Origin of the sequence: Streptomyces sp. Q6 (genome assembly GCF_036967205.1) — a bacterium.
Taxonomy (GTDB): Bacteria; Actinomycetota; Actinomycetes; order Streptomycetales; family Streptomycetaceae; genus Streptomyces; species Streptomyces citrinus.
The window spans coordinates 1297575-1354976 of sequence record NZ_CP146022.1 but is presented as its reverse complement, the minus strand read 5'-3'; the positions used below and the strand labels follow the sequence as shown (position 1 = coordinate 1354976).

The 57402-nt window shown below is 71.9% G+C and carries 46 protein-coding genes, 6 pseudogenes and 1 riboswitch (1 of these 53 cut by a window edge); of the genes and pseudogenes, 36 read left to right on the top strand and 16 right to left on the bottom strand.

Translation table 11 applies throughout. The features are described from left to right. The 9 genes from V2W30_RS06410 to V2W30_RS06370 form a co-directional block, all read left to right on the top strand. On the top strand, positions 1-1099 hold the 3' portion of the coding sequence (locus V2W30_RS06410; RefSeq protein ID WP_338703505.1) for a glycoside hydrolase family 6 protein. The gene continues 23 nt to the left of window position 1, outside the view; the window shows 1099 of its 1122 coding nt (coding positions 24-1122); its start codon lies off the left edge, out of view; its stop codon occupies positions 1097-1099. Between the two features lie 114 nt (positions 1100-1213). Then, complete coding sequence (locus V2W30_RS06405; RefSeq protein WP_338694358.1) at positions 1214-2617, top strand: amidohydrolase family protein; 1404 nt, start codon at positions 1214-1216, stop codon at positions 2615-2617. A gap of 85 nt (positions 2618-2702) precedes the next feature. Next, positions 2703-4154 (top strand): nucleobase:cation symporter-2 family protein, encoded by a 1452-nt coding sequence (locus tag V2W30_RS06400; RefSeq protein ID WP_338694356.1) that lies wholly within the window; start codon positions 2703-2705, stop codon positions 4152-4154. A 13-nt stretch (positions 4155-4167) separates the two neighbouring features. Then, complete coding sequence (locus V2W30_RS06395; RefSeq protein WP_338694354.1) at positions 4168-4881, top strand: GntR family transcriptional regulator; 714 nt, start codon at positions 4168-4170, stop codon at positions 4879-4881. Between the two features lie 79 nt (positions 4882-4960). Then, positions 4961-7198 (top strand): molybdopterin cofactor-binding domain-containing protein, encoded by a 2238-nt coding sequence (locus tag V2W30_RS06390; protein WP_338694352.1) that lies wholly within the window; start codon positions 4961-4963, stop codon positions 7196-7198. Positions 7199-7273: 75 nt separating this feature from the next. Continuing rightward, the gene (locus V2W30_RS06385) at positions 7274-8203 is read left to right on the top strand and encodes an amidohydrolase family protein (protein WP_338694351.1); all 930 of its coding nucleotides are present in this window, start codon (positions 7274-7276) and stop codon (positions 8201-8203) included. 80 nt (positions 8204-8283) lie between these two features. Further along, a complete protein-coding gene (locus tag V2W30_RS06380; protein WP_338694350.1) occupies positions 8284-9027 on the top strand; it encodes a hypothetical protein in 744 nt (247 codons plus the stop codon). Further along, positions 9014-10423, top strand: coding sequence for a UbiD family decarboxylase (locus V2W30_RS06375; protein ID WP_338694349.1), 1410 nt, complete (start codon positions 9014-9016; stop codon positions 10421-10423). The genes V2W30_RS06380 and V2W30_RS06375 overlap by 14 nt, the downstream gene beginning before the upstream one ends. Further along, complete coding sequence (locus V2W30_RS06370) at positions 10414-10977, top strand: UbiX family flavin prenyltransferase (RefSeq protein WP_338694347.1); 564 nt, start codon at positions 10414-10416, stop codon at positions 10975-10977. Before V2W30_RS06375 ends, V2W30_RS06370 begins: the two co-directional genes overlap by 10 nt. A gap of 10 nt (positions 10978-10987) precedes the next feature. Here the strand turns inward: V2W30_RS06370 and V2W30_RS06365 are convergent, their stop codons facing one another. Both V2W30_RS06365 and V2W30_RS06360 read right to left on the bottom strand, forming a co-directional pair. Beyond that, entirely contained in the window at positions 10988-12376 is a 1389-nt protein-coding gene (locus V2W30_RS06365) for a uracil-xanthine permease family protein (protein ID WP_338694345.1), read from the bottom strand. A 138-nt stretch (positions 12377-12514) separates the two neighbouring features. After that, a complete protein-coding gene (locus V2W30_RS06360) occupies positions 12515-13726 on the bottom strand; it encodes an MFS transporter (protein WP_338694343.1) in 1212 nt (403 codons plus the stop codon). 95 nt (positions 13727-13821) lie between these two features. Between V2W30_RS06360 and V2W30_RS06355 the strand changes: the two are divergent. Continuing rightward, positions 13822-14992, top strand: a pseudogene (locus V2W30_RS06355) (ROK family transcriptional regulator). A 190-nt stretch (positions 14993-15182) separates the two neighbouring features. On the opposite strand, the pseudogene V2W30_RS06350 reads toward V2W30_RS06355, so the two are convergent. The 3 genes and pseudogenes from V2W30_RS06350 to V2W30_RS06340 form a co-directional block, all read right to left on the bottom strand. Beyond that, a pseudogene (locus tag V2W30_RS06350) lies at positions 15183-15503 on the bottom strand (nucleoside-diphosphate sugar epimerase); the annotation flags it as partial. Then, positions 15488-15673 carry a hypothetical protein gene (locus V2W30_RS06345; protein ID WP_425244666.1) on the bottom strand — a complete coding sequence of 62 codons (186 nt, stop codon included), beginning with the start codon at positions 15671-15673 and terminating at the stop codon, positions 15488-15490. The gene V2W30_RS06345 and the pseudogene V2W30_RS06350, both read right to left, overlap by 16 nt. A 109-nt stretch (positions 15674-15782) precedes the next feature. After that, positions 15783-18155, bottom strand: a complete 2373-nt coding sequence (locus V2W30_RS06340; RefSeq protein ID WP_338694339.1) for a chitinase C-terminal domain-containing protein — start codon at positions 18153-18155, stop codon at positions 15783-15785. Between the two features lie 224 nt (positions 18156-18379). Next, a riboswitch (FMN riboswitch) is annotated at positions 18380-18510 on the top strand. A gap of 162 nt (positions 18511-18672) precedes the next feature. Here V2W30_RS06340 and V2W30_RS06335 point away from each other — a divergent pair. The 9 genes from V2W30_RS06335 (at position 18673) to V2W30_RS06295 (ending at position 26137) form a co-directional block, all read left to right on the top strand. Next, positions 18673-19299, top strand: coding sequence for a riboflavin synthase (locus V2W30_RS06335; protein WP_338694338.1), 627 nt, complete (start codon positions 18673-18675; stop codon positions 19297-19299). Continuing rightward, positions 19296-19943, top strand: coding sequence for a nicotinamide mononucleotide transporter family protein (locus V2W30_RS06330; RefSeq protein WP_338694336.1), 648 nt, complete (start codon positions 19296-19298; stop codon positions 19941-19943). Before V2W30_RS06335 ends, V2W30_RS06330 begins: the two co-directional genes overlap by 4 nt. Beyond that, positions 19940-21220, top strand: coding sequence for a bifunctional 3,4-dihydroxy-2-butanone-4-phosphate synthase/GTP cyclohydrolase II (locus V2W30_RS06325; RefSeq protein ID WP_338694334.1), 1281 nt, complete (start codon positions 19940-19942; stop codon positions 21218-21220). The genes V2W30_RS06330 and V2W30_RS06325 overlap by 4 nt, the downstream gene beginning before the upstream one ends. A 41-nt stretch (positions 21221-21261) precedes the next feature. Then, positions 21262-21747, top strand: a complete 486-nt coding sequence (gene ribH, locus V2W30_RS06320; RefSeq protein ID WP_338694332.1) for a 6,7-dimethyl-8-ribityllumazine synthase — start codon at positions 21262-21264, stop codon at positions 21745-21747. Between the two features lie 35 nt (positions 21748-21782). Next, the gene (locus V2W30_RS06315) at positions 21783-22055 is read left to right on the top strand and encodes a phosphoribosyl-ATP diphosphatase (RefSeq protein ID WP_111665608.1); all 273 of its coding nucleotides are present in this window, start codon (positions 21783-21785) and stop codon (positions 22053-22055) included. A gap of 52 nt (positions 22056-22107) precedes the next feature. Further along, positions 22108-22956, top strand: coding sequence for an ATP phosphoribosyltransferase (gene hisG, locus V2W30_RS06310; RefSeq protein WP_338694326.1), 849 nt, complete (start codon positions 22108-22110; stop codon positions 22954-22956). Between the two features lie 11 nt (positions 22957-22967). Beyond that, positions 22968-23411, top strand: coding sequence for a PH domain-containing protein (locus V2W30_RS06305; RefSeq protein ID WP_338694324.1), 444 nt, complete (start codon positions 22968-22970; stop codon positions 23409-23411). A 309-nt stretch (positions 23412-23720) separates the two neighbouring features. Further along, the gene (locus V2W30_RS06300) at positions 23721-25061 is read left to right on the top strand and encodes a hemolysin family protein (RefSeq protein WP_338694322.1); all 1341 of its coding nucleotides are present in this window, start codon (positions 23721-23723) and stop codon (positions 25059-25061) included. Next, on the top strand, positions 25058-26137 hold the full coding sequence (locus V2W30_RS06295) for a hemolysin family protein (RefSeq protein ID WP_338694320.1): 1080 nt from the start codon (positions 25058-25060) through the stop codon (positions 26135-26137). Before V2W30_RS06300 ends, V2W30_RS06295 begins: the two co-directional genes overlap by 4 nt. A gap of 58 nt (positions 26138-26195) precedes the next feature. Here V2W30_RS06295 and V2W30_RS06290 read toward each other — a convergent pair whose 3' ends face one another. Next, on the bottom strand, positions 26196-28070 hold the full coding sequence (locus tag V2W30_RS06290; RefSeq protein ID WP_338694319.1) for an AAA family ATPase: 1875 nt from the start codon (positions 28068-28070) through the stop codon (positions 26196-26198). A 406-nt stretch (positions 28071-28476) separates the two neighbouring features. Further along, positions 28477-29118 carry a hypothetical protein gene (locus V2W30_RS06285; protein ID WP_338694318.1) on the bottom strand — a complete coding sequence of 214 codons (642 nt, stop codon included), beginning with the start codon at positions 29116-29118 and terminating at the stop codon, positions 28477-28479. A 192-nt stretch (positions 29119-29310) separates the two neighbouring features. Here V2W30_RS06285 and V2W30_RS06280 point away from each other — a divergent pair, with 192 nt between their 5' ends. Then, positions 29311-30684, top strand: coding sequence for a peptidase C39 family protein (locus tag V2W30_RS06280; RefSeq protein ID WP_338694317.1), 1374 nt, complete (start codon positions 29311-29313; stop codon positions 30682-30684). Positions 30685-31159: 475 nt separating this feature from the next. Beyond that, complete coding sequence (locus V2W30_RS06275) at positions 31160-31480, top strand: hypothetical protein (RefSeq protein ID WP_338694315.1); 321 nt, start codon at positions 31160-31162, stop codon at positions 31478-31480. 396 nt (positions 31481-31876) lie between these two features. Here V2W30_RS06275 and V2W30_RS06270 read toward each other — a convergent pair whose 3' ends face one another. Beyond that, positions 31877-33358, bottom strand: coding sequence for a M1 family metallopeptidase (locus V2W30_RS06270; protein WP_338694313.1), 1482 nt, complete (start codon positions 33356-33358; stop codon positions 31877-31879). Between the two features lie 235 nt (positions 33359-33593). Between V2W30_RS06270 and V2W30_RS06265 the strand changes: the two genes are divergently transcribed. Beyond that, positions 33594-33746, top strand: a complete 153-nt coding sequence (locus tag V2W30_RS06265) for an SCO1431 family membrane protein (RefSeq protein ID WP_338694311.1) — start codon at positions 33594-33596, stop codon at positions 33744-33746. A 71-nt stretch (positions 33747-33817) separates the two neighbouring features. Beyond that, complete coding sequence (locus V2W30_RS06260) at positions 33818-34447, top strand: TetR/AcrR family transcriptional regulator (protein WP_338694309.1); 630 nt, start codon at positions 33818-33820, stop codon at positions 34445-34447. 60 nt (positions 34448-34507) lie between these two features. Here the strand turns inward: V2W30_RS06260 and V2W30_RS06255 are convergent, their stop codons facing one another. Further along, positions 34508-35749, bottom strand: coding sequence for a glycoside hydrolase family 18 protein (locus V2W30_RS06255; protein ID WP_338694308.1), 1242 nt, complete (start codon positions 35747-35749; stop codon positions 34508-34510). Positions 35750-36090: 341 nt separating this feature from the next. On the opposite strand from V2W30_RS06255, the gene V2W30_RS06250 reads away from it, so the two are divergent. The 3 genes from V2W30_RS06250 to V2W30_RS06240 all read left to right on the top strand — a co-directional run bounded on the left by V2W30_RS06250 (position 36091) and on the right by V2W30_RS06240 (position 40015). Further along, on the top strand, positions 36091-37254 hold the full coding sequence (locus tag V2W30_RS06250; RefSeq protein ID WP_338694306.1) for an acyl-CoA dehydrogenase family protein: 1164 nt from the start codon (positions 36091-36093) through the stop codon (positions 37252-37254). 538 nt (positions 37255-37792) lie between these two features. Next, entirely contained in the window at positions 37793-38866 is a 1074-nt protein-coding gene (locus tag V2W30_RS06245; RefSeq protein ID WP_338703504.1) for a hypothetical protein, read from the top strand. Between the two features lie 36 nt (positions 38867-38902). Next, entirely contained in the window at positions 38903-40015 is a 1113-nt protein-coding gene (locus V2W30_RS06240) for a phosphotransferase family protein (RefSeq protein ID WP_338694305.1), read from the top strand. A 9-nt stretch (positions 40016-40024) separates the two neighbouring features. On the opposite strand, the gene V2W30_RS06235 is transcribed toward V2W30_RS06240, so the two are convergent. After that, positions 40025-40468, bottom strand: a complete 444-nt coding sequence (locus V2W30_RS06235) for a hypothetical protein (protein ID WP_338694304.1) — start codon at positions 40466-40468, stop codon at positions 40025-40027. Between the two features lie 226 nt (positions 40469-40694). Here V2W30_RS06235 and V2W30_RS06230 point away from each other — a divergent pair, with 226 nt between their 5' ends. The 4 genes and pseudogenes from V2W30_RS06230 to fxsA all read left to right on the top strand — a co-directional run bounded on the left by V2W30_RS06230 (position 40695) and on the right by fxsA (position 44754). Further along, the gene (locus tag V2W30_RS06230) at positions 40695-41135 is read left to right on the top strand and encodes an Lrp/AsnC family transcriptional regulator (protein WP_018534770.1); all 441 of its coding nucleotides are present in this window, start codon (positions 40695-40697) and stop codon (positions 41133-41135) included. A gap of 86 nt (positions 41136-41221) precedes the next feature. Beyond that, positions 41222-42834, top strand: a pseudogene (locus V2W30_RS06225) (amidohydrolase). A gap of 500 nt (positions 42835-43334) precedes the next feature. Then, on the top strand, positions 43335-44108 hold the full coding sequence (locus tag V2W30_RS06220; protein WP_338694302.1) for a polyprenol monophosphomannose synthase: 774 nt from the start codon (positions 43335-43337) through the stop codon (positions 44106-44108). Between the two features lie 58 nt (positions 44109-44166). Further along, positions 44167-44754 (top strand): FxsA family membrane protein, encoded by a 588-nt coding sequence (fxsA, locus tag V2W30_RS06215; RefSeq protein ID WP_338694300.1) that lies wholly within the window; start codon positions 44167-44169, stop codon positions 44752-44754. Positions 44755-44847: 93 nt separating this feature from the next. On the opposite strand, the gene V2W30_RS06210 is transcribed toward fxsA, so the two are convergent. From V2W30_RS06210 to V2W30_RS06195, 4 genes are all read right to left on the bottom strand, one after another. Beyond that, a complete protein-coding gene (locus tag V2W30_RS06210) occupies positions 44848-45222 on the bottom strand; it encodes an RNA polymerase-binding protein RbpA (RefSeq protein WP_164314920.1) in 375 nt (124 codons plus the stop codon). A gap of 254 nt (positions 45223-45476) precedes the next feature. Beyond that, positions 45477-46832, bottom strand: a complete 1356-nt coding sequence (locus V2W30_RS06205; protein WP_338694293.1) for an MFS transporter — start codon at positions 46830-46832, stop codon at positions 45477-45479. A 43-nt stretch (positions 46833-46875) separates the two neighbouring features. Continuing rightward, positions 46876-47643 carry a glycerophosphodiester phosphodiesterase gene (locus tag V2W30_RS06200; protein WP_338694292.1) on the bottom strand — a complete coding sequence of 256 codons (768 nt, stop codon included), beginning with the start codon at positions 47641-47643 and terminating at the stop codon, positions 46876-46878. After that, entirely contained in the window at positions 47640-48320 is a 681-nt protein-coding gene (locus tag V2W30_RS06195) for a hypothetical protein (protein WP_338694290.1), read from the bottom strand. Before V2W30_RS06195 ends, V2W30_RS06200 begins: the two co-directional genes overlap by 4 nt. A gap of 99 nt (positions 48321-48419) precedes the next feature. On the opposite strand from V2W30_RS06195, the gene V2W30_RS06190 reads away from it, so the two are divergent. Then, positions 48420-49919: a PLP-dependent aminotransferase family protein gene (locus tag V2W30_RS06190; RefSeq protein ID WP_338694288.1), complete on the top strand. Its 1500-nt coding sequence runs from the start codon at positions 48420-48422 to the stop codon at positions 49917-49919. A 6-nt stretch (positions 49920-49925) separates the two neighbouring features. Here V2W30_RS06190 and V2W30_RS06185 read toward each other — a convergent pair whose 3' ends face one another. Together V2W30_RS06185 and V2W30_RS06180 are read right to left on the bottom strand one after the other, a co-directional pair. Next, complete coding sequence (locus V2W30_RS06185; RefSeq protein WP_338694287.1) at positions 49926-51500, bottom strand: hypothetical protein; 1575 nt, start codon at positions 51498-51500, stop codon at positions 49926-49928. 37 nt (positions 51501-51537) lie between these two features. Next, complete coding sequence (locus V2W30_RS06180; RefSeq protein WP_018534760.1) at positions 51538-51732, bottom strand: hypothetical protein; 195 nt, start codon at positions 51730-51732, stop codon at positions 51538-51540. A 281-nt stretch (positions 51733-52013) separates the two neighbouring features. On the opposite strand from V2W30_RS06180, the gene V2W30_RS06175 reads away from it, so the two are divergent. The 5 genes and pseudogenes from V2W30_RS06175 to V2W30_RS06155 all read left to right on the top strand — a co-directional run bounded on the left by V2W30_RS06175 (position 52014) and on the right by V2W30_RS06155 (position 57400). After that, on the top strand, positions 52014-52406 hold the full coding sequence (locus V2W30_RS06175; protein WP_338694282.1) for an ankyrin repeat domain-containing protein: 393 nt from the start codon (positions 52014-52016) through the stop codon (positions 52404-52406). A 280-nt stretch (positions 52407-52686) separates the two neighbouring features. Beyond that, positions 52687-54098: pseudogene (locus V2W30_RS06170) on the top strand (HEAT repeat domain-containing protein). A 174-nt stretch (positions 54099-54272) separates the two neighbouring features. After that, positions 54273-55399: pseudogene (locus V2W30_RS06165) on the top strand (glycosyltransferase family 4 protein). Beyond that, a pseudogene (locus V2W30_RS06160) lies at positions 55396-56546 on the top strand (glycosyltransferase). Before V2W30_RS06165 ends, V2W30_RS06160 begins: the two co-directional pseudogenes overlap by 4 nt. Next, on the top strand, positions 56543-57400 hold the full coding sequence (locus V2W30_RS06155) for an SGNH/GDSL hydrolase family protein (protein WP_338694280.1): 858 nt from the start codon (positions 56543-56545) through the stop codon (positions 57398-57400). Before V2W30_RS06160 ends, V2W30_RS06155 begins: the two are co-directional and overlap by 4 nt. Positions 57401-57402: the final 2 nt, after the last annotated feature.

Genomic DNA, 57402 nt, shown 5'->3' with positions numbered 1-57402 from the left:
GGTGGCCGTCGGGGCGGTCACGGGTCTGGTCTCCGCTCTGGACAGCGGCCCGGACGGCGGCGACGAGGCGCGGCCCGTGGTCAGCGAGTCGCCCAGCATGGCCCCGCTGCCGGCTCCCTCGTTCCCCAGTGCCTCCCCGTCCCCGTCCCCGTCGAAGCGCGCGACGAAGCCCGCGGTGAAGAAGTCCGCGCCCGCACGGCCGAGGCCCACGACGAAGGCGCCCGCGGCACCGGCCTCGACCGGCCTCTACCGGCACGGCGACTCGCAGGTCCAGGACTGGGTGCGGGCCAACCGCTCCGACCCGCGGCGCCCGCTGATCGAGTCCCGCATCGCGGACCGGCCCGCCGCCGTCTGGTTCGCCGACTTCACACCCGACACGATCACGTCCCGGGTGCGCGCGGTGACCTCGGGGGCGGCGGGCGCCGGGCAGGTCCCGGCGGTCGTGGCGTACGCGATCCCCGGGCGCGACTGCGGCGGCTACTCGGACGGCGGGGCGCCCGACATCCCCGCCTACGACGCCTGGATCGACAAGTTCGCCGCCGGCCTCGGCTCCCGGGAGGTCATCGTGATCCTGGAGCCCGACGCGCTGTCCCAGACGGAGTGCCTCAGCGGAGGCCAACGGGACGACCGGTACGCGGCGTTGGCGCGCGCGGGCCGAGTCATGAAGGCCGCGAACCCGCGGGCCCGGGTCTACTACGACGCGGGCCACTCCGACTGGAACCCGGCCGGCACCCAGGCGGCGCGGCTGCGGGCGGCCGGCGCCGCGTCGGCCGCGTCCTCCGACGGGATCTTCAGCAACGTCTCGAACTTCAACCGGACCGCGGACGAGATCGCGTACGCCCGCCGGGTGCTCGCCGCGATGGGCGGCCCGAGCGGCCTCGGCGCCGTCATCGACACCAGCCGCAACGGCAACGGCGCCCCGGCGGACGGCGAGTGGTGCGACCCCGACGGCCGCAAGCTGGGGCAGGCGCCGACCCTGCGGACCGGTGAGCCCGGGATCGACGCCTATCTGTGGGTGAAGCTGCCCGGCGAGTCCGACGGCTGCAAGGGGCGGCCGGGGACCTTCACGCCGGACTACGCCTACGAGCTGGCCGACTGACGGCGATCGCGGGTCCCCGCGGCCAAGTGCCGTGACAGCGCGAGGGGTTGACAGTTCAACTGGCCAGAATATGTTGCATGCAATATGAAGTCCGGCCGACCCCTTGGAGGCTCCATGGACTCCCCGCGCATCTGCGATCTCCTCTTGACCGGCGGTCACGTGGTCACCGTCGACGACTCCAGGAACGTGTACGAGCCCGGTGCCGTCGCCGTGACCGGCGGGCGGATCGTCGCGGTGGGACCCGCGGCGGACATCGAGGCCGCCTGGCGGGCTGCCCGGACCGTGGACTGCCGGGGCCGCGCCGTCCTGCCCGGCTTCGTCGACGGCCACAGCCACCTCTTCCAGGCGCTCGCCCGCGGCCTGGGCGAGGGACAGTCGATCTGGCCCTGGCTCTGCGAGTTCATGTGGCCGTACTCCATCGCCGTCGACGCCGAGGACGCGCGCGTCGCGGCCACGCTCGGCGCGGTCGAGGCGCTGCGGGCCGGCATCACGACCGTCGTCGACAACCACTACGCGCCGACCGACGCGGAGACCGTGCTCTCGGTGGCCGACGCCATCGAGGCGACCGGGCTCCGCGGGGTCGTCGCGCGCGGCATGATCGGCCACAGGACCGCGGTCGCCGCCGCGCGCGGCCTGCCCGACGCCCTGTTCCGCTACTCGGTCGCCGACGAGCTCGACCTGACCCGCGACTGCATGCGGGCCCGACCGCCCGGCTCGCCCGTCGAGATCTGGCCCGCGCCGCTCAACCTCAGCTACGTCGACCAGGAACTGGTGCGCGGCGCCGCCGAGTTGGCCCGTACGCACGGCACCAAGTGGCACACCCACTGCAGCGAGGGCGCCAAGGACCCGGCGAGCTATCTCGACGCGTACGGGATCAGGCCCGTCAACTGGCTGGCGGCGGAGGGGCTGCTGGACGAGCGGGCCACCCTCGCCCACGCCGTCTGGCTCGACGACGACGAGGTCAAGGCGGTCGGGGAGCGCGGCGCCGGTGTCTCCCACAATCCGTCCTCCAACGCCTACCTGGCGTCCGGCGTGATGTCGCTGCGCCGGCTCCGCGACGCCGGGGCCGCGGTGGCGCTCGGCACCGACGGGCCGAGCGCCGGGCACCGCCAGGACATGTTCGAGGTGATGAAACAGACCCTGTTCGCCCAGCGCCTCGACACCCTCGACCCGGCGGTGGCGCGCTGCGAGGAGGCCCTGGAACTCGCCACCCGCGAGGGCGGCCGGTACGTCGGCTCCGGCGCCGGAGTGCTCGCGCCCGGCGCCCCCGCCGACCTCGCCGTCGTCGCGCTCGACCGGCCCCACCTGCGGCCGCTGCACCGGGCGGTGGCCGCGCTCGTCTACTCCGCGCGGGGCGGTGACGTCGAGATGACCGTGGTCGGCGGCCGCGTCGTCGTGGAGGAGGGACGCTGCACCCTCGTCGACGAGGAGGCGGTCCTGGCCGAAGCCCAGGAACGGGCCGAACGCCTCGTCCACCGGGCCGGATTCGGCCCGCTCACCATCCCCTGGCGGCGCTGAGACCCGTCGCCCCCGGCCGTCCGTCCGCGGCCCCGGCAAGTGTGCACGAGACAACACCCGCGCGGCGGGTGGAGGGAGAACGCACATGTCCGACAAGGAAGTGAAGGACGGGACCGAGCCGGCCGGCGCGGCCGCACCGCAGGACCCCGTCGAGGCCGTGCCCTCGCTGTGGCGGCTCGTCGTCTACGGATTCCAGCACGTGCTCGCCTTCTACGCGGGCGCGGTCGTCATGCCGCTGCTCGTCGCCGAGGGCATCGGAATGAAGGGCGACGACATCGCCCTGCTCGTCAACGCCTCGCTGCTGACCTGCGGCCTCGCCACGCTGCTCCAGTCGGTCGGGCTGCCCGGTATCGGCATCCGGCTGCCCGTGGTGCAGGGCACGTCGACCACGGCCGTGCCCTCGCTGGTGTCGGTGGGGCTCGCGGCCGGCGGCGCCGAAGCCGGGCTGCCGACGGTGTTCGGCGCGGTCATCGCGGCCGGGCTCGCGCTGTTCGTGGTCGCGCCCGTCTTCAGCAAGCTGGTGCGCTTCTTCCCGCCGCTGGTCACCGGCACCATCGTGACCGTCGTCGGCATCACCCTGCTCGCGGTCGCCGCACGTCAGGTGGGCGGCGGGGATCCGAGCCAGGGCTCGTTCGGCTCGCCCGCGCACCTGGGGCTCGCCGCCGTCACGCTCGTCGTCATCCTGCTGCTGCACAAGCTGTCCCGGGGCTTCGCCGCCACCGTCGCGGTGCTGGTCGGGCTGGTGGTGGGGACGGTCGTGGCGGCCGTCGCCGGGTTCACCGACTTCTCGCGGATCGGGTCCGCGTCCTGGCTGGGGACGGCCGCGCCGCTGCACTACGGCGCCCCGCGGTTCGACGTCATCGCCGTGCTGTCCATCGTCCTCGTGATGGTGATCATCGCGGTCGAGTCCATCGGGCAGTTCTTCGCGGTCGGCGAGATCGTGGGGCGCGAGGTGCAAGGGCGGCACGTGACGCGCGCGCTGCGTGCCGACGGGCTCGCCACGGCGCTCGCCGGCGTCTTCAACTCCTTCCCCAGCACGGTGTACTCGCAGAACATCGGGCTGATCCGGCTGACCCGCGTCAAATCCCGGTGGATCGTCGCCGCGTCCGGCGTGATCATGATGGTGCTCGGGCTGATGCCGAAGGTCGGGGCGGTCGTGGCGGCGATGCCGTCCTCCGTGCTCGGCGGCGCGACCATCGTCCTCTTCTCCACCATCGCGGTCGTCGGCGTCCAGATCCTCGTCCAGGCCGACCTCACCGACCAGCGCAACACCATCCTCGTCGCCGCGAGCATGGGCGTCGGCTTCCTGCCCACCGCCTTCCCGCAGTTCGCCGAGCAGATGCCGGGCCGCCAGCTGCACGCCCTGTTCGAGAGCGGGATCATCCTCGGCACGATCACGGCGGTGCTGCTCAACCTGTTCTTCCACCACCTGCGGATCCCGCGGCTGCGGCGCCGGGAGGATCGCGCGAAGTCCGTCACGTCCATTGACCCGCCCGAACATTACATGCAACATGTAAGTCCAACGGGCAAGCAGTGAGGGGGAGTTGACGATGAACGCAGAGCGAGCGGTCAACCCGGTCGCGGCCGGCAGCCTCCTGGCGGACCGGGCGTACGAGGAACTTAAGAGCGCCGTCCTCGCCAACCGGCTGCGGCCCGGCGACGCCTTGTCCGTGCCCGCCCTCGCGGCCCAGATGAACATCAGCCGCAGCCCCGTACGGGAGGCGGTGCAGCGCCTCATCCACGACGGCCTCGCCACGCACGTCCCGCACAAGGGCGCCGTGGTCGCCACCGTCGACGTGGAGGACGTACGCCAGCTGTACGTCGTCCGCGAGGTGATGGAGGGACTGGCCGCGCGCCTGGCCACCGAGCGCCTCGACGCCTCCCGGGTCGCCGAACTGCACGACCTCCTGGAGCGCCACGAGCGCGAGGTCGGCACCGGCGTGGACGAGCGCACCCACATCGAGATGGACATGGCCTACCACCGCACCATCCGTGAAGTGGCGGGCAACGCCCACCTGACGGCCGCCCTCGACACCATCCAGGGCAAGGCCCACCTCGCGCTGCACCAGCTGTGGCGCGGCCAGGAGGCACCGCGGCTCGCCGTCGCCGAGCACCGGCGGATCTTCGAGGCGATGACGTCCGGCGACCCGGACGCCGCCGACCTCGCGGCCCGCGACCACATCCGCAAGCTGCGCATCCGCCTCTCCCAGGCGGTCGCCCCCGGCCCCTCGTCCGGCCCGGGGCACGTCCGACCCGTCGACTGACCGCACAGCGCGACCGCACCACGCACCCGCTCCACTCCCGTTCGGCACCAGGTTTGTCGCAGAAGGGACGTGAACGACCGTGAGCACCGCCACCGGAGCCGCCACGCGTGACGGCGTCGGCGCCAGCACCCCGCGCCCCGACGGCCGCCTGAAGGTCAGGGGGGACTTCGCGTACTCCTCCGACCTGCGGGCCGAGGGCATGGTGTGGGGCGCGACCCTGCGCTCGCCGCACCCCAGCGCCCGCATCGTCGGGATCGACACGACGGCGGCGCTGCGGCTGCCCGGGGTCGTGGCGGTGCTCACCCACGAGGACGTGCCGGGACAGGCGACGTACGGCATGAAGGTCGCCGACCAGCCCGTCCTCGCCGCCGACCGCGTCCGTTACCAGGGCGAACCGGTGGCCCTCGTCGCCGCCGACCACCCCGAGACGGCCCGCCGCGCCCTCGCCCTGATCGACGTCACGTACGAGGAGCTGCCGGCGCTCACCGACCCCGAGGACGCCGTGCGGGGAGTGGGCCCCCTGGTCCACGAGACCCGCGTCGACGGCAGGCCGGGCAACGTGGTCCGCCATGTCCGCATCCGCCACGGCGACCTGGACGCCGCCCGCCGCGAGGCCGACGTCGTCGTCAGCGGCACGTACGAGGTCGGCATGCAGGACCAGGCGTTCCTCGGGCCCGAGTCCGGACTCGCGATCCCCGCCGAGGACGGCGGCGTCGACGTCTACGTCTCCACGCAGTGGCTCCACGACGACCAGCACCAGATGTGCGCGGCGCTCGGCCTGCCCCCGGACAAGGTGCGGCTCACGCTCTCCGGCGTGGGCGGCGCGTTCGGCGGCCGCGAGGACGTCTCCGTGCAGATCCACGCGGCGATGCTCGCCCTGCACACCGGCCGCCCCGTCAAGATGAGCTACCACCGCGAGGAGTCCTTCTACGGGCACGTGCACCGCCATCCCGCCCGCATGTGGTTCGAGCACGGCGCCACCCGCGAGGGACGGATCGTCTTCGTGAAGGCGCGGCTCCTGTTCGACGGCGGCGCCTACACCTCCACCTCCCAGGTCGTCATCGCCAACGGCTCGTACTTCGCGGCCGGCGCCTACGACGTGCCGCACGCCGAGATCGACGGCTTCTCCGTCTTCACCAACAACCCGCCCTGCGGGGCGATGCGCGGCTTCGGCGCTGTGCAGTCCTGCTACGGCGTCGAGTCCAACCTCGACAAGCTCGCCCGTGAACTCGGCATGGACCCGGTCGAGTTGCGGGTGCGCAACGCCATGACGACCGGGACGGTCCTGCCGACGGGGCAGGCCGTCGACGGGCCCGCCCCCGCCGCCGAACTCCTCGAACGACTCCGCGCCCGGCCGCTGCCTCCCGCCGGGGACGGCCCCTTCGGCACCCCCGGCGGCCTCAACAACACCAGCCACGGCGAGGGCGTCCGGCGCGGCGTCGGCTACGCGATCGGCGTCAAGGCCATCGGCTTCTCCGGCGGCGTCGACGACCGCTCCGTGGCCCGCGTCCGGCTCACCCTGAACGGCGGCGAGCCCGTCGCCGAGGTGCACACCGCCGCCGCCGAGTGCGGCCAGGGCATCGTCACCGTGCAGGCCCAGATCGTCCGCACCGAACTCGGCGTCGAGCGCGTCGTCGTCCTGCCCGCCGACACCCAGGTCGGCGACGCGGGCTCGTCCTCCGCGTCCCGCATCACCTGGATGAGCGGGGGAGCGGTCCAGGGCGCCTGCAAGGCGCTGCGCGAGCGCATCACCGTACTGGGGGAGGGGTCACTGACCGAACTCCTCGCCGTGCACGGCCCGCTGGAGGAGGAGTACGAGTACGCGCACCGCCGCACCCACCCCGTCGACGCCGAACGCGGCCAGGGAGACGCCCACATCGCGTTCGCGTTCGCCGCGCACCGTGCCGTCGTCGACGTGGACACCGAACTCGGCCTCGTCAAAGTCGTCGAGCTGGCCACCGCGCAGGACGTCGGCAAGGCGATGAACCCCCTCGCCGTCGAGGGCCAGATCGAGGGCGGCAGCGCCCAGGGGCTCGGCCTCGCCGTGATGGAGGAGCTGCGCGTCGAGAACGGGCGGGTGCGCAACCCGTCCTTCACCGACTACCTCATCCCCACCATCGCCGACATGCCGCACGTCCCCATCGACCTGCTGGAACTTCCGCACCCCGACTCCCCGTACGGCCTCAACGGCGTCGGCGAGCCGCCCACCCTGTCCTCCACGCCGGCCATCGCCAACGCGCTGCGCGCCGCGACCGGCCTGGAGCTGCCCAAGGTGCCGGTGCGCCCCGAGGACATCACCCACAGCGAGAGGAGGTGAGGCGGGCCCTGCCCTGGGTCCCCAAACGGTCCACCACGGAACACGGTTGGCACCAGCTGGGAAGGAAACAGCACCTTGATCATCGACACCCATATGCACCCGACGAACATCGTCGACCAGGCGTGGCGGCACGACGGCTCCCCGTTCACCGGTGAGCGCACGCTGGAGATGATGAACGGCCCCTACATGATCAACGGAAAGCCCCGCCGCATCGACTACGGCTGCATCATGCCGCCGCCCGGCAACTCCGTCTGGCAGGACGGGATGCGCACCGGACGCGAGGGCATCCGCGACTACATGTCGTACATCACCGAACTGGTCCAGGCGTACCCCGACCGGTTCATCGGGAACTTCATGTACAACCCGCGCTTCGGGCCCGAGAACGGGGCGAAGGAGCTGGAGTTCCACGTCAAGGAGTACGGCTACAAGATGGTCAAGCTGCATGCCAACATGCACGCGTACCGTCCCGACCGTGCCCTGGACTGGCTGCGGCCCGTGCTGCGGGTCTGCGACGAACTGGGTGTCGTCGTCCTCATCCACACCGGCGACGGTCCGTACTCGATCCCGACCCAGTTCTATCCGATCATCCGCGAGTTCAAGGACGTCAACTTCATCCTCGCGCACTTCGGGGTGCAGACCGGCGGCGTCTACTGCTTCGAGGCGCTCTACATGATCCTCGACTCGCCGAACGTGTACGGGGAGTCCGGCTGGCTGCTCCAGTCGCGCATCGTCGAGTTCGCGCAGCAGATGGAGAAGCACCAGCTCGTCTTCGGCACCGACTCGCCGCCCAACGAACCGGGCATGTGGGCGCGCGAGCTGGAGGTGCTGTGCGGCCCGCCGCCGCAGGGCATGCACCTGTCCGAGGAACACCTGGAGGGCTACCTCGGCAACAACATGGCCAAGCTCCTCGGCCTCAAGCCGACACCGCCGCCGCGCGACCAGGAGGAGGCGCAGCTGCGGCTGACGGACACGTACGCGTCCCTGGACACGGTCGCGCGTACCTGACGCCCGGTCGCGGGTGGCCGGTCCGGGGGACCGGCCACCCGCACCCCCGCCCGTGCCCGTCACCCTCTCGTGGAGCCCTCATGCAGCGCATCGGACACCTCCTGCCCGCCACCTCGCTCGGCGCCGACCGCTGGGTCGCCCAGATCTGCGCGCCGGTCCAGGTCGAGATCGCCCACCCCACCGCCCGCGCCACCCTCCCCGAGATCCAGTACGGGCCCGGCCTCGCGCCCTCCCACTCCGTCGAACTGGAGCGCGCCGCCGACCAGTTGGCGCAGGCCGGCGCCGACGCCATCGTGTGGCACGGCACCTCCGCGGGGCTCGACGGCGCCGCCCACGCCCGCGCCGTGTCCCGCGTCATCGAGCGGACGGCCGGCGTGCGCGCCTCCACCGTGACCCTCGGCCAGCTCGACCTCCTCGCCCGGTCCGGCACCCACTCCGTCGCCCTGGTCACGGCGGGCACCGAGCGCAGCGCGGGACGCCTCGCCGACACGTTCCTCGCGGCGGGCCTGCGCCTGGCCTCGGTCACCGCGCTCGGCCTGGGCACCCCGCGCGAGGCGGCCGAGCTGCCCGTGGCCCGGGTCCGCCGCATCCTCCTCGACGCCGACTCGGCGGACGCCCAGTGCCTCGTCGTCGCCGGTACGGAACTGCCGGTGGCGCCCGTCGCGGCCATGGTGGAGCGGGAGCTCGGCAAACCCGTGCACGACGGGGCGCGGGTCGCCGTCCGCACCGGGCTCGACCTGCTCGGCACCGCGGTCGAATCGCCGTCCTGGGGTGGGCTGTTCACGGGCGGGGTGCACGCGGGGGTGTGCTGTGACAGTCACTGAGACGGCCGTGCGCGAGGGTCAGGACCTGCACGCTTTCCTCGCCGCGTACACCGCGGCGCACCCCGACGACGTCCTGACCGTCGACGAGGAGATCGCGGGGGAGGACGTCGCCGCGCTCGTCGCCGAACTCGCCGCGCGCGGCCGTGACGAGCTCCTGGTCTGCCCCTGGGTGAAGGGTCTGGACGGCACCACCCTCGTCACCAACGTCTTCGCCTCGCGGCGCCGCGTCGCCCGGCTCCTCGGCACGGACCCGGCCGGACTGCACCGCGCCTACCAACGGGCGGCGGCCCGCCGCGTGGAGCCGCGCCTCGTCCCCACCGGCCCCGTCCTCGACACGGTCGCCGAGGGCGAGGCCGTCGACCTCACCGCCCTGCCGCTCCTGAAGCACTTCGACTCCGACCGCGGCCCGTACCTGACCAGCGGCGTCATCACCGCGGAGGCCCCGGCCGGCGTGCCGGGACGGGCCGGCAACCTCAGCTACCACCGCGCCCTCGTCCACCGCCGCACCGAACTCGCCACGAGCCTGCACTCCCGGGGCCACCTGTGGCAGCTGCTGCGTCTCGCCGAGGAACGCGGCGAGGTCCTGCCGGTCGCGATGGTCGTCGGCGCGCACCCGCTCTTCCAGCTCGCCGCGTCCGCCCGTGTCGCCCCCGACGTCGACGAACGCACCCTGGCGGGCGGCCTGTCGGGCGCCCCCCTCGACGTCGTACGGACCCCGCGGCACGGCATCCGTGTCCCCGCGAGCGCCGAACTCGTCGTCGAAGGCGTCATCGACCCGGCGCGGACCGCGCCCGAAGGCCCCTTCGGCGAGTTCTCCGGCTACTCCTCCGACCGCTCCACGAACAACGTCCTCACGGTGCACAGCGTGCTGCGCCGCCGCGACGCGGTCCTGTTCGACGTGGTCGGAGGCAACAGCGCCGACCATCTCAACCTCGCGCGCATCCCGCGCGAGTCGGAGATGGCCGAACAGCTCATGGCCCGCTTCCCGGAGGTCACGGCCCTGCACTACCCGACCTCGGGCACGCACTTCCACGCGTACGTCGCCCTGCGGCAGGCCCGGCCGGGTCAGGCCCGCCAGATCCTCCTCGCGCTGCTGGGCTGGGACCCGTATCTGAAGACGGTCGTCGCGGTCGACGACGACGTGGACGTGACCCGCGACGAGGACGTGCTGTGGGCGCTGGCGACCCATCTCCAGCCGCACGCCGACGTGTTCACGGTCGACGGCCTGCCCGGCAGCCCCCTCGACCCGTCCTCCACCCCCGACGGCACGACGTCCCGGATGGGTCTCGACGCGACCCGCGGGCCGCACTTCGACGCCGTACGCATCCGCACCGACCCGGCCCGCACCGCGCGGGCCCGCGCCCTCCTCGACCGACGTGGCGCGCCGTGCGGCTGATCGTCGGCATCACGGGGGCGACCGGCGCGGTCTACGGGATCCGGCTCCTGGAGGTACTGCGCGAGACGGCTCCCGGCGTCGAACGGCATCTCGTCCTGAGCCGCTGGGCCCGCACCACGATCGAGCTGGAGACGGGCCGCCGCGTCGAGGACGTCGTCAAGCTCGCCGACGTGACGTACCGGCCGGGGGACCAGGCGGCCGCGGTCTCCTCGGGTTCGTTCCGCACCGACGGCATGGTGATCGCGCCGTGCAGCATGAAGACCCTCGCGGGAATCCGGGCCGGCTACGCCGACGGGCTCGTCGGCCGGGCCGCCGACGTCACCCTCAAGGAACGCCGCCCGCTCGTCCTCGTCCCGCGCGAGAGCCCGCTGCAAGAAATCCACCTGGAGAACATGCTGGCCCTGTCCCGCATGGGCGTCCGCATCGTGCCGCCCATGCCGGCCTTCTACCAGCGCCCCCGCACGGTCGAGGACCTGGTCGACCACACGGTCGCACGGATCCTCGACCAGCTGTCCCTGCCGGGACCCGCGGTGGAGCGGTGGGCCGGCGGCTAGAAGGGCGGGCTCAGCCCTTGTCCGCGGACTCCTTGTCGTACGTGGACGTACCGGAGTCGAGCAGCGGCTCCTGCGACTTGAGGTGCGCGGGGGCCATCGCGCGCAGCGCGTGGTAGCCGGTGATGACGACGATCGTGCCGAGGGCGATGCCGCTCAGCGAGAAGTTGTCGGTGAACTTCAGCGAGACGTTGCCGACGCCGATGATGATGCCCGCGGCGGCGGGGACCAGGTTCAGCGGGTTGCGCAGGTCGACCTTGGCGTTGATCCAGATCTGCGCGCCGAGCAGGCCGATCATGCCGTACAGGATGACGGTGATGCCGCCGAGGACGCCGCCCGGGATCGCGGCCACGATCGCGCCGAACTTCGGGCACAGACCGAACAGGAGGGCGAAACCGGCCGCGGCCCAGTAGGCCGCCGTCGAGTAGACGCGGGTCGCGGCCATGACGCCGATGTTCTCGGAGTACGTGGTGTTCGGCGGGCCGCCGACCGCGGTGGAGAGCATCGACGCGGCGCCGTCCGCGGAGATCGCGGTGCCCAGCTTGTCGTCCAGGTTGTCGCCGGTCATCTCCCCGACCGCCTTGACGTGTCCGGCGTTCTCCGCGATCAGCGCGATGACGACAGGCAGCGCCACGAGGATCGCCGACCACTCGAAGGACGGCGCGTGGAAGGAGGGCAGGCCGATCCAGTCCGCCTTGCCGACCGCGGAGAGGTCCAGACGCCAGTGGTCGACCGCCTCCGTGCCGCCGTTCGCCGAGTGGATCTTGCCGAAGACCTGGTCGAAGACCCAGGAGATGCCGTAGCCGAAGAGCAGGCCGAGGAAGATCGCGATCCGGGACCAGAAACCGCGCAGGCACACCACGGCCAAACCGGTGAACAGCATGACGAGCAGCGCCGTCCACTGGTCGGTCGGCCAGTAGGTGGAGGCCGTGACCGGCGCCAGGTTGAAGCCGATCAGCATGACGACCGCGCCGGTCACGATCGGCGGCATCGCGGCGTGGATGATCCGCGCGCCGAACTTCTGCACCGCGAGACCGACGAGGAACAGCACGACGCCGACGACGAAGACCGCGCCGGTGACCGTGGCGCTCGTCCCGCCCGAGGCCCGGATCACGGCGGCGACGCCCACGAAGGAGAGCGAACAGCCCAGGTAGCTGGGGACCCGGCCGCGCGTGGCGATCAGGAAGATGACCGTCGCGACACCGGACATCATGATCGCGAGGTTCGGGTCGAGCCCCATCAGGACCGGGGCGACGAACGAGGCGCCGAACATGGCGACCACGTGCTGGGCGCCGAGCCCGATGGTGCGCGGCCACGAAAGCCGCTCGTCGGGGCGGACGACTGCGCCGGGGGCCGGGGTGCGCCCGTCGCCGTGCAGTTTCCAGCGCACGCCGAGGTCCATGAGAGTTCTGCTTTCTGTGGTGCCTTCGTGGCTCAAAAAGATCGCTTCATGTTAATGCGGCGTAAGGGTCTGACCGCCGCCCGGCGCCGGCGACCTCGACGGCATACGGGTGCCGAGGCCGCCGGAGCGCGAGCGGGTTCAGGACTTCGCGGCGGGATCCGCCGCGCTCACGGCAGTGACCTGCGTCGTCGTGCGGCCACCGCCGCGCAGGACGCCCGCGAACACGGCGAGCCCGCAGGCGAGCACGGTGACCAGGACGAACGAGACCGTCAGGTTCGTCGCCTGCGCCACACCGCCGATCAGGCCGGGCGCGATCAGACCCGAGGTGTACGTGATGGTCGCGACGCCCGCGATGGCCTGGCTCGGGTTCGGGCCGCTGTGACCCGCCGCCGCGAAGCACAGCGGGACGACGACCGCGATACCGAGGCCGAGGAGCGCGAATCCCGCCATGGCCACGACCGGGTTCGGTGAGCTGACGACCAGCAGCCCGCCGGCGACGGCGAGGCCGCCGCCCGTGCGGACCGTGCGGACCGCGCCGAACCGGTTGACCACGGCGTCGCCCACCAGCCGGGCCACCGCCATGGTGAGCATGAACCCGGTCGTGCACGCGGCCGCCAGGCCGGCCGAGGTGTCCAGCCGGTCGCGCAGGTAGACGGCCGACCAGTCCAGGCTCGCGCCCTCGGCGAACACCGCGCAGAAGCCGACCGCGCCGATCAGCAGCGCGGACTTGGGCGGCAGGGCGAACCGCGGCGGCGGCTCCTCGTCCTCCGTGGGCTGGAGGTCGAGCACCCACCGGCAGGCCGTCACGCCGAGGACGGTGAGCACCGCCGCCGCCAGGGCGAAGTGCAGCCGCGCGTCCGAGCCGAGGTGGGCGGCGAGCGTGCCGCCCGCCGAGCCGACCAGGGCGCCCACGCTCCACATGCCGTGCAGACCGGAGATGATCGATTTGTCGAGAAGTCGCTCGACTTCGACGCCCAGCGCGTTCATCGCGACGTCGGCCATGCCCGCGGTCGCGCCGTAGACGAACATCGCCAGACACAGCAGGGCGAAGTTCGTCGCGAGGGACGGCAGCACCAGGGCCAGCGTCCACAGCGCGATCAGCCCGCGCAGCGCCGTACGGCTGCCGAAGCGATGGCTGATCCGGCCGGCCAGCGGCATCGAGCAGGAGGCGCCGAACGCGGTGAAGGCGAGGGCGATCCCCAGGTGGCCCGCGCTCAGGTGGGCGTGGTCCTGGATCCAGGGGACGCGCGTCGCGAACGAGCCGGCGACAGCGCCGTGCACGGCGAAGACGGCGGCCACGGCGTACCGGGCCCGCTTCAACTCCCCTGGCGCGTAGGTGACTTCACTCATCCGACGGGTCCCCTCCCGAATACGTGTGCTGGCGCCGATGTAAACTATCAGGAACCCTGCCTGATAGTTACCCCGATTCCGCGTAGGATCCCGCCATGCCCGCATCGCCGAGGACCGCCCGCGCCATCAACGACCGGCTCGCGCTCCGCCACCTCCAGGAGGAAGGGCCGCTCACCGCAGGGCAGTTGAAGGAACTGACCGGCCTGTCCCGGCCCAGCGTCGCCGACCTCGTCGAGCGCCTCAGCGCGTCCGGCCTGATCGAGGTCGTCGGGGAGACGGGCGCCCAGCGGCGCGGCCCGAACGCGCGGCTCTACGGGATCGTCGCCGACCGAGCCCACCTCGCCGCGCTCGACGTGCGTACCGGGGGCGTCCGGCTCGTCGTCGCCGACCTGCTCGGCACCGTGCTCGCCGAGGCGTCCGCGCCCGTCGCGCCGGGGAGAGCACGGGCGACGCCGTCGAGCGCGCCGTCGCCCTCGTCCAACGTACGGCGAAGGAGGCGGGCGCCGAGCGGCTGCACACGGTCGGCGTCGGGGCGCCCGGCCTGATCGACCCGGCCACGGGCGAACTGCGTGACTCCTCTGGGCTCCCCGAATGGCACCGCCTCCTGAACACGGCGCTCCAGGAGCGGTTGCCCGCGCGGGTGCTGGTCGAGAACGAGACGAACCTGGCCGCCCTCGCCGAACAGCGCGACGGCGCCACCCGCGACCGCGACACATTCGTCCTGCTCTGGCTCGGGATCGGCATCGGCGCGGCCGTGGTCCTCGACGGCACGCTGCGCCGGGGCGCCTCCGGCGGCACGGGCGAGGTCGGCTTCCTGCCCGTGCCCGGGACGCGGCAGCTGCCGTCCGCGACCGGGTGCGACGGCGGGTTCCACTCGCTCGCCGGTTCCGCGGCGATCCTCGAACTGGCCGCCGCCCACGGGCTCGTGGAGCCGGGGAGCCGGTGGAGCGGGCGGCGGACGTGGTGAAGGAGGCCGTGCGCGGCGGGGCGGACGGGTTCCTCGACGCGCTCGCCGACCGGGTCGTGCTCGGGGCCGCCGCGGTGGTCGCGGTGCTCGACCCGGGGTGCGTCGTGCTCGCGGGCGAGGTCGGCCGGGCGGGCGGCGACGCCCTGGCCCGACGGGTCGCGGAGCGGCTGACCGTGATGTCACCGCTCCCGACCGAGGTCAGGGCCGGGGAACTCGGTGGCGGGGCGGTACTGCGCGGAGCCCTCCTGATGGCCCGCGAGTCCGCCCAACGGGACGTCTTCGCGCCGCCTACGACGTGATCGGCCCTCTCTCGGAGCCGCGAGTCCTTGGGAGCCGCGAGCCCGCCCTCTCGCAGCGGCGAGTCCTTGGGAGCCGCGAGCCCGCCCTCTCGCAGCGGCGAGTCCTTGGGAGCCGCGGGCCCGCCCTCTCGCAGCCGCGAGTCCTTGAGAGCCGCGAGCCCGCCCTCTCGCAGCGGCGAGCCCCGCCCCTCTAACCCGCCCGCCGCCCCGCCAGGTACTCCTCGAACGTGCCCTTCCCCACCGCACGCTCCGGCGCGAGATGGCCGCCCGCGCGGAACGCTCGCATCGTCTTTCCGGGCAGCGGCTCTCCGGCCACCGCGCGCCGCTTCCCCGTCGCCTTCAGATACGTACGGGCCAGATCTGTGAACGTCCGCACCTCGGGCCCGCCCATGTCGGCCACCCGCCCGGCCGGTGGCGCGACGGCCAACTCGGCCAGCCGGTCGGCGACTTCGGCGACCTCGATCGGCTGGTCGCCGACGCCGGCGGGGAGCAGCATCACCGGCAGCTTGGCCGAGGCGCCCGGGATCCGGCCGACTCCAGCGGGCCGAGCGCGCCGTCCGCCGTGAGCACGGGTGCGGGCAGCCGGGCGCCCACGTGCTCGACGGCTCCCGGCTCGGTCGCGCCGAACCGCAGATACGCGTCCTGCACCGCGTCCTGCGCCTCCTCGGCGGAGCCGAGCATGCGGTAGGCGAGACCGAACATCCGCGGGCGGTGCCGCTCGAACTCGGCGGCGCGGTCGGGGGTCTGCGCGGTCGTCACGCCCTCAGCCTGCCAGAACGGGGGGGCGAGGTCAGCAGGCCCCCTGGTCCTGCCACACCCCCCACTCGCCGGTCGTCCCGGGCTCCTCGCCCTTCGTCCACCACTTCGCCTTCCAGGTGTGACCGCCGTGCGAGACGACGGTGCCGCCGCCGTACTCGGCGGTCGCGCTCCAGGCCCCGGCGGCGCAGGTGCCCCCGCTGGGGGAAGGGGACGGGGACGGAGAGGTCGGGGAAGGGGACGGCGATGTCGAGGAAGTCGGGGACGGGGACGGCGTCCCGGTGGCCGTGCCCGGCTGCACGACCGTCGTGCCCCGTGCCAGATCACCGGCGAGCGCGTACGTCTTCCCGCCGAACGTCACCGTCCAGTTGGAGGGCGTCGACACCGGCAGGTAGTAGACGAAGTCGACGGTCACGGACGCCCCCGGCGCGAGCGACTGCCAGCTCGGCAGCTTCAGCGAGACCCGGTGGTAGTCACCCTTCAGCCCGCCCACGTTGCTGCCGCTGTGGTCGCTGCGCACGATCGTCGTCCCGAACCCGGACTGGTCCTTGGCGTTGCCCGGCGCCGACGTGCCGTAGTCGAACCGGAACTCCGTGCCGCCCGGCAGCGTCGCCGTCGTGTTGTTGGTGATCTTCACCTTGGGCGAGATCGGGTAGTTGGAGTCGCCGAGCGGGAACTCGCCGAAGCTCACGTCGACATCGAGCGCCTCGCTCGGCAGGTCGATCGTGGACCGCTTCGCGCCGTACGGGGTCGTCGACCTGAAGGCGTCGTAGAGCGTGCTCGTCAGCGTGGAACCGGGCTCGTACTGGCCCTTCGTCGCGTTCCACCCGTAGTCACCGGCCAGCTCCCAGATCATCGCGCCGCCGATGCCCTTGTCCGCGACGTAGGAGGCCTTGGCCGCCACCGACTGCTCGTCCTCGGTCGACAGGAAGACCTTCTTCTCGGAGTTCCACAGCCAGGGCGCGACGAGCGTGGAGTCGTAGTTCCGCCGGTACGTGCCCGTCAGTTTCGTGTCGGAGGGGAATCCGTACCTCGTCACGTAGTCCCCGACGATCCCCTTCTCCAGGTTCTTCGCGTGCCACATCGGATTGGAACCGGCGGGTGCTTCCTTGCCGTTGGTGTCGAGGTCGTGCCAGAGATTGTCGATCCCGACGGCACCGTCACCGCATTTCGTCAGGCCCGTGCCCGCCGGACAATCGGTCGACGCGGCCCTGCCCCACAGCCCGTTCGTCCCGCCCTGCACGTTCTTGAATCCGCGGGTGTAGTAGGGGAGTCCGATGTTGATGCGGCCCGCCGGCATCGAACCGCGGAAATAGTGGTACGCCCAGTCGGTGTTGAGATAGCCGATTCCGCCGTACTGCGACGTGGAATAGACGCTCGCGGCGGTGAGCTCGGCGTCCTTACCGTCGTCGTAGAGCGAGGCGTTCGGGCCGACGTACTCGTTCCACGCGCCGTGCAGGTCGTACGACATGATGTTGACGTAGTCCAGGTACTTCTGGACCTGGAACGTCTCCATACCGCGCAGCAGGTACCCGGACGACGGAGCCGCCACCGACAGCAGGTAGTGCCGGCCGTCGGCCGCGCCCGCCCGGTCGAGCTTCTCGCGCAGCGACTTCATCAGCGCCGCGTAGCCCTTGACCAGTCCGGCCCGCCGGGCGTTCGACAGCGTCCAGTCGAGCGGATTGCCCGCGTCCTTCATCGTGGTCGGGTACTCGTAGTCGATGTCCACGCCGTTGAACCCGTACTTCTTGACGAACGCGACCGCCGAATCCGCGAACGTGTCGATACCCGCCTGGTTGACGCTGCCGTCCGCGTTCGTCGCCATCGCGTAGAAGCCGCCCGAGTCGACACGCTTGCCGGAGTCGTCGAAATACCCGCCCGTCTCGGCCCAACCGCCCACCGAAATCATGGTCTTCACGTTCGGGTGCTGCTTCTTGAATTTGTTGAGGAGATTGAAATGACCCTTGTACGGGAGGCCCGGGTCCATCTCCGCACCCGCGACACCCGGCCAGGTCATCCCCGTCGCGGCGTTCTTCTCGGAGTCCGTGCCGACCGAGATCCTGTGCGCCGCGTCGACGTGCGCGAAGGCGTAGTTGAGGTGGGTGACCTTGTCCCACGGGATGTCGGAGGCGAGGTACGCGGGCGTCCCGTCCTTGCCGGTGCGCCAGCCCGTGAAGTAGCCGATGACACGCCGCTGGTGGTCGGCGCCCATCTTCTCGCGGCCTTCGGTGTCGTAGACCGAGCAGTAGGGGACCGAGACGCCGGGCGTCTCGTACAGGCCGTCGGGGCGACAGGACTCCTGGTCCGCCGCCTGCGACGAGGTCGCGGGCAGCGAGGCGAGCAGCAGTCCGGCGACGGCGGCCGCCCCTGCGAACAGGGCCGGTCTGGGGGGTCTGGGGAACGGCACGGCGGTTCCTCCCAAGGCGGGATCGGTGGGTTGCGAGGAACTTAAAAGGACTAGACCAACGCGTCAATAGGTCTGTACCAATCTCAACTACCTGGCCCGCCTGCCGAGTTGGCGCCGTATTCCCGACAGCGGCCGAAAACCATCGCGACGGCCTGTGAGTCAGCCCACAACATTCGCTTGCATGCACATGGACCGGACGTGGCACACTGGCCGTGTACCAGAAGCAGCGCACTCCGGGGTCGGTGAAAGTCCGAACCGGCGGTTACAGTCCGCGACCCGGTCACGTCCAGTGACCGGTTGACCAGGTGAAATTCCTGGACCGACGGTTAAAGTCCGGATGGGAGGCAGTGCGCGGCGGGCGGGCACCACGTGTGCGCGTCGCCGTCTGTTTCGTCGTTCCCGCAAGGGAGCGGTGTCGAACGAGGCGTCGTCGCTCCCGGTGTCGTCGCCCGTACGTTCTGTCGTCGTCGTACGACAGTGCCCCGGAGTCTGTGCCCGTAGAGGGAGGACCCGGGAAGTGTTCACCGGAATCGTCGAAGAGCTGGGCGAGATCACGGCCGTCGAGAACCTCGGCGACCCGGTCGAGGCGTCCCGCTTCCGCGTCCGCGGCCCCGTCGTCACCGACGGCGCCAAGCACGGTGACTCCATCGCGGTCAACGGTGTCTGTCTCACCGTCGTCGAGCACGAGGGCGACGAGTTCACCGCCGACGTCATGGCAGAGACCCTCAAGCGCTCCAGCCTCGGCGCGCTCACCGCGGGCTCCCGCGTCAACCTCGAACGCCCGATGGTGGCCGACGGCCGCTTCGGCGGGCACATCGTGCAGGGCCACGTCGACGGCACCGGCACGCTGATCGAGCGCCGCCCCTCCGAGCACTGGGAGATCGTCAAGATCTCGCTCCCCGCCGAGCTGTCCCGGTACGTCGTCGAGAAGGGCTCGATCACCGTCGACGGCGTGAGCCTGACGGTCGTCGAGGCGGGCGTCGACTACTTCACCATCAGCCTCATCCCCACCACCCTCGCCCTGACCACGCTCGGCCTCAAGCAGCCCGGCGACCCGGTCAACCTCGAGGTCGACGTCATCGCGAAGTACGTCGAGCGGATGCTCGGCGACCGGCAGCAGAGCTCTACGGGGGGCACCCAGTGAACTGGCTCAACACCGAAGCCTTCACCGTCTTCGATCAGCACATCCTCTGGTCGGACATGATCGGCAACACCATCGGCCTGATCGCCCTCGCGCTCGGCTGGCGCCGCTCCATATGGACCTGGCCCGCCCAGCTGATCTCCGGCGCCATCCTGCTCACCGCCTTCGCGACCGCCCACCTGTCGGGCAGCGCGGGCAAGCAGCTCGTCGTCATCGTCGTCGCCCTGTTCGGCTGGTGGCAGTGGAACCGCGGCAAGGGGCAGGCGCAGGACGGCTCCATCGCCGTCCGCTTCGCCACCTGGCGCGAGCGCGGCGTCCTGATCGGCGCGGCGGCGCTCGGCACCCTCGCCGTCGGCGGCCTGTTCACCGCGTTCCCGACGCTGTCCTGGGACCCGTGGCCGGACGCGTACATCTTCGTCGGCACGGTCGTCGCGATGTACGCCCAGGCCCGCGGCATGGTCGAGTTCTGGTTCGCGTGGCTGCTCGTCGACCTCGTCGGCGTCCCCCTGAACTTTGCCAACGGCTTCGCCTTCTCCGGCTTCGTCTACGTCATCTACGGCGCGCTCGTCCTGTGGGGCATGCGCGACTGGTGGCTGCGGTCGCGCGCCGCGGCCGCCGCCCCTGCGCTCGAAGGAGCCCACGCATGAGCACGGCACCTGTTCTGTACGAGGTCCCCGACCTGTCCCTCGACCCGGTCGAGCAGGCCATCCGCGACATCGCGGCGGGCCGCCCCGTCGTGGTCGTCGACGACGAGGACCGGGAGAACGAGGGCGACCTCGTCATCGCCGCCGAGAAGGCGACCCCCGAGGTCATCGCCTTCATGATGACCGAGTGCCGCGGCCTGATCTGCGCCCCCATGGAGGCCGACGAGCTGGAGCGGCTCGACCTGCCGCAGATGGTCGACCACAACACCGAGTCGATGAAGACCGCCTTCACCGTCTCCGTCGACGCGTCCGGCGCCCACGGCGTGACCACCGGCATCTCCGCCGCCGACCGCGCCACCACCCTCCAGCTCCTCGCCTCCGGGACCAGCGAGCCGGGCGACTTCGTCCGCCCCGGCCACGTCTTCCCGCTGCGCGCCCGCTCCGGCGGCGTCCTCGTGCGCAACGGCCACACCGAGGCCGCCGTCGACCTCGCCCGCCTCGCGGGCCTGCGCCCGGCCGGCGCCATCGTGGAGATCGCCGGCGAGGACGGCGTGATGCTGCGCCTGCCCGAGCTGGTCCCGTTCGCCCGCAAGCACGGCCTGACGATCATCTCCATCGAGGACCTGATCGCGTACCGCAAGAGCGCCGAGCCCACCGTCAAGCGCGAGGCGACCGTCCAACTCCCCACCTCCCACGGCGAGTTCACGGCGTACGGCTACCGCTCCACGGTCGACGGCGTCGAGCACGTCGCCCTCGTCCACGGCGAGATCGGCGACGGCGAGGACGTCCTCGTCCGCATCCACTCCGAATGCCTCACCGGCGACGTCTTCCACTCGCTGCGCTGCGACTGCGGCCCCCAGCTGGAGGAGTCCATGCGCCGCATCGTCGAGGAGGGCCGCGGCGTCGTCGTCTACCTGCGCGGACACGAGGGCCGCGGCATCGGCCTGCTCTCCAAGCTGCGCGCCTACGAGCTCCAGGAGCAGGGCCGCGACACCCTCGACGCCAACCTGGAACTCGGCCTGCCCGCCGACGCCCGCGACTACGCGGCCGGCGCCCAGATCCTCGCCGACCTCGGCGTGCGCGGCCTGCGACTGCTGACCAACAACCCCGACAAGGTCGACGCCCTCACCCGGCACGGCCTCGACGTGAGCGCCCGCGAACCGATGCCGGTCACCGCGGGCGAGCACAACCTCCGCTACCTGCGCACCAAGCGGGACCGGATGGGCCACGACCTCCCCTGGCTGGACGCCCCCAAGACGTCCGCCTGCAACAACCAGTAGTCCCCATCACCGACTGTTCAGTTACGTACGAGGAGAAGCGCGTGAGCGGCAAGGGTGCACCCGAACTGAGCGTGAAGAACTGCGGCGACCTGCGCGTCGCCGTCATCGCCGCCCAGTGGCACGAGAAGGTCATGGACGGACTCGTCGACGGCGCCCTGCGCGCCCTGAACGAGCTGGGTATCAGCGAGCCCACCGTCCTGCGCGTCCCCGGCAGCTTCGAGCTCCCGGTCGTCGCCAAGGTCCTCGCGGGCCGCGGCTACGACGCGATCGTCGCGCTCGGCGTCGTCATCCGCGGCGGCACCCCGCACTTCGATTACGTGTGCCAGGGCGTCACCAACGGCCTCACCCAGGTCTCCGTCGACACCGGCGTCCCGATCGGCTTCGGCGTACTGACCTGCGACACCGAGGAGCAGGCGCTCGACCGCGCCGGCATCGAGGGCTCGAACGAGGACAAGGGCCACGAAGCGGTCACCGCGGCCGTCGCCACCGCGACCACGCTGCGTACCGTCTCCGAGCCCTGGCGTTAAGGGGTACGGGAGAGCCGCGTAAAGTAGGCAGCACCATGTCCAATAAGACGTTCGAGGAGCTCTTCACCGAGCTCCAGCAGAAGGCCGCCACGGGCGACCCCGCCACTTCCCGCACCGCAGAGCTGGTCGGCAAGGGCGTCCATGCCATCGGCAAGAAGGTCGTCGAGGAGGCCGCCGAAGTCTGGATGGCCGCCGAGTACGAGGGCAAGGACGCAGCCGCCGAGGAGATCTCGCAGCTGCTCTACCACGTCCAGGTGATGATGGTCGCTCGCGGCATCTCCCTCGACGACGTGTACGCCCACCTCTGAGCCGTACCGCCGCGCTCGCTCAACCCACCACCACGCAAAGGAATCCGACCTCATGCTGCGCATCGCCGTCCCCAACAAGGGTTCACTGTCCGGACCTGCGTCGGCGATGCTCCATGAGGCCGGATACCGGCAGCGCAAGGAGTCCAAGGAACTCGTCACGGTCGACCCGGACAACGAGGTCGAGTTCTTCTACCTGCGCCCCAAGGACATCGCGATCTACGTGTCCTCCGGCAAGCTCGACATCGGCATCACCGGGCAGGACCTGCTGATCGACTCGAACGCGAACGCCGAGACGATCCTGCCGCTCGGCTTCGCCCGCTCCACCTTCCGCTTCGCGTCCCGCCCGGGTGCCGTCAAGGACCTCGCCGACCTCGCCGGCAAGACGATCGCCACCTCGTACGAGGGCATCGTCGGCAAGTACCTCGCCGAGCGCGGCGTCGACGCCGACGTCGTGCACCTCGACGGCGCGGTCGAGACCGCCATCGAGCTCGGTGTCGCCGAGGCCATCGCGGACGTCGTCGAGACCGGCACCTCGCTGCGCAACGCGGGCCTGGAGGTCTTCGGCGAGCCGATCATGAAGTCCGAGGCGTGCGTCATCCGCCGCAAGGGCTCCACGGAGGACGACCCGAAGGTGCAGCGGTTCCTGCGCCGCCTCCAGGGCGTCCTCGTCGCCCGTACGTACGTGATGATGGACTACGACTGCCGTGCCGAGCACCTGGAGCGGGCCGTCGCCCTGACTCCGGGCCTGGAGTCCCCGACGGTCTCCCCGCTGCACAACGAGGGCTGGGTCGCCGTGCGCGCCATGGTCCCCGCCAAGGACGCGCAGCGGATCATGGACGACCTGTACGCCCTGGGCGCGCGGGCCATCCTGACCACGGCCATCCACGCCTGCCGCCTCTGAGGACGCCGGTCATGTCTGACGTACCCGACCTTCCCGTCACCTTCCGGCCGGGCCGTACCCGCGTCATCCTGCACGCGCTCGGTGCCGCCTGCTTCGTGACGATCACCGTGATCGCGCTGATCCTGGACGGCATGAGCCCGGGGGAGCGCGTCAGTTTCGTGTTCACCGCGGCGCTGTTCTGGGGCGTGCTCGCCCTGCTCGCCCGTCCCAAGGTCGTCGCCAACGACCAGGGCGTGACCGTCGTGAACGTCGCCCGCAGCCGCAGCCTGACCTGGGCGGAGATCGTCCAGGTCAACCTGCGTCCGGGCGATCCCTGGGTCTTCCTCGACCTCACCGACGGCACGAGCATGGCCGCGATGGGCATCCAGCCGGGCATCGCCAAGCAGAGCGCGATCCGCGACGCGAAGGCACTGCGCGCCTTGACCGAGGCGGCCCACACGGGTCATCAGGGCTGACGGGGCGCTGTTTCCCTCCGGATTCATCCGGGGGGCGACGCCCGTACCCCCGGCCGGATCCGGTCGCGGGGGACTCAGGGTTGACTCGGGGGTGTAGCCCCTGACGTTCCACCCCAACTCTTGATTAATCTGTTGTCGGGGCGTGCGCCGTGTGCCGCCCCGCCCCTGGGGCGCCCGGACAGGCGGCCAGGGGCTCCTGCTAACCGAGGAGTGAGTCCCTCCAGCGATGGACGGATCGTCCGGTAGTACCTGCGCCGCCCCCTCCCGACATACCGCGCCCCCCGCGCGTACGTCCCCGGAGGCGGCGGCATGACCATCCCGTTGCTGCTTCTCGCGGCCGCGTTCCTCCTGATCCTCGCCAACGGCTTCTTCGTGGCGGCCGAGTTCGGCCTCGTCACGGTCGAGCGGCCCGAGGCCGAGCGGGCCGCGGCCGCGGGCGACAAACGCGCCCGCACCGTGGTGAGCGCCCTGAAGGAACTCTCCTTCCAGCTCTCCGGCACCCAGCTCGGCATCACCATCACCTCCCTCGTCGTCGGCATGCTCGCCGAACCGGCTCTGGCCGAGCTGCTCCGCGGCCCGTTCACCGCCGTCGGCCTGCCCGAGGGCGCCGTCGGCGGCGTCTCCGTCGTCGTCGGCATGCTGCTCGCGTCCGCCGTGCAGATGGTGATCGGCGAACTCGTGCCGAAGAACTGGGCGGTGTCCAAGCCGCTCCAGGTGGCCCGCTTCGTCGCCGGCCCCCAGCACACCTTCTCGCGCCTGTTCCGCCCGGTCATCGCCCTGCTGAACGCGGTCGCGAACCGGCTCGTCCGCGCGCTCGGCGTCGAGCCCGCCGACGAGCTGGCCTCGGCCCGCACGCCCGGCGAACTGGTCTCCCTGGCCCGCCACTCCGCGCAGGCCGGCACCCTGGAACAGGACACGGCCGACCTCTTCGTCCGCACCCTCTCGCTCGGCGAACTGACCGCCCAGCACGTCATGACGCCGCGCGTGAAGGTCAGCGCGCTCCAGGCGTCCGCGACCGCCGAGGACGTCGTCAACCTGACCCGCGCCACCGGCCTGTCCCGCTTCCCCGTCTACCGGGAGCGGATCGACGAGGTCATCGGCATGGTCCATCTCAAGGACGCGCTCACGATGCCCGCGCACGAGCGCCTGCGCACCCCGGTCAGCCGGATCGCGCAGCCCCCGCTGCTCGTGCCCGAGACCCTCCCCGTACAGCCGCTCCTCGCCCGCCTTCGCAGCGAGCAGCCCATAGCCGTCGTCGTCGACGAGTACGGCGGCACGGCCGGGGTCGTGACCCTGGAGGACATCGTGGAGGAGCTGGTCGGCGAGGTCCGCGACGAGCACGACGGGCTCGACCTGCCCGAACTCGCCGTCGCACCGCCGGAGGACGGCCGGCCCGCGTGGGACGCCGACGGCAGCTGCCGCGTCGACATCCTGCGCCGCATAGGCCTCGAAGTCCCCGAAGGCCCGTACGAGACGGTCGCCGGCCTGGTCGCCGACCTGCTCGGCCGGATCCCCGCCCCGGGTGACAAGGCCGAACTCCCCGGCTGGCGGCTCGCGGTCCGCCAGGTCGACCACTACCGGGCCGAGCGCGTCCGCATAGTACGTACGTCGGACACCGCGCACGGCGCGGTCCTGGAGGCGGCACGATGAGCGCCCTGCAACTCCTCTTCGCCGTACTCCTCGTGCTGGCGAACGGCTTCTTCGTCGGGGCGGAGTTCGCCCTCGTCTCGGTGCGCCGCAGCCAGATCGAACCCCTCGACACCAAGCGGGCCCGCCAGGTCCTGTACGGGCTCGAACACCTGCCCAAGATGATGGCGGCGGCCCAGTTCGGCATCACCATCTGCTCGTTGACGCTCGGCGCGGTCGCCGAGCCGACGGTGGCGCACCTCCTCGAACCCGTCTTCGAGGCGATCCACATCCCGCACGGCATGATCCACCCCCTGGGCTATGTGATCGCGCTGATGGCCGTCGTCTTCCTCCACCTCGTCATCGGCGAGATGGTCCCGAAGAACCTGGCGATGGCGGCGCCCGAGAAGACGGCGCTGTGGTTCAGCCCCGGCCTCGTCGCCTTCGCCCGTCTGTGCAAGCCGGTCACGATCGCCCTCGGCGCCTGCGCCCGGCTGGTCCTGAAGCTCTTCCGGGTGGAGCCGAAGGACGAGGTCGAGGCGGTCTTCACCAGCGAGCAGCTCAACCAGCTGGTGGAGGACTCCGGTCAGGCGGGCCTGCTCGGCCCGGAGGAGCAGGAGCGCCTGGAGGACGCCCTGGAGCTGGGTTCCCGCCCGGTGACGGACGTCCTGCTGTCCAAGGCGTCCCTGGTGACAGTGGGTGCCTCGGTCACCCCGGCCGAGGTCATCGGACTCACCGGCCGTACGGGCTTCTCCCGCTTCCCGATCTGCTCCGACAGCGGCGCTTTCATGGGCTACCTCCACGTCAAGGACGTCCTCGACCTGATCGACGGCCCCGACATGGACCGCGCGGTGCCGCAGCACGTGTGGCGTCCCATGACGACCCTGCGCGCCGAACTCCCGCTGGACGACGCGCTCACGGTGATGCGCCGGGCGGCCACCCATCTGGCCCAGGTGGCGGACCCCACGGGCCGCGTCCTCGGCCTCGTCGCCCTGGAGGACGTCCTGGAACTCCTGGTCGGCGAGGTGCGCGACCCGGCCCACCGGGACGCGCGGCCGCAGGTCCCGGTGGCGAGGCCCCGGGAGGGAGCACTGATGTGACAGGTGCGCGGGCGCCCCGGTGACGGGGCGCCCTGCCGCCGGGGCGCGGGCCGCGCCCTCACATGGCGGAGGGATCCTGCGGCCCGCGCCCCGAAAGAACCTCCCCGTAGGCCTGCATCAGATCCGGCAGCCGCAGCGTCGCCAGATCGTCCCGCGTGGGCTCGACCAGATAGCCGGTGAGCCGCAGATCACGGTACGCGCACGACTTCTCGTACAGCGTCCGCAGGAACCGCCCGTTGCCGAGCTCGTCGATCCACCCCTGATCCACCACGTGCCCGGCGATCGAGCGCAGCTCGTCGAGGGCCTCCTCGTCCCACGCGTCCCCGTTCTCGCCCGCCAGCACCTCGCCGATCGAGGTCAGTTCGAGCGGCCGGTACGAGGGGAAGTCGACCCGTGTCGTGAAGCGCGACGAAAGACCGGGGTTCGCCGCGAGCAGCCGGTCCATGCCCTCCGGGTAGCCCGCGAGGATCACCACCAGGTGGTCCCGGTTGTCCTCGGCCCGCTTCAGCAGCACCTGGAGCGCCTCGTCCCCGTACGCGTCGCCCTTCCCGTAACCGGAGTTGGACAGCGCGTACGCCTCGTCCACGAACAGCACGCCGCCGAGCGCGGAGTCGATGAGTTCGTTGGCCTTGACCGCGGTCTGGCCGAGGTACTCGCCGACCAGATCCGCCCGCTGCGCCTCGACGAGATGGTCCCCGCCGAGCAGCCCGAGCGCGTAGAAGACCCGGCCGAGAATGCGGGCCACCGTGGTCTTGCCGGTGCCCGAGGGGCCGGAGAAGACGAAGTGTCGTTTCGGCGGCTGGACGGGCAGACCCTGCCCGGCGCGCAGGCGTGCCATGTTCAACTGGGCCGACAGCGCCTTGACTTGACGCTTCACCGGCTCCAGGCCGACCATCCGCTCCAGCTCCGCGAGGGCCGCCTCCAGCAGCGCCGGATCGGCGGGGCCGGTCGGCAGCGGCGGCGACACCGGCACCACCGCCTTCTCCCGCACCATGTCGGGATCCTCCGCGCCGGAGCCGCCCGGCGGCGGCAGATCCGGCTCGGTGACCTTCAGACCCCGCCCGTCGCCGGCGTACAGCGGATCGACCGACTCGCCGCCGTCCAGGCCCTCCTGATAACCCGTCAGTGTCATCGTCGTCAGGTCGGCGCCGTCGGCGAAGTCCACGTACCCGTCGCCCTCGGAGATGGCCGCGAGCCGTGCCGAGGTGTCCATGAAGGCGGGGTCGACCCGGTGCACGGCCCGGTACAGGGGGAGCGCGGCCGCGCTGCGGCCCGTGCCCTCGTGCGCCCTGGCCAGCCAGTAGCGCAGCTCCTTGCGCTGGGGCTGCTCGCTGCGGCAGCGCATCAGGGCGGAGGAGAGCAGGGGCTCCGCCTGCCCGTACATCTCCAGGCGCACCCGGGCCATACCGCCGAAGAGCCCGGCCTCGATGCCGAGCATCGGATCGTCGATCAGCGAGTCCGTGTGCCGGACCAACTGCTCCCAGTCCTTCACCAGATACGCCCGGCACGCGTGCAGGAACCGCACCTGCGGATCCGCGTCGACCGGCGGCAGCGTGGCCAACGCCCGGTCCAGGTCCGGGACATGGCGGCCGTCGAGCCAGTGCGAGGCGTGCGCGAGTAAGAGGTCGCGTGGATGCTCCAGGACCGGCTGCACCCACCAGCCCAGCCAGTACCAGGAGTTGAGCGTGCGCCGGTGCCTCGTGCGCTGCTCGCCGAACCTGTCCCGGTGCCGGAACATCCGCAGCAGCGCCGTCGTCGTGTCGATGCGCAGGGCATGCAGCCCGAGCCAGCCGTCGGCCATCCCCGGGTCCATCCGCACGGCGGCGCGGAACTCCTCCTCCGCCTGCGGATAGGCGCCCATGGTGTAGGCGTCGACGCCGCGCAGCCAGGCCAGATCGGCCGGGCCGGCCGGCGTACCGGTGCCGAAGTCCATCACGTCCCCCACAAACCGTGCCCCCGATGAACCGCTCTGTCATGGACGGGAGTTGTCACGATGCGGACAGCGAGCCGTCCTAGGCCGCACCGAGAGGCATCGTACCTGCGGGCGTGGGGGAGGCCGTAGGGCGCGACGGGGTCGGTTCGGCGCACGGGCCGGGGACACGGTGCAGGTGAGCGGGGTGCCGCATGGTGACCCAGGGTGAACGGCAAGCGGCTCGGCGCACGCGGGAAAGGGCATTGCGGGCAGAACGAAGCCCCCGATCACGGGGGAACAACCGGGGGCTTCGCGACTGCGGGCGGCCCCGAAAGGCCGCACATTCAGAACGTAAGTCCTGTACGGCCCCTCGGTCAAGCAGAGTTGAGGCACTCCCGGAAACTGGCGCAACGCCGTTTCCGAAGGTTCAGCGCACCGCTGGCGGTCCTTCACCGTGAGTGACGGAGCGGTGGGGCGATGGGGGCTCACCAGGCCCCTTCCGCATCGCGTATCCCTCCGGGCACTCTCTTACCAATTCCTTGGCGAAGGGCCGCGAAGGGTCGTCCGCGAAGTGCTCGCGTTCCGCCGGGATCCAGCCGTCCCAGAACGTGCGCTGCGCCGCTCCGTCCCGGGCCCGCCCCCGCGCCCACGACAGCTCACCCGCCATCTCCATCCACACCAGCCGCGCCAGGTACGGCCGCACCGCACGCCTCCCGGCGCCCACGCCCTCCACCAGCACCACGTCGGCGGGCGGGAGTTGACGCACACCGTCGAAGCGCCGGGCGTGCCAGTCGTACGTCTCGTACCGCGCGGCCTCGCCGCGGGACAGCGGCGCGAGCACCTGGGTGCGCAGCCGGTCCGTCCACCCGAAGAGGGCGTCGTGGCTCGCGAGGTCGTCGAGCCGCAGCACGGGCGCGCCGCCGAGCGCCTCGGCGAGCCGCGCCGCGAAGGTCGACTTCCCGGAGCCCGCGTGCCCGTCGACGCCGACGAGCCGCACGGGGCCGCACGAGGGCGGCAGCCGCCGCAGCCGGTCGGCGTAGCGGGCGAGGGGCACGTGGTGGTAGCTCACGGCCGCAAGGGTACGTCGGTGAGCGGATCGGTTTGCCGTACGCCGCCGCAGGTCATGCCAGTGGTGAAGACCAATATTGGTAGCCGCGGCCGACCTCGAAAAGCTGGTGGAAGTCCCTCCCCGGCAGCCATAGTTGGCGCACCCGGCACGTCCGTCCCGTCCGCCCGATCCGTCGACTGGGGGATCCACCCGATGACCCGATCCGAACCCACCGCCCCGGTGACCCGTAGAACCGTGCTCGCCGCGGCCGCGGGCGTCGCGCTCGCCGCCACGGCCGCCACAGGCACCGCGCACGCCGCGGGAGCCGCGCCGAGCCAGGCCGCGGCCCGCCTCGTGGACAACCGCGCCTGGACGACGTACTCCGACTGGCGCTCCGGCACCGGCTCCGGGGTCCGCCTCCTCGCGGGCGCCCGCCCCGGCGTGACGATCGCAGCGGCGGCCGGCACGACCACGTACACCGACCCGCACCTGAACAAGACGGCCGAGTGGGAGTACGCGCAGTGGACGTCCCCCGTCCACGCGCTCACGGTCCCCGCCACCGAGGTCATCGCGTCCTGGAACGCGCACACCCCGGCCGGCACCTGGATCCAGATCGAACTCCGCGGCACGTACTCCGACGGCACGGCGACGCCCTGGTACGTGATGGGCCGCTGGACCGCCGGTGACGACGCGGACGTCGACATCCGCCGCACCTCGGTCGACGACCAGAGCGACGGCAGGTCGAGCATCTGGACGGACACGTTCTCCATCGACGACACGGCCTCCGGCCTGCGCCTCACCTCGTACGCGCTGCGCCTGACGCTGCTGCGCAGGCCCGGCACGAAGGCCGCGCCGACCGTGTGGCGCCTCGGCGCGATGGGCTCCGACGTCCCCGACCGCTTCACGGTCCCGGCCTCCACGCCCGGCCTCGCCAAGGAACTGGCGGTGCCGCGCTACTCGCAGAACATCCACGCGGGCCAGTACCCCGAGTACGACAACGGCGGCGAGGCCTGGTGTAGCCCCACCTCCTCGCAGATGATCATCGAGTACTGGGGCCGCAAGCCCACCGCCGCCCAGCTGGCCTGGGTCGACCCGGCCTACGCGGACCCGCAGGTCTGCCACGCGGCCCGGTTCACGTACGACTACCAGTACGAGGGCTGCGGCAACTGGCCCTTCAACGCGGCCTACGCGGCCACGTACAAGGACCTCCAGGGCGTCGTCACCCGGCTCTCCTCGCTCGCCGACCTGGAGACGCTGATCGCGGCCGGCATCCCGGCCATAACGTCCCAGTCGTTCCTCAAGGAGGAGCTGACGGGCGCCGGCTACGGCACGTCGGGCCACCTGATGACGGTCATCGGCTTCACGCCCGACGGCGACGTGATCGCCAACGACCCGGCCTCACCGAGCGACCCGGCGGTCCGCCGTATCTACAAGCGCCGCGAGTGGGAGAACATCTGGCTCCGCACGAAGCGCTACAACGCCACAGGCAAGATCGTCTCCGGCACCGGCGGCGTCTGCTACCTGTACTTCCCGGCCCACGTCTCCCCGGCACAAAGGCGAGCACTGTCCAAGGTGGGCATCCGCTAGAGGCAGCGCACGGGTCCTCGCGCCCCTCGCAGCGCTGCGCCCCGCTTCCCCGGCCTCGGCGGGGGAGCGGGGCGCAGCGGCGTGGCTACGGGCAGGACTCGTCGAACTTGACCGCCTTGAACTCCCGGGACATCGGCAGCGCAGATGGAAGGCGGCAGCCCTGGTGGCGCTCCTCGGCCTGATGGTCATCGGCTCCGGCTACGCTCTCGTCGCTCACCCAGTCGGCAGCCGCACCGCCGGCAAGAAGCCCGATGCCTCCCTCACCCCGACCAGCCAGACCCCCGCACCACGCGTCACGGTCACAGCCACGCGGACCCGTACCGCCGGCCCTGAGGCTGTGCCGGTGAGCCAGTCGCCGCAACCGGCCGTCACCAGCCCACTGGCTGAACCAGCCTGCGTACACGTCCGGTACAAGAGTCCGGACGGACCTGCCTCGTGCGAACCCAGGACGAAAGTCCGCGCACTCGGATCGCCGATGTTCTCGCCGATCATCGACGTCCTGTGCGGTCCGGCCCCGGTCGCCCGCGTCTACGTCAGCAACGCGGCTCTTGTCGAGAGCGGTGCCTGCTTGACGCTGTCCAGCACGAACTGGGCGACGGGGACCGCCGAGTACCAGGGGTTCGACGTGCCGGCGTACCGGTGCACCGCCTTCGTCGACATCACGGACCTCGACACCGGTGTCCCCCTCGCCGTCTGCCAGGAGAACTACCCCGGCACTCGGCTCACGTTCCTCGCCGAACTCACCACATCCGCCGGGGTCATGACGGCCTGCCTGACCGCGCACGCGGGCGCTTGAGGGCACATGCCGCGCCCTCTGGCCCTCGATACGACTGTCTGAGCGCCGCCACCTCGCCTGGTGCAGCCGGGAGCAGCCGATCCTCAACGTGGCGCGCAGGGTGATCTGTTGGGGACGACGCCGCTGCGCCTCGGCGTCGGCGGCCCCGAGAAATTGTGGGCCGATGCTGCATCCGGTCTCCGCGTGCGAGCCGTATGTATCGGAGAGGCAGCGGGCCTGACCTACCCCGTCCGCTGTCCCCTCCGCCGCTGAAGCCGGGCGCCTGCACGCCCCGGCTTCAGCGGCCCTTGATGTCAGTGCCCGTGAGTACGCTCGGGGCATCCATTCGCGTCTGCGGGCGTGATGGCTACTCGAGGACGCCCTGCCGACGTTATGCACCGGCAGGGCGTTCGCGTGTCAGCCGGTGACGACCGGCCGCACCACCCAGTCCGGGTGGCCCGGCATCGGCGGCGTCGTCGCCCCGTACAGCCACGGCCGCAGGAAGCCGGACAGGTCCTGGCCCGCGGCCTTCGAGGCGGTGGCGATGTAGTCGGCCGTCGACGTCGTCCGGCCGCGGTACTTCGCCACCCAGGCCCGCTCGATCCGCTGGAACGTCTCGGTGCCGACCTTCTCGCGCAGCGCGTACAGGACGAGTGCGGAGCCGTCGTAGCGCATCCGCTTGAAGAGGTTGGGCTCGGTGGGCTCGGCCGGGGCGCCGTAGTCGTGGCGCCACTGGTCGTGGTTCTCGTACGCCGTCCTCATCGCGGCCTCGAAGCTGTCGCCGCCGTGTGCCTCGGAGTAGAGCCGCTCGTAGAAGCGGGCGTGGCCCTCGCTGAGCCACAGGTCCGACCAGGTCGCGATCCCGACGCTGTCGCCGATCCACTGGTGGGTCAGCTCGTGGACGAGGTTGCGCTCGGCGTCGACCCGGGTGCCGAGCAAGTCCGCCTTGGGGAGCAGGGAGAGCGTCTGCGTCTCCAGGGCGACCCCCAGATCGGTGTCGCCGACGAGAACCCCGTACCGCTTGAAGGGGTACGAGCCCAACTGGGCGCGCAGCCATGCGAGGTGATCCGGTGTCAGGTCTCGGTACTGCTTCGTGGGGGCCACCAGGTCGTCGGGTACGACATCGCGCAGGGCGACGCCGTCCGGGCCGGTGCTGTCGATCAACCGGTACTTCCCGATGGCCAGTTGGACCAGCTGGGTGGCGACCGGCTGCTCCGAGTCGTACGTCCAGCGCACGCGCCCGCCGGGCCGCTCGGCCCGGTCGACGAGTCTGCCGTTGGAGACGGCCGTGAGGTCGCCGGGCGTCGTGACGCGCACCGTGAAGGGCGCGCGGGCGCTCGGGTGATCGTTCGACGGGAAGATCATCTTGGCGCCGTTGGGCTGTGGATACAGGACCGTGCCGTCCGGCGTGGGGATCCAGCCGTAGTCCTCGATCGCGTCGTCGCGGTGGCGGATCTGTGTCGGATCGGCGGTGTACCCGACCTTCACGGTGAACGAACTACCTCTTGGTATAGGGGACTTGGGCGTGATGATCAGCTCGTCGCCGTCCCTGCGGGTCTGCGCGGGGCTGCCGTTGACGGTGACCGCGTGCAGTTCGTTGCCCGCGAAGTCCAGGTCGAAGCGCGAAAGGGCCTGCGTGGCGGTCGCCCGGATCGTCGTCGCCGCGGGGAACGGGGTCTTCGGCGCCCGCCAGTCGAAGTCGAGCTTGTAGTGGCGGACCGTGTACCCGCCGTTTCCGTCGAGCGGGAACATCGGGTCACCGAGGCCCGCCGCACCCGGCGTGGGCGTCTCGGCACTGGCCCGCGAGACGGCCGCGGGACCGGTCAGCGCGGCGGTGACGGTGAGCGCGGCGGCGAGCGCGAGACGGGCTCTGCGGCGGGACGTCCGGTACGTGCGCATCGTGAACCTTCCGGTCGGACGGAACGCGTCGAAGAACCCCGGACGCGTCGAAACACGGGACGCAATGTCGGACGCACGGCATCGCGCCCCGGTTGTGCGTGACCAAGGTCTCGGCCGCAAAAAGGCGGACCGGTGGCAAGGTGGACGGGACGGGGGGAGTCACGGCCGGGGCCGCTGCCAGGGCCACTGCCGGGACTGCTGTCACGACGACGACCACGACCCGAGCGAGACACCCATGACCGCAAGCTCCGCTGCCGCCGCCCCCGCCTCCGCCCGCACCCGCACGGGCGGCCCCGAGGACGGCGGACCGAAGATCCTCGAACACGTCATGGGCTGGACCTTCGTCGTGGTCCTCGCGATGTTCGTCACACAGGTCGGCTGGATGTGACCTGAGCCACCCGGGGTCCGGGAAGCTGCCATACTGCGGACTCCGCAGGGAGCCGGAGACCAGGACCCGAATTGAACGAGAGCCACCAGCGGGCGCGCGGCACCGACCGGTCCGCCACCCGCCGCGCCGAACTCATCGCCATCGGCCGGAAGTTGTTCGCCGACACGTCCTACGACGCCCTGTCCATGGACGAGATCGCACAGCACGCGGGCGTCGCCAAGGGTCTGATCTACTACTACTTCACGTCCAAGCGCGGCTACTACCTCGCGATCATCGAGGACTCCGTCGGCGACCTCGTCGACCGTGCCGCCACCGCCGGGGACCTCGCCCCGGTCGACCGCGTCCACCGCACCATCGACGGCTACCTGCGCTACGCCGAGCACCACCAGGCGGCGTACCGCACGATCGTCACCGGGGGCGTCGGCTTCGACACCCAGGTGCAGGCCGTACGGGACGGCGTGCGCGCGGTGATGATCGAGACGATCGCCCAGGGCGTCTACGGGCGGCCGGAGCTGCCCCAGCTGGCCCGCATGGCGCTGCTCGGCTGGCTGTGCAGCGTGGAGGGCATCACGCTCGACTGGATCGGCCACCAGGAGGTCGAACGGAGCACGGTGCGCGCCCTGTTGGTCCGCACGCTCGGCGAAACCCTGCGCGTCATCGAGGAGTTCGAGCCGTCGTACCCGGCGCCGCCGCGCCCGTGAGGGACGAGAAGGGCGGGGCCCGGCGCACCGGAACCCCGCCCGAATCCCTTCGGGTGACGTCTAGTCGATCGCCTTGATCAGCTCGCCGCCCGTCGTGTCACCGGACAGCTCCCAGAAGAAGGTGCCGCCCAGGCCCTGCTGGTTCTTGTAGTCCATCTTCCCCGCGATGGTCGCCGGGGTGTCGTAGCTCCACCAGTTGTTCCCGCAGTACGCGTAGGCGGTGCCGCCGACCGTGCCCGTCGTGGGGCACTTCGTCTTGAGCTGCTTGTAGTCGTCGATGCCCTGCTCGTACGTGCCGGCCGCCGGCCCGGTCGCGGTCCCGCCGGGAGCCGCCTGGGTGACGCCGGTCCAGCCGCGCCCGTAGAACCCGATCCCGAGCAGCAGCTTGGACGCGGGAACGCCCATCGCCTTGAGCTCGGTGATCGTCGAGGCGGTGTCGTACCCGGCCTTCGGGATCCCGTCGTACGAGGTCAGCGGCGAGTGCGGGGCCGTCGGGCCCTGCGCGTCCCAGGCGCCGAAGAAGTCGTACGTCATCGGGTTGTACCAGTCGACGTACTGGGCCGCGCCCGCGTAGTCGGCGGCGTCCAGCTTGCCCCCGTCGGAGGCGTCGGCCGGGATGGCGGACGTGACGAGCGCCCCGCTGCCGAACTTCGAGCGCAGCGCCCCCAGCAGGTTCTTGTACGCCTCGCGCCCGCTGGTGTCGCAGCTGAGCCCGCACGCGTTCGGGTACTCCCAGTCGATGTCGATGCCGTCGAAGACATCGGCCCACTTGGAGTTCTCGACGAGGTCGTAGCACGACTGGGCGAACGCGGCCGGGTCCTTGGCGGCCTCGGTGAACCCGCCGGACCAGGTCCAGCCGCCGAAGGACCAGAGGACCTTGAGGTCGGGGTGGAGCTTCTTCAGCTTGCGCAGCTGGTTGAAGTTGCCGCGCAGCTCCTGGTCCCAGGTGTCGGCGACCCCGTCCACGGACTGGTCCGCGGTGTACGCCTTGTCGGTCGCGGCGTAGGAGTCGCCCATCGCGCACTTGCCGCCCTGGACGTTGCCGAAGGCGTAGTTGATGTGCGTGAGCTTGTCGGCGGAACCGGACGTCTGGATGTTCTTGACGTGGTAGTTCCGGTCGTAGACACCCCACTCGGTGAAGTATCCGACGACCTTCGAACCGGCCGCCGCGGTGGCGGAGTCGGTGTCCGGCTGGGCCGCCGCGCTGCCGGCCGAGGCGAGCATCCCGGCGCCGAGAACGGCGCAACACGCGGCGGAGAGGAGCGCCTTGAAACGGGCGCGGGGGAGGTGCGGTCTGAGCATCGTGTCTCCTCGTGGGGGAGGGGAGCATGGGGGGAAGTCGTGCTGGACCTGCGCGCCGCAGATTAGAAGGACTAGACCAGTGAGGTCAATGGTCCGAACCAATTTCCCCGGTTCCTTCACGCGCCGCACCCGCCCCAGGGGCCCCTCGCCAAAAACTTGGAGTAAGCGGTCGTTAACTAGTGACGGGAGGCTCCGGATCGGGAATACTCAACACACCGAAGCCGCTGATCAGCACTTTCCGAGACCCGGAAGCGCAGCATCGGCTCGGAGTGACCACCCGGCGGCGCCGCCTCACCCCGCGTGCACCGCCGCAGCGCCCGCCCAGGGAGGAGAGCGTCGCCATGCCGGAGCCAGGAGTCGAGCGTCAGCTGCCGACGGACGAAGCTCAGGACCTGATGCAGTTGGTCCGGGACCTGGCGCAGCGGGAGATCGCCCCGCGTGCGTCCGAGGACGAGGAGGCGGGCCGCTTCCCCCGCGAGACGTTCACCCTGCTCTCGTCGTCGGGCCTGCTCGGTCTGCCGTACGACTCGGAGTTCGGCGGCGGCGACCAGCCGTACGAGGTCTACCTCCAGGTCCTCGAAGAGCTGGCGGCCGCCCGGCTCACGGTGGGGCTCGGCGTCAGCGTGCACTCGCTGGCCTGTCACGCCCTCGCGAACTTCGGCACCAAGGAGCAGCGCTCGGAGCACCTGCCCGACATGCTCGGCGGCGGCCTGCTCGGCGCGTACTGCCTCTCCGAACCCGCGTCCGGGTCCGACGCCGCCTCGTTGCGGACGAAGGCGGTCAAGGACGGTGACGCGTGGGTGCTCACGGGGACCAAGGCGTGGATCACCCATGGCGGCGTCGCCGACTTCTACACGGTCCTCGCCCGCAGCGGTGGCGAAGGCGCGCGCGGCATCACGGCGTTCCTGGTGCCCGGGGACGCGGAGGGTCTGAGCGCGGCGGCGCCGGAGAAGAAGATGGGCATGAAGGGCTCGCCCACCGCCCAGGTCCACTTCGACGGCGTGCGGATCAGTGACACGCGCCGCATCGGGGACGAGGGGCAGGGCTTCCAGATCGCCCTGTCCGCGCTCGACTCGGGCCGGCTCGGCATCGCGGCCTGCGCGATCGGCGTGGCCCAGGCCGCGCTCGACGCGGCGGTGGCGTACGCGAAGGACCGGTCGCAGTTCGGCCACCCCATCGCCGACTTCCAGGGCCTTCGCTTCATGCTCGCGGACATGGCGACGCAGATCGAGGCGGGTCGCGCCCTGTATCTGTCGGCGGCCAGACTGCGGGACGCGGGCCGGCCGTTCTCCAAGCAGGCGGCCATGGCGAAGCTGCTGTGCACGGACGCCGCCATGAAGGTCACCACGGACGCGGTGCAGGTCTTCGGCGGATACGGCTACACCGCGGACTTCCCGGTCGAGCGCTTCATGCGGGAGGCCAAGGTGCTCCAGATCGTCGAGGGCACCAATCAGATCCAGCGCATGGTCATCGCACGTCACCTCGCGGGTCCGGAGTCGCGCTGAACTGACCGGTCCGTACGGTGGGCGCGATCAGGCGCGCCCACTCGGGGTCGTGCCGCCCCGGCAGCGTCCTGCCGCGATCGGCCCAGGTGGTGATCAGGGCCCGGTAGATCGGCGGATCCTGCGGGTGGGCGTGGGGCTGAGGAGACGGAAGAGGCGTGTGTGTCGCGAGCGGCGCCTGTGGCGGGTGAACCGATTCTGCGGTCGCTGAGGCAGCAGGGACCAGGATGCGCCTGCGTCGGCCGGTGGGCGCAGTGGCAGGGGGCTGCGTCGGGGTCATGCCAGAACAACGGCAGGGGGACGGGGCGGTCACCGGTTGACGTAATCGAGCGTGAGTTCGCGGCATAACCGTGCCCGTGCGTAGACAAGTCGAACATCTGGCCTCTGATCGAGAGCTGACGTACCGTCAAGTCCGCCGCCGGGCGGGCCGCACCCCTTCCGGGCGACGTCAACTGCCGTACGCCCGAGGAGGTTTGCCGTGGTCGACGACGACCGACCCGTCGCTCTCGACGAGTACCCCGTCCATCAGGTGCCCCTGTCGATGAAGCACGTCGCGACGAGCGACCGCAACGCCTACGACCGCTGCATCTTCCATCTCGTCGACCCCACGGGGGAGTTCCTCCTCATCGTCGGCCTCGGCGTCTACCCCAACCTCGGAGTGATCGACGCCTACGCCACTCTGCGCGTCGGCGACACCCTGCACGCCGTCCGCGCCTCGGACGCCCTGCGCGACGACACCCGTATGAAGATGGCCGTCGGCCCGCTGCGCATCATGGTCGAGCGCCCGCTGAAGGATTTCATCCTCACCTGCGCCGCGGACCCGGACGACCCCGACGGACTCTCGTACGAGATGAACTGGAGCGCCGACTTCCCCGCCCTGTGGGAGCCGCACCACATCCAGCGCAAGGGCGGCAGGCTGACCCTGGAGGGCAAGCGGTTCGTGCAGGCCGGGCGGTGCGACGGACGGCTGCGGATCGGCGGCAGGGACCTCGACGTCGAGGGCTGGACCGGGACCCGTGACCGGAGTTGGGGCGTGCGCCCCGTGCCCGGCGAGGAGGGTGGCCGGCTCGCCCAGGAGCACCCGACCGAGGGCTTCCACTGGATCTGGGCGCCGGTCCGCTTCGACGACCGCTTCCTGATGGTCATCACCCAGGAGGACGCCGACGGCCACCGCACGCTGAACGACGCCACCCTCGTCCGCGAAGGCCGCCGCGACCGCCAACTCGGCTGGCCCCGCACCGACATCACCTACCGCCCCGGCACCCGCCACCCCGAGAGCGCCATCATCCGCCTCACCGACCCGGCCGACGGCAAACCGCTCGAACTGGGCGTGGAGATCCTCGCCTCGTCGCCGCTGGCCGTCGGCGCGGGCTACCCGCCGGCCGACGACTGGCAGCACGGCACTTGGCGGGGCCGCGGCTGGACCGACCGCCGGGCGTACGACCTCTCCGACCCCGCGGCACACCCGATGGCCGCCTACGGAGTCATCGACCACGCCGCCCGCTACACCCTCGACGGGCAGGTCGGCCACGGCATCTTCGAGCACGGCAGCTTCGGCCGCCACGACCCGAGCGGCTTCACCGGCTTCGACTCGGTGGCGCCCGCCCGGCCCTGACACCCCGACAACCCGGTACGGAAAGGGAGTTCGGTGATGGCGACAGCACCACGGCAGCCCCGGCCACGCACCTCCACCCGCGAGCCCGAGGAGATCGCCCGGCGCCTCACCGCCTGGCTGGCGCACCGGCTGCCCGGAGCGAAGGCGGTGAACGTCACCGTCCCCGAGTCCAACGGCATGTCCAGCGAGACCCTCCTCTTCGACATCGAGCACCCCGAACCACCCGCGCGGGCCTGCGCGTTGAGGCTGGCGGCGGACCCGTCCGCGTACACGATCTTCCCGGTGTACGACATGCCGAGGCAGTACCGCACGATGCGCCTCGCCGCCGACCGCACCGGCCTGCCGGTGCCGCGCGTGCTCTGGCTGGAGGAGGATCCGGGGCCGCTCGGCGCGCCGTTCTTCGTGATGGAGCGCGTCGCCGGACGGGTGCCGCCCGACGTGATGCCTTACACGTACGAGGGAAACTGGCTGCACGCGGCGAGCGACGAGGAGCGCGCCCGTCTGGAGGACGCGAGCATCCGGTTGCTCGCCCGGCTGCACGACGGCGTGCCGGCCGGCGAGGCGGACTTCCTCGCGTTGCCGGGAGAGGGCAGCCCGCTGCGCCGCCACGTCACGGCCCAACGCGCCTACTACGCCTGGGTGGTGGACGGCCTGCCGCGCTCACCGCTCATCGAGAGCGCCTTCGAGCGGCTGGAGGAACTCTGGCCGCACGACGTGGGTGATTCCGTCCTCAACTGGGGCGACGCCCGGATCGGCAACATCATCTACGACGGCTTCGAACCGGCCGCCGTCCTCGACTGGGAGATGGCGGCGCTCGCCCCGCGCGAGGTCGACCTCGGCTGGACCGTGTACCTCCACCGGTTCTTCCAGGACCTCACGGAGAGCTTCGGCCAGGACGGACTGCCCGACTTCCTGCGCCGCGATCGCGTCGAGGCGCGCTACGCCGAACTCACCGGCCACACGCCCCGGTCCATGGACTTCTACACGCTCTACGCCGCATTGCGGCACGCCGTGGTGATGCTCCGCGTCGCCTACCGCCAGATCCACTTCGGCGAGGCCGAGGTACCCGCGGATCCGGACACACTGATCCTGCACCACGACAGTCTGCGGGCCATGGTGCAGGGCAGTTACTGGGACGAGCGGGCCTGATCCCCCCGGTCAGGCGGCGCGTCGGGCGGGCTGCTCGGGCACCCGCAGCGGGCGCGAGCCGGGACCGCCGACGTGCGAGAACGGCTGCGTGCGCCAGTCGAGCCCCTGCGGGAGCGTCAGCAGCAGGGCGGTGTCCTGCTCCTGCGCGCCCGTCAGCTCGTCGGCGGGCCGCGCCTCGGCGGCCGTGCGGCCGGTGCCCGCGCAGACCGTGAGCCCGAACGGGTTCCACGGCGAGGCCACGTGCGCGTGCTCGGGCAGCACGTCCTCGTCCGCCAGGAGCGCGATGGGCTGGGCACAGTCCGGGCAGATCACCCGGTACATCTCGAACGTGTCGTACTCGTCGCCCTCTTCGTCGTCGAAGGCGTCGGGTTCGACACCCTCCGGCTGGGGTTCGACGATCGTCTGCTTGCGGTTTCGCGTGGCAGGGCGTCCGGAACGCTTCACACTCTGCATGGGAATCTCCCCCTCGGGTGGGCCGACCAGGAGCCGCGGCCTCGACCACAGCAAGCACTTCCCGTCCCGCCGTCGGGGTAATCGCCACATGCCCCAGGACACGGCCCAAAGGGTGTGGTCTTCGTCACATGCCGATTGCAGATGCGGGGAGAGAGGTAGGCGAAAGGGCCCGCGACGGCGTCTTCCCGGTATCCGGGGAGATCACCGGACCTGTAGGTTCTGCGGCATGGAGGAGCTCGACCGACAGATCGTGCAGCTGCTCGTCAAGGACGGGCGGATGAGCTACACCGACCTGGGCAAGGCCACGGGCCTGTCCACGTCGGCCGTGCACCAGCGGGTGCGCCGCCTCGAACAGCGCGGCGTGATCCGTGGCTACGCCGCGGTCGTCGACCCCGAAGCGGTCGGCCTGCCCCTCACCGCGTTCATCTCGGTGAAGCCGTTCGACCCGAGCGCCCCCGACGACATCGCGGAGCGCCTCGCGGGCGTCCCCGAGATCGAGGCCTGCCACAGCGTGGCCGGCGACGAGAACTACATCCTGAAGGTGCGCGTGGAGACCCCGCACGAACTGGAGAACCTCCTCGCCCGGGTCCGTTCCCTCGCGGGCGTCTCGACCCGCACGACGGTGGTCCTCTCCACCCCGTACGAGGCGCGCCCCCCGCGCATCTAGGGCCTGCCCGGCGGATCGGGTCGCGGCCCGGCACAAAAGGGACCCCGGCGGCGGACCGGGCCTCCCGGCGCGGGACACTGTCCCTCATGAGCACGCCCCCCAGCACCCGTACCGTCCTCCTGCGACGCGGCGAGGTCCACAGCCCCGCAGACCCCTTCGCCACCGCCATGGTCGTGGAGGCGGGACACGTCGCCTGGGTCGGTTCGGAAGGCGCGGCGGACGCGTTCGCGGACGGTGTGGACGAGGTCGTCGACCTCGACGGCGCCCTGGTCACCCCGGCGTTCACCGACGCCCACGTGCACACCACGTCGACCGGCCTCGCCCTGACCGGCCTCGACCTCACGGCCGCCCGCTCCCGCGCCGAAGCCCTCACCCTCGTACGGGAACACGCCACGGCCCGACCCGCCGACCGGGTCCTGCTCGGCCACGGCTGGGACGCCGCCCGCTGGCCCGACCGGCAGCCGCCCACCCGCGCCGAACTCGACGAGGCCACCGGCGGCCGCCCGGTCTACCTCTCCCGTATCGACGTGCACTCGGCGGCCGTCAGCACCGCCCTGCTCGACCTCGTCCCGGGCGTCACCGACCGCGCCGGATACGACCCCGAGGGCCCCTCACCCGCGACGCGCACCACGCCGTGCGCGGAGCGGCGCTCGGCGCCGTCGGACCGCAGCAGCGCGTCGAGGCCCAGCGCGCGGCCCTGCGGCACGCCGCCTCCCTCGGCATCGGCTCGCTCCACGAGTGCGGCGGCCCCGACATCTCCTCCGAGGACGACTTCACCGGACTGCTCGACCTCGCCCGCTCCGAGCCCGGCCCCCGTGTCGCCGGCTACTGGGCGGACCGCGACATCGAGCGGGCCCGCGGCCTCGGCGCGCTCGGCGCCGCGGGCGACCTCTTCGTCGACGGCGCCCTCGGCTCCCACACGGCCTGCCTCCACGCCCCCTACGCCGACGCGGGGCACACCGGCACCGCCTACCTCTCGGCGGACGACGTCGCGGCCCATGTGGTCGCCTGCACCGAGGCGGGCCTCCAGGCGGGCTTCCACGCCATCGGGGACGCCGCCGTGACCGCTGTGGTCGACGGGATGCGCGCCGCGGCCGAGAAGGTCGGCCTCGCGCGCGTGCGCGCCGCCCGGCACCGCGTCGAGCACGCCGAGATGCTCACCCCCGAAACCGTGGCCGCCTTCGCCGAGTTCGGCCTCACCGCCTCGGTGCAGCCCGCCTTCGACGCCCTGTGGGGCGGCGAGGACGGCATGTACGCCGACCGCCTCGGCGTCGAACGGGCGCGCACCCTCAACCCGTACGCGGCCCTGCTGCGCGCCGGCGTCCCGCTCGCCTTCGGCTCCGACAGCCCGGTCACCCCGCTCGACCCGTGGGGCACGATCCGCGCGGCCGCCTTCCACCGCACGCCCGAGCACCGGGTCTCCGTACGCGCCGCGTTCACCGCGCACACCCGCGGCGGCTGGCGGGCCGTCGGCCGCGACGACGCCGGCATCCTCGTCCCGGGCGCTCCCGCGGACTACGCGGTGTGGCGCACGGACGAGCTCGTCGTGCAGGCCCCGGACGACCGTGTCGCCCGCTGGTCGACCGACCCGCGCTCCGGGACTCCGGGCCTTCCCGACCTCACGCCGGGCGCCCAACTCCCGGTCTGCCTGCGGACGGTGGTCTTCGGACAGACGGTCTTCGTACGGCCGGACGAGTGATGTACCGGGGCGGCGCGCACCGGATCCCGGCGCGTCGTCGTCCCGTACGACCTGCGTGTCCTCCGCCCTGACCAGGGGCGTTCAGGAAGAGTCCCAGGTCGAACGGCTGTTGACAGCACGCGGCGGTCGGCGGGTAGGTTCGGCCGGGTCCACCACCTCCAGGTACGACCGGGGAAGTCCACGCGAGGCTCGAACGCGGCTGGGTGAGGGGGTGGTGCGCCGCACCGGCGTACCACCACTGGGAGCCAGGCCCAGCGCCCGCGCCACGGGGCGCTGGAACGTTCCGGCCGGTCGGCCAGGTGCGACCCGGGTGGGGCCCGGGCGTTCAGTAGACAACGGCTTTCGGTCGACCCGCAGCCAGCGGGCCCCAGGTCGGCCCGAAGGACGCCCGGCCCCGATCCGCAGGACCCGATCCGCCCGAGAACAGGGCGCCTGATCGGAACGAACAGACGTGCTCGCTATGGTGGTCCCCTTCTGGACGGAAGTTTTAAGGGGAAGCTGTGAGCGACGGCGGTGGGCGCAGGTTCGGCCCTCTGGGTACGGCCTTGGTGATCATCCCGACCTTCAACGAGGCCGAGAACATCAAGTCCATCGTGGGGCGTGTCCGGGCCGCCGTGCCCGAGGCGCACGTCCTGGTCGCCGACGACAACAGCCCCGACGGCACCGGCAAGCTCGCCGACGAACTGGCCGCCGCCGACGAGCGGGTCCACGTCCTGCACCGCACCGGCAAGGAAGGCCTCGGCGCCGCCTATCTCGCGGGCTTCGCCTGGGGCATGGAGCACGACTACGGCGTGCTGGTCGAGATGGACGCGGACGGTTCGCACCAGCCGGAGGAACTGCCCCGGCTGCTCACCGCGCTCAAGGGCGCCGACCTGGTGCTCGGCTCCCGCTGGGTGCCGGGCGGCCGGGTCGTGAACTGGCCCAAGTCCCGCGAGTTCCTCTCCCGCGGCGGCTCCACGTACTCGCGCCTCCTCCTGGACGTCCCGATCCGCGACGTCACCGGCGGCTTCCGCGCCTTCCGCCGGGAGACCCTGGAGAGCCTCGGACTCGGCGAGGTCGCCTCGCAGGGCTACTGCTTCCAGGTCGACCTGGCCCGCCGCGCGGTCAAGGCCGGCCACCACGTGGTCGAAGTCCCCATCACCTTCGTCGAACGCGAGCTGGGCGACTCCAAGATGAGCAAGGACATCGTCGTGGAGGCCCTGTGGCGGGTCACCACGTGGGGCGTGGGGGAGCGGGTGGGCAAGATCCTCGGCCGCGGCTCCGACGTCCGCTGAGAGCGATCTTGATCCCTCTCTTACGCCACTCGGACCCGCCCCCAGGCACACTGGGGGCATGACGACTGGCACCCCGCCCCGCAACCGGCCCTCAGGAGCCAAAGGCTCCCGTCTGCGCAGGCTTCTGCCCCTCGGCGTCGCCGCCTGGGTGATCCTGGAGATCTGGCTGCTGACGATGGTGGCGGGCGCGACCGGTGGCTTCACCGTCTTCCTGATCCTGCTGGCCGGCCTGGTGCTGGGCGGCGTCGTGATCAAGTCGGCCGGGCGCCGCGCGTTCCAGAACCTGACCGAGACGATCCAGCGCCGGCAGAACGGGGCCGTGGAGACCGGCGAGCAGCGCTCGCAGGGCAACGGCCTGCTGATGCTCGCCGGACTGCTCCTGATGATCCCCGGGCTGATCTCGGACGCTCTCGGTCTGCTGCTCCTCGTGCCGCCGCTGCGCACGGCCGTCAGCCGCTACACGGAGCGCACCATCGAGCGGAAGATGAGCGCCGTCGGCGAGGGCTCGCTGGGCAGCGCGTTCCAGCAGGCCCGGATGCGCCAGACCGGTGGCACCGTGATCCAGGGCGAGGTCGTCCGGGAGGACGAGCGTCCGGGCGGTCACCGGGACGACTCGGACCCGCGCCCGCCGATCATGCCCGCCTGACCGACCCGACGACAGGCACGCGAAAGGCCGGGGCCGGACACACGATGTGTGTCCGGCCCCGGCCGTCTCACGAACTGCGGTTGCCCCGCAGGGTCACGCGGACTTGCGGCTGTCCCTCGGGTGGACCGCGATGTTCATCGCGCCCGAGCGCAGCACCGCCAGGCGCTCCTCGAGGACCTCTTCGAGCTCCTCGCGGGTGCGCCGCTCCATCAGCATGTCCCAATGCGTACGGGCGGGCTTGGCCTTCTTCTCCTCAGGGCCGTCACCGTCGACAAGAAGTGCCTGGGCCCCGCAGACCTTGCACTCCCACTCCGACGGAATTTCGGCCTCCACCGAGAAGGGCATCTCAAAGCGATGGCCCTTCTCGCATGCGTACTCCACGGCCTGGCGCGGGGCCAGGTCGATGCCGCGGTCCGTCTCGTAGCTCGTCACTACGAGGCGTGTACCGCGAAGAGCTCGCTCACTCATGAATCGTGCCTCCCGGGCTTGTCGCCCACAGGACAGGTGTCGCTGTCGTCGTCATCCGGTCAACGTCCGGTCGGCGGTAAAGATTCCCGTTCCGGGTCATGCGTCGCCGTCGTAGCCGCCCCTTGTTGTACCCACCGGCGCCCGGTTTGTCACATCTGACACCAGATGTCACCTAGTGTTTCGTATTATCGACGTGCAGTAACGGTACGCCTGGCAGGCCAACCGCGTACACTACCGGCCTTTGCGTTCAGGTGCTAAATCCGGGCCGGTACGGGATTTCCCGCGTCGCGCACCGCCTGCCGCACAGGTACCCGCGCGAGCAGGACGAAACCCACCAGAAAGAACGCGACGAGGGACACGATCGCGTCCCGGTAGCTCCCGGTCAGCTGGTACGCCAGGCCGAACACCAGGGGCCCCAGCCAGCTCATGCCCCGGTCGCTCATCTCGTACGCGGAGAAGTACTCCGCTTCTTTGCCCGGCGGTACGAGATGCGAGAACAGCGAGCGGGACAGGGCCTGCGTGCCGCCCAGGACGAGCCCGATGCCGACGGCGAGGACGAAGAACCACACGGGCGCGTTCGCGGGCAGGAAGTAGCCCGCCCCGATCGTCACCGTCCACGCCACCAGGGAACCGAGGATCGTGCGCTGGGCGCCGTACGCGCGCGCGAGGCGGCCCATCGCGAGCGCGCCGACCACCGCCAGGACCTGGACGAGGAGCACGGCCACGATCAGCGTCGACTGTTCGAGGCCGAGTTCCTCGGAGCCGTAGACCGAGGCCTGCGAGATCACCGTCTGGACGCCGTCGTTGTAGACGAGATACGCCAGCAGGAACGAGAGGGTCAGCGGGTGGCGGCGCATGTCCCGGACGGTGGCGACCAGGTGACGCAGACCCGGCGCCGTACCACCGGGCGCGCGTGTCGAGCGCCGGTCGCGCAGACGGCGTAGCGGCACCAGGGTGAAAGCGCCCCACCACACACCTGCCGACGCGAGACAGATGCGCACGGCCGTCGCCTCCGAGACGCCGAACGTGTCGTAGTTCGCGTACAGCACCAGATTCGCCACGAGGACGAGCGCGCCCGACGCGTAGCCGAAGGCCCAGCCGCGCGACGACACCGCGTCGCGTTCCTCGGGAGGCGCGATCTGCGGCAAGTAGGAGTTGTACAGCACCATCGAGACGGCGAGAGCGGAATTCGCCACTACAAGAAGAGCGCCGCCGAGCAGGTAGCGCTCGCCCTCCAGGAAGAACATGCCGGCCGTCGCCGCCGCGCCCGTATAGGCGGAGAGGGCGAGCAGCGGCTTCTTGCGGCCCGTACGGTCGGCCGCCGCGCCCGCCAGGGGCATCACGAAGACGGACAGGATCACCGACAGGGAGACCGTGTACGCGAAGAAGGAGCCCGCGCGGACCGGGATGCCGAGCGGGTGCACGAACCCGTCCGCGTCCGCCGCCGTCTTCGCGACCGAGGTCAGATAGGGACCCAGGAAGACGGTCAGGACACTCGTCGAATAGACCGAGCACGCCCAGTCGTAGAAGTACCAGCCGCGTTGTTCGCGCCTGCGCTCGGCGAGCGCGGTCGCTCCCGTCGCCGTCCCCCGCACGGTGCCGGTGCCCACCCGTGCCCCCTCGTGATCCCCGTGGTCCCCCGCCGCGCGGGCGTCAGGCCCAGGTTTCCCGGCTCTTCAGCACTTCGCGCAGCGTCTCGATGTGATCGGAAACTATGCCATCGACCCCGAGGTCGAGAAGACGCCTCATCTCGTCCTCCTCGTTGACGGTCCAGACATGGACCTGCAACCCGCGCGCGTGAGCGGCCCGGACGAAGCGGTGGTCGACCACCCGGACCCCGGCGTGCGCGACGGGCACCTGGGCGCAGACCGCGGAGCGGCGCAGGGCGGCCGGGAGCCCGTACGACCTCAGGCGCAGCCCGAGCACGCCCTTGGTGCCGTACGAGGTGGCCAGGCGCGGGCCCGCGAGTGCCTGGGCGCGGGCGACGCGCGCCTCCGAGAAGGAGCCGACGCAGACGCGGTCCCACGCGCGCGTGCGGCGGATCAGGTCGAGGAGGGGGATGAGCGCGGGCTCGGCCTTGACGTCCACGTTCCAGCGGACGTCCGGGAAGGTCTCCAGGAGCTCCTCGAAGAGGGGGACGGGTTCGCTGCCCGCCACGCGCGCGTGGCGCACCTCGTCCCAGGGCAGGTCGGCGATCAGGCCGCTGCCGTCCGTGACGCGGTCGAGGGTCGTGTCGTGGAAGGCGACGAGCCGGCCGTCCCGCGTCGTGTGGACGTCGGTCTCGATGTACCGGTAGCCGAGGTCCACCGCGCGGCGGAACGCGAGGGCGGTGTTCTCCAGGCTGTCCGCCGCCCCGCCCCGGTGGGCGAGGGCGAGCGGACCCGGATGGTCGAGGTAGGGGTGGCGTACGCGCGCGGTCACGGTCGCAGTATCGCCTGCCCCGGTGACGCCTCGGTGGCCGCGGTCGGACCGGCGGGCGGCTCGGCGGCGGCGAAGACACGCAGGAAGTACTGGGCCAGCGGGCCGATCGCCACGGCGTAGACCACCGTGCCCACGCCGATGGTCCCGCCCAGCGCGAAGCCGACGACGCAGACCGTGACCTCGATGACGGTCCGCACCAGGCGGATCGAGCGGCCCGTACGCCGGTGCAGACCGGTCATCAGGCCGTCGCGCGGACCCGGGCCGTAGTTGGCCGCGATGTACAGACCGGTCGCCACACCGTTGAGCACGACGCCGGTCAGCAGCATCGGGACGCGCAGGCCGTACGCGTCGGGCATCGGCACCAGCGCGATCGTCGCGTCCATCGAGAGGCCCACCAGGAAGACGTTGGAGACCGTGCCGAGCCCGGGGCGCTGCCGCAGCGGGATCCAGAGCAGCAGCACGACGGCGCCGATGATGATGGAGACGACGCCGATCGAGATGCCCGACAGTTCGGCGAGGCCCTGGTGCAGCACGCCCCACGGCTCCAGCCCGAGTCCCGCCTGGACGAGCAGGGCGTCGCTTGCCCCGTAGAGGATCAGGCCGACGAAGAGCTGGACGAGCCGACGCAGGGACGGGCCGCCGACGGAGGTGGGTGAGGTGGACGACGGCGCGGACAAGTGGTGCCCCCTGTGGTGGTAGTGGCCTGACTCGTGACACTCTGTGGCTCGTATGGGCAGGCCAACCATGGCCAATTCGGGAAAGGTGGACTGGATCTCATGGCTCAGTGGACTTCGGCGATCGGCTCGGCCCAGCTCGCCCGGCTGCTCACCTCGCAGCAGTCGCGCCCCGCGGGCCCCGGCACCCGCCGCCCGCCCGCCTACCGAGCGCTCGCCGACGGCATCCGGCTGCTCGTCCTGGAAGGCCGCGTCCCCGTCGCCACCCGGCTGCCCGCCGAGCGGGAGCTCGCCCTGTCCATGTCGGTGAGCCGCACCACGGTCGCCGCCGCCTACGAGGCGCTGCGCGGCGAGGGGTTCCTGGAGTCCCGCAGGGGAGCGGGCAGTTGGACCGCGGTCCCGGCCGGCAATCCGCTGCCCGCGCGCGGCCTCGAACCGCTGCCGCCCGAGGCCCTCGGCTCGATGATCGACCTCGGCACCGCGGCACTCCCCGCGCCCGAACCGTGGCTGACCCGGGCCGTCCAGGGCGCCCTCGAAGAGCTTCCCCCGTACGCCCACACCCACGGCGACTACCCGGCCGGTCTGCCCGCGCTGCGCACGATGATCGCCGAGCGGTACACCGCCCACGGCATCCCGACCATGCCCGAGCAGATCATGGTCACCACCGGCGCGATGGGCGCCATGGACGCGATCTGCCACCTCTTCGCCGGGCGCGGCGAGCGGGTGGCCGTCGAGTCGCCCTCGTACGCCAACATCCTCCAGCTCATGCGCGAGGCCGGGCTGCGGCTCGTCCCCGTCGCGATGGCCGACGGTCTGACCGGCTGGGACCTCGACCGTTGGCGGCAGGTCCTGCGGGACGCCGCGCCCCGGCTCGCCTACGTGGTCGCCGACTTCCACAACCCGACCGGGGCCCTCGCCGACGAGGAACAGCGCCGCTCGCTGGTCGACGCCGCGCGTTCGGCCGGCACGGTGCTCGTGGTCGACGAGACGATGACCGAGCTGTACTTCGACGCGGACCGGGTGATGCCGCGCCGCGTCTGCGCGTTCGACCCCGCCGGATCCACGGTCATCACGGTCGGCTCGGCCAGCAAGGCGTTCTGGGCGGGGATGCGCATCGGGTGGGTGCGGGCGGCGCCGGACGTCATCCGCAGCCTGGTCGCCGCGCGCGCCTACGCCGACCTGGGCACCCCGGTCGTCGAGCAGTTGGCCGTGAACTGGCTGATGAACACCGGGGGCTGGGAGAACGCCGTGCAACTGCGCCGTGAACAGGCGCTGGAGAACCGGGACGCGCTGGTCGCGGCCGTGCGCCGGGAGCTGCCGGGGTGGGAGTTCGACGTCCCGGACGGCGGCCTGACGCTGTGGGTCAAGGCCGGCGGTCTGTCCGGGTCCCGGCTCGCCGAGGTGGGCGAGCGGGTCGGCGTACGGGTCCCCTCGGGACCGCGCTTCGGCGTCGACGGAGCGTTCGAGGGCTATGTGCGGCTGCCGTTCACCGTGGGCGGCGCGGTCGCCGACGAAGCGGCGGTTCGGCTCGCCGCGGCGGCGCGGCTCGTGACGGAGGGCCAGGGTGCGGGCGGGGACGTGCCGCGCACCCTGATCGCCTGATCGCTCCTACCGGTCGGCGAGCGCCTCGGCCTCGTCCGGCGCCGCCTCGACCGCGGTGCCGGAGTCGGCCGGTGCGACGCGCTGCGGCAGCAGGGCGAGCACCGCCTGCCGGTGGGTCTCGCTCGTCGCGTCGTCGTACGGGTCCGGGGTCGCCGGCACCTGGAGGCGGTGGACCGGGCCCGAGCCGAGGCGCGCGTAGCCGCGGCCGGCCGGGACGTCGGCGGTGGGGGTCGTCGGAGGGAGGGTGCCCAGGACGTCGTCGAGCTCGTCCAGGGTGGCCGGACCGAGCACCACGCGCGCGCGGGTGTGCTGGCGGACCGGCTCGATCACCGCGTCGAGGCTGTCGAACTGATCGGCGACGACGACCGTCACGCCCGCCGCCCTGCCGTGCCGCAGCGGAACCTGGAGCAGGGTCTGCGGGTCCGTACGGCCGTCCGCCGCCGCGAGGTGTCCCAGGGCGCTCGGCCGGTCCAGCAGGATCCACAGGGGGCGTTTGATGTCGTCCGGCACCGGATGCCCGGCCTGCCGCGCCCGGTTCGCGGCGATCAGCCGCCGCTCCGTCTCGTGGGCGGCCCATTCGAGGCTGGCCAGCGCTCCCGCGAGCCCGCACTCCACGGCGAGGACTCCGTCCCGCCCGGCCAGGCACGCGTAGTCGCCGGTTCCGCTGCCCTCGATGACGAGGATGTCCCCGTGCTGGAGCGCCTGGAGGGCGATCGAGCGCATCAGGGACGTGGTGCCGCTGCCGGGCTGGCCGACGATCAGCAGGTGCGGCTCGGTGGAGCGGACGCCGGTGCGCCACACGACCGGCGGCGCGTCCCGCTGTTCGTCCCCCTCCAGGACCGGCAGCGTGCGCTGCACACCGGTCTCGTCGGTGAAGCCGAGCACGGTCTCGCCGGGAGCGGTCACGAAGCGCTGCGCGGCGATGTCGGTGGGAAGCGGGGCGAGCACCGACACCGTCAGGTGGTTGCCCTCCTCGTCCCACTGGAAGTGGTACTCGCGGCCCCGGCCCAGCTTGGCGTGGAGCAGCTGTTCGATGCGGGCCCTGGACTCGGGCTCACCGTCGGTGAAGTACGCGGGGTAGCGGATCGACAGGCGGTCGAAGCGGCCGTCACCGTCGAAGTCGTAGGTCTCGAAGGCCTTCTCCCACTCGCCGCCGTGGGCGTAGAGCGGGCTCGGGTCCTCCGCGACGGAGAAGTACGGGACGAGCGCCTCGTACAGCGAGGACAGTCGCTGTACCTGCGACTCGTCCGGTCCGGTGGGGGCCGGCACCTTGGGGTCCCGGCCCTTCCATCCGGCCGCCGCCATCAGGGTGATGAGCGCCAGCAGCGGCCCGTACGGAATGAACACCACGACCAGGACGACGGCGGCCACCAGGAACAGCAGTGGTCCGCGCCGGTCCTTGGGAGTGTCCGACCACTTGCGCCGCCCGGCGGCAGCCAGCCGGCGCAGTCCTCGGGTGATCGTGATGAGCGGATGGAGAACGTCGGTGGCACCGTCGGCGGCCGTCCGTGCCATTTCCCGGCTCCGGGCGATCGAGGCGCTGCCATTGCTCAGAATGCGGGGGAGAGGGCGCCTGGCCACTTCATTCTCCTGAAGGTGTGTGCGGGTGGATGGGCCGTCAGAACTTGATCCCGCCGAGCAGGCTGGCGAGACTCGCGCCGCCTGCCTTGATGCTCGGGGCGATGGCCGTGCCCGCCAAGTAGAAGCCGAAGAGGGCGCAGACCAGTGCGTGCGAAGCCTTCAGGCCGTCCTTGCGGAAGAACAGGAAGACGATGATGCCGAGCAGCACGACGCCCGAGATGGACAGGATCATGAGGGTTCTCCTGGTTGATGGGGACAGTCACCATGAGTTCTTCCAGGCTCACAGCATGTATCTATACGACAAAAGGTGCAAATGGGTGGAATTTTGTTGATTTCACCCGGTCGGCAGACAGTTGGTGAGCCACCCGGGCGTGCTACCGGACGGTCGTGGGCACTGTTGGTGATCTTTGCCTCGGCGGGGTCGGCTCATGTGCCCCGGCGGGCAGTACTCTGTCGATTCACTCGTACGGCCGCAGGGCCGTACCGGCACGGACGCGAAAGGCGGTTCAGCAGATGAGCGAAGCCCCCGACCCGGAGGTCGTGGAGCTGGCCACCAAGATCTTCGACCTCGCGCGCAAGGGCGAGGCGGAGGCGCTCGCGGCGTACGTGGACGCGGGTGTGCCCGCGAACCTCACGAACGACCGGGGAGACACGCTCGTCATGCTCGCCGCCTACCACGGGCACACCGACGCGGTCCGCGCCCTGGTGGCGCGCGACGCCGATGTGAACCGTCCGAACGACAAGGGGCAGACCCCGCTCGCGGGCGCCGTGTTCAAGGGCGAGGAGGCCGTGATCCGGGCGCTGCTCGACGGGGGCGCCGATCCGGCCGCGGGGACGCCCTCGGCGGTCGACACGGCTCGGATGTTCGGCAAGACGGAGCTGGTGGAACTCTTCGGGGGTTCCTGAGCCAACAGCTCTGACCAGGCAAAACGGGGGTACAGGAAATGTGGTCGCGGCGGGCTGAACCGCTGGGTCATGATGACGGCGTGATTTACGGACGCGACGGCGGGGCAGGTGGTGCCCACGTGCCGCGCGGGCCGTAAGCGGCCCGGAATCGGGCCTTGGACGAGAGGCAGAGAGATGGTCTACAGCAAGCAAGAGACGGCGGGCGCTCCGACGTGTTGTCGCGTGGCCAGGTAGTTGCAGGTTCCCGGTTGCGTCGACGCTTGATGTGAGGCTGTTTCCCATGTTCGAACCGGTCATAGCGCCCAGCGGTACGCTGCTCGGCCTGTTGCAGCGAGGCCGCGGTGACGGCACGCTGCACGCCCTGACGGCGCCGCGGGACGAGGCTCTCGCGGCTCTGAACCACTGTGTGCTGAGCGACCCCCGCCACGACTGGCAGGTGGAGAACCGCTCGCTGTACTACGCCCGCCTCTACCTCGATCTCCACGGAGAGCTCGGGGAGATCGAGCGGCACCTCTTCGATCCCGAGGATCTCCTCGACACGGACGAGTCCCGAACCGGGCTCGCGCTGTCCGTCCTCGGCCACCTCGCCTCTTACGGCAGGCGTGACGCCCTCGAACTGCTGCGCAGGTACGCGGCGTTCGGCGGCAGCTGGGCCTGGGCCCTCGACGAGCTGGCCCTGCGCGACGACGACGCGGGCCTGCGCGCCCTGGCCGAGCCGGTCCTCGCCCGCTTCCCCGCGGACGCCGAGGCCGAGCTCGTGGCCGCCGTTCGCGACGCCTACGAGCCGCGGCCCTGGCGGCTGTGGGCCGAGGACTCACGCCCCCACGTGGGCGCCCGCGTGCGTGCCGCCCAGGAAGCCGGCTCATTCGACCGCTGGCAGCGGCAGATGCGCCCGTCGGGGCCACGCCCCGAGTGGAGCGTCCAGGCCGTCTTCGCGTGGGCCCAGGAAGGCTTCGAGCGCGGCGCCGTGCTGTACGTGCCCGCCGCGCGCTGCCTCTCGGCCGTCGCCGGACCCGAGGACCGACCCGAGATCCTGCGGGCCGCGCAGGACGGCACCGACGGGGCGCGCTGCACCGCGCTGCGCTACCTCGCCGACTCCCACGATCCCGCCGTACTGGATCTCATCGAGGCCGCCGTGGAGAGCTCCTCCCGCGCGGTCGTCGACGCCGCGCTCGACGCCTTCGAGCGGATGCGCAGCGTCGCCACCGTCGAGCGCGCCCGCCGCTGGGCCCCCGCCCCGACGCGCTCGGCGCCGCCGCCGGACGGATGCTCGCCTGCCGCGGCGGTGCCCGGGACAGCGACCTCGTGCTGCACGCCCTGCGCGAGGCACTGCGCGGCGACGGACCCGACGCCCCGACCCTCTGGCCGCTCGTCGACGGGGCAGGACGGCTCGGCATCGCCTGCGCCGCCCCCGTCCTGCGGCACATCTACCGCGAGACCGCGTCGTCCCATCTGCGCGGGCACGCCGCCCGCGCCCTCGCCGCCACCGACCCCTCCTTCGCCGCCGGATTCGCCGTCGAGTGCCTGTGGGACTGCGAGGAATCCACTCGCGAGATCGCCGCCCGGCACGCCGAGACCGGTGACGCCCGCGTCGTCGAGCAGCTGCGCCGCCTCGCCGCCGACCCGGCCGAGGAGGACGACGTGCAGACCGCCGTGCGCAGCCGCATCGGACCCGACGCCACGGCCCTGTGAACCGCTGATGTGACGGTTCGATGTACGGGAGGCGGCCCGTGGCACGGGGCCCGCCTCCCGTTGTTCGCCCTGGATGCCGCCCGTTTCCCGGGTCGGTCCGACGCTCATGGGACGTTCCCTGCGAGGAAAGATCCATGTTGACGTGGGCACGTCCGGAGCGGCGACAACACCGGTATGCGTGTCGTCATCGTGACCGAGTCCTTCCCGCCCGACATCAACGGGGTGGCGCACTGCGCCCTCCAGACCGCGCGGCACCTCGCCGCCCGCGGTCACGACCCCCTCGTCGTCGCCCCGGACACCACCGCCGCGCCCGAGGCGGACGCCGCCGCCCCGTGCCCCGTCGTCCGTGTGCCGTCCCTGCCGCTGCCCGGCTACCCCCAGGTCCGGGTCGCGCTGCCCAGCCGCCGTGTCACCCAGGCCGTGGCCGCGCACCGGGCCGACATCGTCCATCTGGCCGGCCCGTTCGTGCTCGGCGTGCGCGGTATGAACGCCGCCGCGCGGTGCGGCGTCCCCGCCGTCGCCGTCTACCAGACCGACCTCGCGGGTTACGCCCGTACGTACATGGGGGCGGGCGAGGCCGCGGCCTGGCGGCGGATCCGCGGGGTGCACACCGCCGCCGACCGCACCCTCGCGCCGTCCACCGCCGCGCGGCGCGACCTGGAGGCCCACGGAGTGCCCGGGTGCGGCTGTGGCCGCGGGGCGTGGACGCCGTACGGTTCCGGCCCGAGCGGCGCGACGACCGGCTGCGCGCCGAGCTGGCGCCCCGCAAGGAGCTGCTCGTCGGATACGTGGGGCGGCTCGCGCCCGAGAAACGGGTGGACCTGCTGGCGCGGACCTGCGGCCTCGACGGGGTGCGGGTCGTGATCGTCGGGGACGGGCCCAGCGCGACCTCGCTGCGGGCCGCACTGCCCGGAGCGGTGTTCCTCGGGCGGCGCACCGGCGACGAACTCGCCCGGATCTTCGCCTCGTTGGACGTGTTCGCGCACACCGGGCCGTACGAGACGTTCTGCCAGACCGTCCAGGAGGCCATGGCGAGCGGCGTGCCGGTGATCGCACCGGCCGCCGGCGGTCCGCTCGACCTCGTGGACCACGGCAGGACCGGGCTGCTCGTGCCGCCGAACGACGGCGACGCGGTGCGGGACGCCGTACGGGCGCTCGCCGCTGACCCGGGGCTGCGGGCCGCCTACGGGGCCGCAGGGCGCGCCGCCGTCGCCGGCCGGACCTGGGAGGCCGTGGGCGACCTCCTCGTCGAGCACTACACCGAGGTGCTCGACGCACGCCGGACGGCGGTCGCGGCATGAGCGGGGCGCTGCGGATCGTACGGCTCGCGAACTTCGTCGCACCCGCGTCCGGAGGACTGCGCACCGCACTGCGGGAGTTGGGGACCGGATACCGCGCGGCCGGGCACGAACCCGTGCTGATCGTGCCCGGGGAGCGCTTCAGCGACCGGAACGGCGCCCAGGGGCGCCTCATCACCCTGCCGGGGCCGTCCATGCCCGCCACCGGCGGCTACCGGGTCCTGACCGAACGCCGGCGCGTGGCACGGCTGCTGGAGGAGCTGCGCCCCGACCGCCTGGAGGTCTCGGACCGGACCACCCTGCGCTGGACCGGCGCATGGGCGCGGCGCGCCCGGGTGCCCGCCGTGATGGTGTCCCACGAGACCGCACACGGCGTCCTGCGCACCTGGGGAGTGCCTGAGCGGGCCGCACGCCGGGCCGCCGACGAGCTCAACTCCCGTACGGCGCACGCCTACGCGCGCGTGGTGTGCACCACGGAATGGGCCGAGCGCGAGTTCGTACGGATCGGAGCGCGCAATGTCGTCCGGGCGCCCCTCGGCGTCGATCTCGTGCGATGCCGGCCCGAGGCGTCGGACGCGCGAGTGCGGGCGCGGCACGCGCGCGTGGGCGAGGTGCTGCTCGTCATGTGTACGCGGCTCTCCGTGGAGAAGCGGCCGGGGACGGGGCTGGACGCGGTGGCGGAGCTGCGGCGTCGCGGCGTGCCCGCGCGGCTCGTCGTCGCGGGCGACGGACCGCTGCGCACCCGGCTCGAACAGCGCGCCCGGTCACGGGGTTGCCGGTCTCCTTCCTCGGGCACATCGCCGACCGCGGCGCACTCGCGGCGCTCCAGGCCTCGGCCGACGTGTGCCTGTCACCCGGACCCGCCGAGACGTTCGGCCTCGCGGCCCTGGAGGCGCTGGCCTGCGGCACCCCGGTCGTCGTCAGTGCCTCCTCCGCGCTGCCCGAGGTGATCGGCACGGCCGGAGCCGTGGCGAGCGACAACGGCGCCGCGTTCGCCGACGCGGTGCGCGATGTGCTCGCACGGCCCGAGGGGCGACGCAGGCGGGCCGCACGCGCGCGTGCCGAGTGCTTCGGGTGGGACGCGGCCGTGGCGGCCTTTCTCGCCGCTCACGACGCGCCCGTACCGGCGCGGGAGCGGGGTGCGGCATGAAGGCGGTCCGGTTCGCCGCGCTCGGCGACTCCCTCGCCGAAGGCGTCGGAGACCCCGTCGCCGGTCGGGACGGCGGCGGATGGCGGGGCTGGGCGGCACTCCTCGCCGAAGGGCTCGCGCCCGCCGAAGTGCCCGTGGAGTTCCGGAACTTCGCGGTCAGCGGCGCGCAGACCTCCGACGTGGTCGGACGGCAGCTGTCGGCGGCCCTGAACTTCGCCCCGGACATCGTGTCCGTCGTCGTCGGCGTCAACGACACCCTGCGCCGCACCTTCGACATCCAGGCCGTGGCCGCACAACTCGACACCGTCTACGGCGCGTTCGCCGCGCGCGGCGCGACCGTGCTCACCGCGTGCCTGCCCGACCCGGGCGCCATGCTGGGCCTGCCGGGTGCCCTGGCGCGCCCTCTCGCGCGGCGGCAGCACGCGGTCAACTCCGTGGTCCACGCCCTGTCCGAACGACACGGAGCCGTCCATCTGCACGCCTGCGACGGCGCGTGGGTGGCCGACCGGACGATGTGGAGCGCGGACCGGCTGCACCCCGGGGAGCGGGGGCACCGCCACTTCGCCGCCCGCTTCCACGCGGTCCTCGCCGCCACCGGGGCGGACCTCGGTCAGGCCCCCGACACCGAGCCGGACCGGCCTCCGCCGACCCGGGCGTCCGGCTTCTGGTGGCTGGCCACCGCAGGCACCGGCTGGGTGGCGCGGCGGTGCACCGACCTGCTGCCGCAGCTCATGGCCCTGGCCGCGGACGAGGTCCGGCACGAGCTGCGCGGCACCAGCGCGCGCCTCGACCTGCGGGCGTCGGCCGGGGTGGCCAGGGCCCTGATGCCGAGCCGTGCCGAAGCGGGCACATGAGC

What these genes read in the sequence shown, in the direction of transcription:
- V2W30_RS06345 (WP_425244666.1), bottom strand. Translation starts at nt 15,673, where the DNA reads ATGCTCGGCTCCGCCGAGGAGGCGCAGGACGCGGTGCAGGACGCGTAT.
- V2W30_RS06255 (WP_338694308.1), bottom strand. Translation starts at nt 35,749, where the DNA reads ATGCTCAGACCGCACCTCCCCCGCGCCCGTTTCAAGGCGCTCCTCTCC.
- V2W30_RS06235 (WP_338694304.1), bottom strand. Translation starts at nt 40,468, where the DNA reads ATGCAGAGTGTGAAGCGTTCCGGACGCCCTGCCACGCGAAACCGCAAG.
- V2W30_RS06315 (WP_111665608.1), top strand. Translation starts at nt 21,783, where the DNA reads ATGTCCAATAAGACGTTCGAGGAGCTCTTCACCGAGCTCCAGCAGAAG.
- V2W30_RS06395 (WP_338694354.1), top strand. Translation starts at nt 4,168, where the DNA reads ATGAACGCAGAGCGAGCGGTCAACCCGGTCGCGGCCGGCAGCCTCCTG.
- V2W30_RS06180 (WP_018534760.1), bottom strand. Translation starts at nt 51,732, where the DNA reads ATGATCCTGTCCATCTCGGGCGTCGTGCTGCTCGGCATCATCGTCTTC.
- V2W30_RS06190 (WP_338694288.1), top strand. Translation starts at nt 48,420, where the DNA reads ATGGCTCAGTGGACTTCGGCGATCGGCTCGGCCCAGCTCGCCCGGCTG.
- V2W30_RS06280 (WP_338694317.1), top strand. Translation starts at nt 29,311, where the DNA reads ATGACCCGATCCGAACCCACCGCCCCGGTGACCCGTAGAACCGTGCTC.
- V2W30_RS06210 (WP_164314920.1), bottom strand. Translation starts at nt 45,222, where the DNA reads ATGAGTGAGCGAGCTCTTCGCGGTACACGCCTCGTAGTGACGAGCTAC.
- V2W30_RS06240 (WP_338694305.1), top strand. Translation starts at nt 38,903, where the DNA reads ATGGCGACAGCACCACGGCAGCCCCGGCCACGCACCTCCACCCGCGAG.
- V2W30_RS06250 (WP_338694306.1), top strand. Translation starts at nt 36,091, where the DNA reads ATGCCGGAGCCAGGAGTCGAGCGTCAGCTGCCGACGGACGAAGCTCAG.
- V2W30_RS06360 (WP_338694343.1), bottom strand. Translation starts at nt 13,726, where the DNA reads ATGAGTGAAGTCACCTACGCGCCAGGGGAGTTGAAGCGGGCCCGGTAC.
- V2W30_RS06230 (WP_018534770.1), top strand. Translation starts at nt 40,695, where the DNA reads ATGGAGGAGCTCGACCGACAGATCGTGCAGCTGCTCGTCAAGGACGGG.
- V2W30_RS06380 (WP_338694350.1), top strand. Translation starts at nt 8,284, where the DNA reads ATGCAGCGCATCGGACACCTCCTGCCCGCCACCTCGCTCGGCGCCGAC.
- V2W30_RS06245 (WP_338703504.1), top strand. Translation starts at nt 37,793, where the DNA reads ATGAAGCACGTCGCGACGAGCGACCGCAACGCCTACGACCGCTGCATC.
- hisG (WP_338694326.1), top strand. Translation starts at nt 22,108, where the DNA reads ATGCTGCGCATCGCCGTCCCCAACAAGGGTTCACTGTCCGGACCTGCG.
- V2W30_RS06305 (WP_338694324.1), top strand. Translation starts at nt 22,968, where the DNA reads ATGTCTGACGTACCCGACCTTCCCGTCACCTTCCGGCCGGGCCGTACC.
- V2W30_RS06295 (WP_338694320.1), top strand. Translation starts at nt 25,058, where the DNA reads ATGAGCGCCCTGCAACTCCTCTTCGCCGTACTCCTCGTGCTGGCGAAC.
- V2W30_RS06265 (WP_338694311.1), top strand. Translation starts at nt 33,594, where the DNA reads ATGACCGCAAGCTCCGCTGCCGCCGCCCCCGCCTCCGCCCGCACCCGC.
- V2W30_RS06300 (WP_338694322.1), top strand. Translation starts at nt 23,721, where the DNA reads ATGACCATCCCGTTGCTGCTTCTCGCGGCCGCGTTCCTCCTGATCCTC.
- fxsA (WP_338694300.1), top strand. Translation starts at nt 44,167, where the DNA reads ATGACGACTGGCACCCCGCCCCGCAACCGGCCCTCAGGAGCCAAAGGC.
- V2W30_RS06325 (WP_338694334.1), top strand. Translation starts at nt 19,940, where the DNA reads ATGAGCACGGCACCTGTTCTGTACGAGGTCCCCGACCTGTCCCTCGAC.
- V2W30_RS06275 (WP_338694315.1), top strand. Translation starts at nt 31,160, where the DNA reads ATGTTCTCGCCGATCATCGACGTCCTGTGCGGTCCGGCCCCGGTCGCC.
- V2W30_RS06290 (WP_338694319.1), bottom strand. Translation starts at nt 28,070, where the DNA reads ATGGACTTCGGCACCGGTACGCCGGCCGGCCCGGCCGATCTGGCCTGG.
- V2W30_RS06175 (WP_338694282.1), top strand. Translation starts at nt 52,014, where the DNA reads ATGAGCGAAGCCCCCGACCCGGAGGTCGTGGAGCTGGCCACCAAGATC.
- V2W30_RS06405 (WP_338694358.1), top strand. Translation starts at nt 1,214, where the DNA reads ATGGACTCCCCGCGCATCTGCGATCTCCTCTTGACCGGCGGTCACGTG.
- V2W30_RS06270 (WP_338694313.1), bottom strand. Translation starts at nt 33,358, where the DNA reads ATGCGCACGTACCGGACGTCCCGCCGCAGAGCCCGTCTCGCGCTCGCC.
- V2W30_RS06365 (WP_338694345.1), bottom strand. Translation starts at nt 12,376, where the DNA reads ATGGACCTCGGCGTGCGCTGGAAACTGCACGGCGACGGGCGCACCCCG.
- V2W30_RS06400 (WP_338694356.1), top strand. Translation starts at nt 2,703, where the DNA reads ATGTCCGACAAGGAAGTGAAGGACGGGACCGAGCCGGCCGGCGCGGCC.
- V2W30_RS06155 (WP_338694280.1), top strand. Translation starts at nt 56,543, where the DNA reads ATGAAGGCGGTCCGGTTCGCCGCGCTCGGCGACTCCCTCGCCGAAGGC.